This window comes from Idiomarina abyssalis (assembly GCF_900116625.1).
Taxonomy (GTDB): domain Bacteria; phylum Pseudomonadota; class Gammaproteobacteria; order Enterobacterales; family Alteromonadaceae; genus Idiomarina; species Idiomarina abyssalis.
Map to the genome: position 1 here is coordinate 915461 of NZ_FPBE01000001.1, position 57671 is coordinate 973131.

Genomic DNA, 57671 nt, shown 5'->3' on the forward strand with positions numbered 1-57671 from the left:
GATCCACAAAAGATTTAAAACCAACCAGTTTGATGTGTTTTAGGCGCATTCAGTTGTTTTTATTCGTTATTAGCACGACAGTTTATTATCACAAGACTCTAGCAGATCCGGTAGCCATTTGTAACAATTTAGCCCTCACATTGCCACTGTATTGCCTTATTATAATAAGCAAATTTATACCTCTGGAGTTTTCATGCAAAAAGCAGCCTACAGCGATTCTGGACTTGCTTACATAGGTCGAGGGTTACAACTTATCCGAACTAAGGGCCTCCGTCGTTATGTCCTAGTACCTATTCTGACCAACCTTATCCTGTTCTCGCTTGCTTTCAGCTGGCTGTATAGCCAAGTCGACTATTGGTTGAATCGCTTTATGAGCTGGCTGCCCGACTTTTTCCAATGGCTGGAATTTCTTTTATGGCCACTTGCAGTTATTACCATTATTGCGCTCTTCTCGTTTATTTTTAGCACCATCATGCATTTAATTGCGGCCCCTTTTAACGGGCTTCTGGCAGAAAAAGTTGAGCGCTACGAAAGTGGTGAAAGCCTCGGCGACGAGGGTTTCTTAGGTCTTTTTAAGGATATTCCGCGGACATTAAAACGGGAAATGCAAAAACTCATGTACTACATTCCGCGAGCGCTTGGCTTTTTTCTTTTGTCGCTCATTATTCCCGTTATCGGGCAGGTGCTTTGGTATATCTTTGTTTGCTGGATGATGTCGATACAGTACCTTGATTACCCCTTCGATAATCACAAACTGTCCTTCCCGAGGATGCGTTCCGAGTTGCATAAACGCCGCGGTAAAACACTGGGGTTTGGTTTCGGTGTCACCGTACTAACCATGATACCACTGATTAATTTAATTATTATGCCGCTGGCGGTTTGTGGCGCGACCTCATTGTGGGTTGATCATTATCGTCGCAGTGCATTAAGTTGATAAAAGTAAACGACTGAGCGTTGGCTCAGTCGTTTTTCTTATCCGCACCATCGGATTCAATACCTTCCGGAGAGGTTTCTTCGGAATCAAGGTAATCCGGATTTAATCGCTTATTCGTTTGCACACCCATCTGACGGAATTTATCCACTCGGCCAATGAGGTTACCGCGCCCGGTACTCAGCTTCTTCATGGCTTCCTGATAACGGTTATCCAACGTTTGTAAGCCGTTACCAATTTTCTCTAAGTCTTCGACAAAGCCCACAAACTTGTCGTACAAACGTGCGGCATCGGTCGCTATTTTTTCAGCATTCTGGTTCTGATACTCATACTGCCAGATATTGTGAACGGTACGCAGCGCAACCAGTAAATTCGTAGGACTTACCAGCATAATCTGGTTGTCCAGCGCCAGCCGAATAAGCTCAGGATCACGATCAACCGCCAGCAAGAACGCCGGCTCAATAGGAATAAACATCAACACGTAATCCAGCGTGCGTAACCCTTCCAGTTGATGGTAGCTCTTTTTACCCAACTGTTTTATGTGTTGCTTCAGCGACTGAACATGCTCATTTAACGCCCGTTCGCGGTCTGCATCATCGTCAGAATTAAAATACCGCTCATAAGCCGACAAACTAACTTTTGAGTCGATAACTACGTCTTTTTTATTCGGCAAATGCACAATCACATCGGGCTTGAACGACTTGCCGTCTTCGTCGCGGTGATGCGCTTGTGTCTGATACTCGTGCCCTTCACGCAGACCGGACTGCTCCAGAATACGCTCCAGTACTACCTCGCCCCAGTTCCCCTGTTGCTTGGTGTCGCCTTTTAATGCGCGGGTTAATGCTTCAGCTTCAGACGCCATTTGGCGATTCAAATCCTTAAGCGACATAACCTCATTTTTTAAAGCAGAGCGCTCTTTGGTTTCGTCAGTATACTGCTGAGTAATTTGCTTTTTAAACGCATCAATTTGTTGTTTGAAAGGCTCCAGCGTAGCCTGCAAGGACTGTTGATGATGCTGTTGCAGTCCTTTCGACTTTTCATCGAAAATACGATTCGCTAGGTTTTCAAACTGTTGGGTCAGACGTTCTTCACTGACTTTTAATAAGTTCAGCTTCTCTTCTGCGGTTTTCTGCTCATGCTCAGCTCTGGCCAGCGTTTCGCGCAAACGACTGTCTTTTTCATACACTTCACGCTGAAGCTCATCAACGCGCTCACGAAGAATATCCGAGTCCTGTTCCAGTGCCGTATTTTGCTGCTCTGCCTGTAAACGCAAACGGCGCTGCTGTTGCCAAAGCAACAACAACGCCGTAATGACAGTCACAACCGGCACTCCAATTATTGCCATCCATTGCCACAGTGCCAGCGACATCATTAAGCTCCTAATTTTTCATTAAGGTCAGCAATTTTGGCTTTCCAAATAGCAGGACCTTGAGTATGCGCGTTTTGACCATCGCTATCCACAGCAACAGTGACCGGCATGTCTTCCACTTCAAATTCGTAAATGGCTTCCATACCTAAATCTTCAAAGGCCACCACACGAGATTTCTTAATAGCTTTAGCCACTAAGTAAGCCGCGCCGCCAACGGCCATCAGATAAACGGCTTTGTGCTTACGAATACTTTCTACGGCTTCAGGGCCACGCTCTGCTTTACCGACCATGCCGATAATGCCGGCTTCTTCCAGCATCTGATCAGTAAATTTATCCATACGAGTTGAAGTTGTAGGACCTGCCGGACCAACAACTTCATCACCCACAGGATCTACTGGCCCTACGTAGTAAATAAAGCGGTTGTTGAAATCAACCGGTAGTTTTTCGCCGTTATCCAGCATGCCTTTAATGCGCTTGTGAGCGGCATCGCGACCAGTGAGTAACTTACCGGACAAGAGCACAGTTTCACCCATTTTCCAGTCCTGAATGTCTTCTTTAGTTACTTCATCCAGGTTCACCCGACGAGCATCATCGCCTAGCTCAAACGTCACATCCGGCCAGTCTTCTAATTTAGGCGGAGTTAAATCTGCTGCACCGCTGCCGTCTAAAGTAAAATGCACGTGACGCGTGGCTGCACAGTTTGGAATTAAGGTCACCGGCTTAGAAGCTGCGTGGGTCGGCAGTGATTTAATCTTCACGTCCAGCACCGTTGTTAAACCACCCAGACCCTGAGCACCGATACCTAACGCGTTAACGCGGTTAAAAATTTCTAAACGCAGCTCTTCTTCGGCATTTTGCGGGCCACGCTCAATAAGCTCATGGATGTCGACAGACTCCATTAAGGATTCTTTTGCCAATACCGCAGACTTTTCAGCCGTACCGCCAATACCAATACCGAGCATACCCGGCGGACACCAGCCAGCGCCCATCTTCGGCAAGGTTTCAACAACCCAGTCCGCAATAGAGTCACTTGGGTTTAACATGGCCATTTTGGATTTATTCTCTGAGCCACCACCTTTTGCAGCAATCATGACTTCAATTTCACTACCCGGTACCATATCAATATGCACCACGGCCGGAGTGTTATCGCCAGTATTCTTACGGGAGCCCGCTGGGTCAGCCACAATAGAAGCACGCAGCGGGTTGTCCGGGTTGTTGTAGGCTCGACGAGTACCTTCATCCACCATTTGCTGAACCGTCAGGTCAGTTTTATCCCACTGCACACCCATGCCCACTTTCACAAAACAGGTGACAATACCGGTGTCCTGACAAATCGGACGGTGCCCTTGTGCAGACATACGCGAGTTAGTCAGTACCTGAGCAATGGCATTTTTTGCCGCTTCGCTCTCTTCACGCTGGTATGCCTCATCCAGTGCTTTAATAAAGTCCAGTGGGTGATAATAAGAAATGTACTGCAACGCATCGGCAATACTGTCAATAAAATCGGCCTGACGAATGGTGGTCATGGAACTGCCTCTTGGTTAACTTTTGCGTGGCGCTATAATAGCGTTTTCGCTAACAACTGACCAGTGCCACTGACCGGCGAATATTTGCTGTGGTAGTATATTGGTAATGAGTAACCAGCCTGAATTGCGAGCATGATGTGAGTGTTTTCCCGGATCTCTGTGCGATAAAACTTAATTGCCAGGCCTCAGCTATTGAGTTGTTTCAGCGCTGTCAGCATGAAAGCTACGCACTGTTACTGGACTCTGCTGCACAAAGCCATGAAAACTGTGCCTATGATATTATCTTCCGACAGCCAGAACTGGTTTTAAGTTGTAAAGCAGGCAAACTGAAAGTAACAACAGACAAGCCGTCAAAACTTCCCCCCGCTCCCGAGTCGGCAGCCGAGCTTTGTCATTATGCCGAGCAATTGAATCTGTTATCCGGTCATTATTCCGGGCCTGCTGAACTGCCTTTTCAGGGTGGCTTTGCCGGCGCTGTTGGCTACGACCATGGTCGTTCACTGGAAGTCATTCCTGAGTTTAATGCGGATACCTACCAGTCTCCGGATGCGGTACTGGCCTATTACAGCCAGGCGTTGATTATCGACCGGAAGAACGACAGGGTATGGCTAGTTGCGCCAGTCGATCAGTTAGAAGAGCTCACCGAGTTTTGGAACCAGGCAACGAAGCCTAAGAAAGCTGCAGCCTTTCAATTAGTCAGCAACTGGCAAAGTAACATGAGCGAGCAGCAGTACACCGGGAAATTTAACGCGGTACAAAACTATCTGCTGGCTGGTGATGCCTATCAGATCAATTTAGCACAGCGATATTCAGCCAGGTATCAAGGCAGTGAATGGTCGGCTTACCTGAAGTTACGGCAAGCGAATTCAGCACCATTTTCTGCTTTTATGCGACTTCCCGGCAGCGCTATTCTGAGTCTATCGCCGGAACGCTTTTTGCTCACCGATGCCAAGGGGCAGGTAGAAACAAAACCCATTAAAGGTACGCGTCCGCGGTTTGAAGATTCGCGCAAAGATCAAGCTAGTCAGCAGGCTCTGTTAACCTCAGAAAAAGACCGGGCAGAAAACCTGATGATTGTTGACTTACTGCGTAATGACCTGAGTAAAAACTGTGAGTCAGGTAGTATAAAAACACCAAGTTTGTTTGCCATAGAAAGCTTTCCGGCAGTTCACCACCTGGTATCAACAGTTACCGGCAAACTGCAACCCGACCGTACCGCGTTAAGTCTGTTTAACGGCGCTTTCCCGGGCGGTTCTATTACCGGAGCTCCTAAAATTCGGGCCATGCAGATCATTGAAGAGCTGGAACCGCATCGCCGTAATATTTACTGCGGCAGTATGGGGTATTTTTCTCAGCACGGTCGCAGTGACACCAGCATTACCATTCGTACGCTGCTTGCCGAAGACGGTGAGCTTTACTGCTGGGCCGGCGGCGGACTGGTGGCTGACTCCACAGCCGTAGATGAGTATCAGGAAACCAAAGACAAAGTGTCACGCATCCTGCCGGTATTAGCATCATGACGATTAACACCCGCGCAGACTTTATTCGTCGCTTTAGCCTTTACCCATCCCCCCCGGTTGAGCGCAGAGTTGATGAGCCTTTGCGTAAACGTTTACGCCCGGCAGCGGTGTTAATCCCCATTATTGAGCGACCACACGGACTCTCACTCATACTCACCCGGCGCTCCAGCAAACTGCGCAAGCATGCGGGTCAAATCAGTTTTCCTGGTGGCCGGTTTGATGATACTGATACTGACCTGCTGGATACTGCGCTGCGCGAAACAGAAGAAGAAATTGGCCTGCCCCGCAGTCAGGTCGAAGTCATAGGGCGTTTACACGACTACCCTGTCTTATCGTATTTTATGATCCGCCCTTATGTGGCTTTTGTCTCACCACAACAGCCCTTGGTTGCCGAGGAAAGTGAAGTCGCAGAGATTTTTGAAGTACCACTGGCTGATATTCTCGATCATGGAAACCATTACGTTTACCGTATTCGTAAGTTTATCTACGACCGGGTGTATTTCATCCCCTGGCAACATCGAAATATCTGGGGCGCAACCGCCGGAATCTTGCGCGAATTGTCAGAACAATTACAGCCCGACGGGAAAAATCATTTCAGACCACTGAACTGACCACTTATTTTTGTTTAAAACTTGCTTCCCCCCACATGAATCATGCGACAATACTATAATAATTAGAACGAGCATGCGCGACAGGTAAGGATAACTATGATTAGCGTTTTTGATATCTATAAAATTGGTATTGGTCCTTCCAGTTCTCATACGGTAGGGCCAATGAAAGCAGCCTATGACTTTTTGCATATGGCAAAAGAAGCCGGGCATCTCGACAACGCCGACGGCATAAAAGTCGAATTGTTCGGCTCGCTTGGTCAAACCGGTAAAGGTCACGGTACGGGCAAAGCCGTTATTCTTGGACTTGCCGGCGAAACGCCTGAAAGCGTCGACACTGACAGTGTTGAGGACTTTCTGGAACAAACTCGTAAAACCGAAACTTTGAATTTATTGGGTGAGAAGGAAGTTTCTTTCCCGAATGAAGGTGCTATTACCTTTCACCGGCGCAAAACCATGCCGAAACACGCTAACGCCATGGAGCTCAAGCTGTTGAAAGACGGTGAGATAGTCTATAGCGATCTTTACTACTCTATTGGTGGTGGCTTCATCGTTCGCGATAAAGACTTTGACGAGACTTTGGAAGAAGCAATAGAACAGTCCGCCAAACCTATTCCGTACCCGTTTGACAGTGCCGCTGACCTTCTGGCGCATTGCAAAGAACATGGTATGCGCATGAGTTCATTAATGATGGCCAACGAAAAGGCCTTTCGTAGTGAAGAGGATATTCGTGCCGGTTTAATGAAAATCTGGCGCACAATGCAGGAAAGCATCAAAAACGGTATTACCACCGAAGGTATCCTTCCCGGCGGTCTCAAAGTGCGCCGTCGCGCGTCGTCTTTATATCAGCGCCTGAAGAAAGAAAAGTCCAGCGATGCTATGCAGGTAATGGATTGGGTAGATTTATACGCATTAGCCGTTAATGAAGAAAACGCTGCGGGTGGTCGTATAGTCACAGCCCCCACCAACGGTGCCGCAGGTATTATACCGGCAGTAATGAGCTATGCTGACAGGTTTATCGAAACCCTGGACGAAGATGCCGTCGTGCGCTTTCTGCTAACCTCAGCGGCTATCGGTATTCTGTATAAGAAAAACGCTTCTATTTCTGGCGCTGAAGTCGGCTGTCAGGGTGAAGTCGGTGTTGCCTGTTCAATGGCCGCAGGTGCGCTGGCCGAATTTATGGGCGGTGATCCATCCAGAGTCGAAAATGCGGCAGAGATCGGTATGGAACATAACCTTGGCTTAACTTGCGACCCTGTGGGCGGTTTAGTACAAGTACCCTGTATTGAACGAAACGCAATGGGTTCTGTGAAAGCCATTAACGCTGCCCGCTTAGCCATGCGAGGCGAAGGCGACCATAAAGTGTCTCTGGATAAAGTAATTAAAACCATGTGGGACACTGGAAACGATATGAAAACCAAATACAAAGAAACCGCTCGCGGCGGCTTGGCAGTCAATATTATTGAATGTTAACGACAAAAATCATTGCCGGTGCTTAACGCATCGGCAATGAGCAGTTCTCAAACAACTTATCAATTTCTTCCTGAGTTTTCAGTTGCGTCGCTTTTTGTACCTGCTCCCTGGTTAGGTGCGGTGCAAAATTCTCTATAAAGTCATACATGTAAGTGCGTAAAAACGTACCTCGGCGGAAACCTATTTTGGTCGTGCTGTGCGCGAACAGGTGTTCAGCTGGTATCGCAACAAGATCCGTATCAACTTTAGGGTCATAAGCCATACTCGCTAATACGCCAATTCCTAACCCCATCCTCACGTAAGTTTTTATGACATCAGCGTCGGTTGCCGTAAAAACAATTTTAGGTTCATGCCCGGCCGCGGCGAAAGCTTTATCAAGTTCAGAACGACCGGTAAAACCATGCACGTAAGTCACTAACGGGAATTGAGCAATATCATCAATACTTATTTTGCTGAGCTGCGTAAGCGGGTGCGACTTTGGTACCACAATAGAACGATTCCAGTGATAACAGGGCAGCATGATCAGATCATGATATAAGTGCAATGCTTCAGTGGCGATAGCAAAATCAGCTCGCCCCTTTGCTGCTGCTTCACTAATTTGTTCAGGTGACCCCTGATGCATATGCAGCGACACTTTAGGGTAATGCTGAATAAAACGTTCAATAACGTCAGGTAATGCATAACGAGCCTGAGTATGAGTTGTCGCAATATTGAGTTTCCCCTGATCTGGCAAGGTATGCTCAGCTGCAACGGTTTTTATTGACTGAACGCTATCCAGAACTTGTTGTGCAACCGAAATAATGTCTTTACCAGCAGGTGTTACGTGGGTTAAATGCTTTCCTGTCCGGCCAAATATCTGCACGCCCAGCTCATCTTCCAGCATTCTCACCTGTTTACTGATTCCCGGCTGCGACGTAAATAAGCTTTCAGCCGTCGCGGAAACATTCAGGTTGTGATTCATTACTTCAACAATGTAGCGTAACTGCTGTAATTTCATTGAGGAACGTGCCACTCTGTTTGCGAAATGTGATATAAGAAAATACTATAATAATCTTAATAACTATGACAAATAAAGAACGGATAGCAACGGTATTTGTCAAAATTGCAGGAACTGCCTTCTATGACTCAGCCCACATTTGATTTTTCAACCGTACTGGCGTCCTCTGTGCACGACATGAAAAACTCATTGTGTTTACTTATTCAAATGATAGAAGAAGTATCTGAACAGGTCACTGACAGCAGTGCAACAGAAAAAATGGCAAAAGTCCATTACGAAGCTCAGCGCATCAACTCCAGTTTAATGCAGATGTTGACTCTCTATCGTGAAAATAACGACGCGCTGCCATTAAATATCGACCAACATCATCTGGATGAGCTGGTCGAAGAGCTGTTATTAAACAACGAACTGTACCTTGAGCAACGCGGTATTACTGTCAGTACAGAAATTGATGAGAGCGCTGTAGCATGGTTCGACAGAGACCTGATTTCTAATTTGCTCAATGACATCATCATTAATGCAATGCGTTATACCGCCGATAAACTCTTTATTGAAGTACAAACAAAAAATGACGGTGGCTGCCAAATCAGAGTTCATGACAACGGGGATGGCTTTCCCCCTGTTATGCTCAAAAATGCCGCTATGCTCATGCAAGAGTTAAAGGTTCAACAGGCACGAACCGGCCTTGGGCTCTACTTTGCGCAGTTAATCGCAAATGCACATGAACGAAATGATAAAAAAGGTTTTATCGAACTAAAAAATAATGGACACTTAGGTGGTGGTGTTTTCTCTTTAACATTACCCTGAGAACAATAATAACCTAATGAGCGTAATATGATTTACACCATTGTTATCGCACTGATTATATTACTGATAATACTGGCAATTGTTGTCGGTGCGGTGCAGCAACATAAGCAACGTTTAGAGCTGGAACGGCGCAAGAAAATGGCGCGTTTGAGAAGCTCGCTTGAGCAAATCGAAGACCTCATCCATATGTCGAGCTTTTTCCCTATTGGTAAGTCGATGCTGGCGGTGTTAAATAGTCGCGCTTATGAAGTGCTCAAAAATATGAACAGCGTCTCACCGTCAAAGGACTATCAGGCACGAATACAGGATTACGAAGAGCGCATTCAAAGCGTCGACCGCAACGATACTTCTCTTATTAGTGAAGACTTTGAGATTCCGCAAAACAATAAACAAATTATTGCTATGATAAACGGGCTCAAGCGCTTAAGAGCGACATTGAGAAGCGAGCATTCGCGCGGCAGAGTTGACAGTAACGTCTTTAGCGTTGAGGATCAGCGTTTAACTAAGTTGCAGTTAAAAATCAGTATTGAAACTCTTATACGCAGAGGCCGCCACGCCTATGAAAGTCAAATGTTGGGCTCTGCTCGTCAGTACTATGAGAAGGCTTTACGCACCATTGAAGACCAGAACTTCAGTGATGATTACACAACCTCGCGGCAGCAATCAATAAAACAGGCGCTGGAGCAAATAGCTCAGGAACTGAAAGATGCTCACGCACGAGACAAAGAAAGACACAAAAAAGAAGACGATTTAGAAGAACTGTTTCAACCGAAGAAGAAGTGGTAAATGGCATGCCAGACTGGAAAGACCAATTAAGCCAAGTAGTATATTCAACAGATTCAGGCCGAATTGATCCGGAACCAGAACCCGAAAGTGTTCCAGAAGGCGACGGTATTGTGCGCCTGCGACGGGAAACTAAAGGTCGTAAAGGCAAAGGGGTGACTATTGTCAACGGACTGAACAAACCCCAGGCAGAATTAAAAAGCATCGCAAAAAAATTAAAACAGCTTTGCGGTGTTGGTGGCGCAGTTAAAGAGTATGAAATTGAGTTACAGGGCGACCAAAGGGACAGTATTGAAAGCTGGTTGAAAAAAGAGGGTTACAAGGTCAAGCGCTCGGGAGGCTAAGATCATATTCAATATACAAGCAGCGCCCATTGTCGCGCCACTCGACGTGACTCGAAAAGTTCCTGATAAGCTGTAATCCTCGTCCGAAAGCCAGCGACTCATCTTCTTCTGTATCATTTACAGATTCATTGAAACCGTTTTCGCTGTTAGAGGACAGGCTAAAAGACAACAGGCTGCTCTTTGGCCGATACTCGATATCAATTTCTATCTCTACTCCTTCCAACTCTGCCAGTCGCTCTTCACGCGCCCGGTAGTACTCATCAAAGCCCTGGCCTGTCTGTTTTATTTCAGAATCAAGCTGAAGAAAACTGTGCTCCAGCGTGTTATTGAAGGCTTCGGCAAGCAATAAATATAAAGTTGTTTTATGTGCCCGGATACCTTCCAGATGGCTCAACGAATCGACCAGCTTAATAATTGGATCGCGCCCTCTAATTTCATCTTCTTTTAAATAGACTACCAACCGAAAAGGCAGATGCGTCACATTTGTATCAGGGCTGATGACTGGCAAATTTGTTGGTGCACAATCCAGACACACCAATGAAACATCATCAAACTGCTCCTGCCCCTGCTGGAACTTTTGTAGAGCCGTTACCAGGCCGTCAAAATCGCGTTTGCACGCATAGCGTCGCAATAATTCTTCAAACCCATTCTCGGACAACCTTTGATCGTCCTGGTTTGTCATTTCAACAACACCATCCGTATAAGTAATAAGACGGATACCCTTCTCAACAAAGCAGTGGCTGACCTGACTGCTAAATTCTTCAGGAGGTAAAATACCTAACGCCATATGTTCCGGCGCCAAACGTTTTTCAACCTGACCAGCTTCATTAATCAACAGAGCGTCGGGAATTCCGCCGTTCCAATAGGTAAGGCGCTCGCCATTTGCCGATAACTCCGCAACGAAAGCAGCGCAAAACATATCGTCAGGTAAGAGTTTAACCAGCTTGCGGTTAAACTCTTCAACCATATTAGCTATTGAAAGGCCTTTATCAGCCAAATCAAAAAAGGTTTGAGAAACGGGAAGAGCCCCTGTAGCCGGCGCCAAGCCGTGTCCGGTAAAGTCACCAACAAAAAGGTAAAAATTGCCCAAGGGGCCGGCTTTAGTCAGAACTAAGTCGCCATTGAACTCACTGGCAGGCGCCAGATAGGTTTTCAGGAAAGGATATTGTGTTTCATTTTCCTGCAAAGCATTAGCCAGCATGTGACTGACAACGTTTTGCTCCCGCTCCATACGGTTTGAGTGATAAGCCAGCGCTTCATTTTTTCCTTTTAATGAATGACTGAGTTCACGAACCCGTGCGTGAGCATTCAACTTAGCCTGCAAAACCACAGGTTCGAAAGGCACGCTAATGAAGTCATCGCCGCCTGCTTCCAGACACTTCAGCAAGGTCTCCTGATCATCCAGTGCGGTAATAAATAAAATAGGTAAATGAACATCGCCACTCAAAGCCTTTAAACAGGGTGCGGTTTCAAACCCATCCATAATAGGCATCATAACGTCCAGCAACACGACGTCCGGCTCCAGACCAGAGAAAACATCTATTGCCTCAATGCCGTTTGAAGCGCACCTTACCTGATGACCAAAACGCTTAATTAACCCGCTTAACATGACTTGATTTGCGGGTTGGTCATCAACAATTAAAACCTTCATTAAGCGATAACAAACATCTTATCAAAGCGCGAAATATCAAGAATCCGGCGTACGTCAGGCTTAGCATTCACTAACTGGATACCTTTGACACTGCTACCTAAAGATTTACGCATATTAAGCAACATGCCCAGCGCAGAACTGTCTAAATAGTCCGTTTCCCTCAAATCAATAATAACCGTGGGTTGGGAATCACCAATATGACTGTAGGCCTGGCGAAACTCCTGAACCAGACTAAAATCAAATTTACCTTTTATGGCAATAACTAACTGCTTATCATCATTTGAAAAATCGCGACTAACGCTCATACTTCCCCCTTTTTTTAATGAGCTTAACACAGATTTTCTGATTGAGTTTATCTGCTGAATACCCTACTCTTTCGGACACAATAAATCCTAGTTATTTTATTATGGCTATAGCCTTCGACGAACTGCGTATTTTGCTCATCGAACCATCCGATGTGCAACGAAAAGTCATTACTCAACACCTGAATCAAGCAGGTATTCAGCATACCCGCGGCGCTTCAACCATTGCAGAAGCCAAAGAAGAAATACTTCGTTGGCAACCTGATATTGTTACCAGTGCTATGTATTTTTCCGACGGTACTGCCCATGAGCTGATTCAGTTTATTAACGCTAAGGACTTAAAAGATACCTTACACTTTATGTTGGTGTCATCTGAACATCGCGCGGATCAACTCGAACAGTTCAAGCAAGCAGGTATTATTGCCATTTTACCCAAACCTTTTACGCCGGATCAGCTGCAACGAGCCATAACCGCCACCATGGATATGATGGAGCCGGAACCACTGCACCTTGAGCTCTATGATATCGAAGACTTAAGAGTGTTAATTGTGGACGACAGTATGACCTCGCGACATGTTCTGCGCCGTGTATTTGAAAACCTTGGTGTTGAAAGCTTTGTTGAAGCGGAGAACGGACAGCAAGCCATTGATATTCTGGCAGAACACCAGTTTGATTTAATTGTCACCGACTTTCATATGCCACAAGTGAACGGTAGCGAACTGACGCAATACATTCGTAACAGTTCAGCGCATGCTCATACACCGGTACTCATGGTTACAGCCCGCGCCAATGAGCCTCAACTAGCCAATGTGAAGCAAAGTGGCGTTGATGCCCTGACGGATAAGCCATTTGAACCGGCAACGCTAAGAGCTCTTATAGCGCGCTTGCTAAATAGCTAAGTTAGGATGTCTGAAATGAAAAGCCCCTGTCGTAAATGACAGGGGCTTTTTTGTTTGCCTAACTAAAACATTGTCTTTATTCAGATGGTTTCTGGCGATACTTCTCGTAGAGTTCCGTATGGCGGCTACTTAAGCTCACTTTGCGTCCGTCAATATAAAGGTGCGTTAACTTTTGCCCAATAGGGTCTAGTAAGTCACCTTCCGATACACTAAGTGAGGCACTTTTCCCGACTTCCAGCGAGCCCAGTTTATCCGCAACCCCAAGAATCTCTGCAGGTTTCAATGTGATTGCCGCGAGCGCTTGTTGCTGATCCAGACCAAATGCGACTGCATTACCAGCCGCAAAAGGCAAGTTACGCACGTCCCAATAGCCAGGGTAAGAAATCGCAAAGTTCACTCCCGCTTCTGCAAGTCGAGCCGGTGATGAAAAGTCTTGATCATAACCTTCATCGTCACGACCTGGCAGACCATATGGAGAGCCAAAAACAACCGGAACATTCAGCTCGGCGAGTTCGTCGGCAATACGCCACGCATCTCTGGCGCCCATCAATACCAAGTCAAACCCATATTCCTGAGCGGTATCAATGGCCTGCTCCAACTGACGCTTGTCATCAGCATGAACATACAGCTTTTTACTGCCATCAAACAGTCCCAGCATAGCTTCCCAGCGCTGGTCTAAGTCAATAGCGCGATCAGCCTGCTTGGCGTCGTAGTAAGCTTTAGCATCGGCAAATACTTTCATCAGCTTCTGCCGATTTTCTTCATTGGCTTTACGCTGCTCTTCGGCAGAACGACGTTCCCACCAGGTATTAACAACGTATGTCCGTGGCCAGGAAATGTGTACGCCCAGCTCACCGGCAACCAGCGCATCCTGGTAATTCCAGCCATCGAGGTGCATTAACGACGACTGACCAGCCACAAGCGAGCCTTCAGGCGCTACCTGAGCATGAGTAATGCCGTGATAACGTACGGTCGGTATAATTTCCGAGTCGGCGTTAAACGCAATATGCCCTGCTACTTCCGGGTGAATGTCACCCACTTCGCGAGCATCTCGTGTAGCGCGTACCGCTTCAATTTCATTCAAACCAATTGTTGTATCCATTGCAATAACACCCGGATAAACGTGTTTTCCTGAAATATCAATAACCTCGGCACCTTGGGGAATACTAACATCACGACCAATAGCGGTAATTTTCCCATTCTCGAAAACTAAGTCTGAGTCGGTTAGTACGCCATTAGATACCGTGTGCAGAGTTCCTCCCTGAAGCACAACAGGAGCCTGCTGCTTTTCACCCGGAACTTCATCATGTGCCATTGCACTATTCAGCGTCAGCGCACTAACTAATGCGGCACTAACAGTGGTAAGTAGTTTATTCATTAGTGTTGTCCTCCGTGCTGATGCCCTTTACCGGTAAAGTGATCCAGCCAAAAATCATGCTCAGTATCACAATGCCAGGTTGGCTGTTCCGGTTTATAACCATCTTTAGCGCCCTGCTTAGCATCATCACCTGCTGCTAAAACTTTCTGGATAAGTGCGTTTTTCTCTTCTTTAACGGCTTGCTGACGTTGCTTGTCCAGCTCACGATCAAAGAACTTACGACCATTTATCCAAGTCTGCTCTGCGCGGGCATACGCACTTAAAGGATAATGACTCCATAAAACAAAGTCGGCGTGCTTGCCTTTTTCGACAGAGCCGACATAGTTATCAACTTTTAGCTGTTTGGCCGGGTTAATCGTCACCATTTTCAGCGCTTCGTGTGGCTCCATACCGCAGTAACGAACTGACTTAGCTGCTTCAGTATTCAAACGGCGCTGCAAGTCGTTGCTGTCCGAGTTAATACTGGTTAATACGCCACGCTCTTTCATCAAACACGCGTTATGTGGAATAGCGTCGTAAACTTCAAACTTATACGCCCACCAGTCAGCAAAAGTTGAACCGCTGGCACCATGTGCAGCCATTTCATCAGCAACTTTGTAGCCTTCAAGAATGTGGGTGAAGGTATCCAGCGTGAAGCCAAAATCCTCAGCCACTTCCATTAACATCAGAATTTCTGAAGCAACGTAAGAGTGAGCATGAACAAAGCGTTCACTGTTTAAAATCTCCAATAGCGTATCCAGGCGATAGTCCGGACGTGGAGCAGAAACCTTATTACGCTCCGAACGGCTCATACGGTCATAAGCTTGTTTACGCTGCTGGTACTCAAGTGCAGCCTGGAAAGCATCGCGCATGATAGTCTCAACACCCAGTCGAGTTTGTGGGTAGCGAACCGTCATATTGTCGCCCCAGTTACTCTGCTTAACGTTCTCACCTAATGCGAATTTAATCGACTCCGGTGCAGCATCAAACTTCATGATATTGGCATCGGTACCCCAGCGTAGTTTAATAACCTGCGCCTGGCCCCCAATTGGGTTGGCTGAACCATGAAGCAATTGCGCCATAGTTGTACCACCGGCCAACGAGCGATAGATGTGAATATCGTCAGGGTTAACCACGTCACCAATTCTGACCTCCGAAGTCACAGCCTCGGAACCTTCGTTCACACCACCTTCTATAGCAATGTGCGAATGCTCATCGATGATGCCCGGAGTTAAATGCATGCCTGCACCGTCAATTTCTGTGACGCCGGAAGGAGCCGACAGGTTATCGCCTATAGCCGCAAACTCACCGTTTCGGACCAAGACATCCGTCTCTTCCAAAATGCCATCATCAGTGGCTGTCCATACAGTTACGTTGCGAATAAGCACATCCTGACGCTCTGGCAAGCCATCCAGACCATAAGCAACATTAGGGAAAGTCAGCTCACTGACGTATTCAACCTGGCTACCTTCTTCTGGAGTTTCAGTGGCACCTTCAGGTGCATCCATCTGCGCCTGTAAGGTTACTTCTTCACCCGCTGGAGAAACCGCCGTTACAGCAAATGTTTGCTGTGCCTCAGGCACTAGCTTAAAGCGCCAGCTACCCGCAGGCTCTATGTCCAGGTCAGCAACAAAGGATAAAGACTCCGTGCCCGACTGAACATTACGCAACCCACTAGACTGCTCACCAACGTTCACTTCACCAGTAAGCACTGGACCTGGCTTAATCGAGATTTCAACATCGCGATCATTCCAGTCGATAGTGTAAGTGCCAACAAAGTCGACTTTATCTCTGGATACCAGTTCGTTTTCTTCACCCTGTAACCAGACCGACTGAATGGTACCGTCTTCGAACAAATCGCCTTTTACCATGACAAAGTCGGCCATATAGCCTTGTGCCAGCTTACCCACTTTGTCTTCGACACCTGCAATTTTTGCCGGGACCGTTGTTAAAGCAGCTAGAGCTTTGTCTTCACTTAAACCATGCTTAACGGCTTTACGCAGGTTAGGCCAGAAGCTTTCCGATTTCTCCAGGTCATGCAGAGTCAACGCAAAGTTAACACCAGCTTCAGCTAACATTGCCGGGTTAGAAGGTGCGCGCTCCCAATGACGCAGTTTGGCTAAATCGACATCCAGATGGCCGTCAACGTCACCCACTTCTGGTGCAGCCGGAAAGTTTAGCGGCAGAATCAAATCGCTACCCGCGTTTTTCACAGCTTCCAGACGAGAATACTCATAACCTGAACCGACATAAATGGAAGGAACGTCAAATTGGTCAAGGACATCATCAGCTCGCAATAGTGATTTTTCGTCACTGACTTTAAAAACGATTCCGGTATTTTCAATGTCCGTCAACGAATCCAGAGCCGCATTAAACTCAACCGGTTGGTTGTGTGATTGTTTACCGTAAGAGTTTTCGTACCAGTTAGCATCTGAAAGCGTCTGTCTAACCAACGCAATACTGCCCATTAAAGACGAAGGATATTGTTGCTGCGATGAACCTTTGTCAAAAGAAGCGAAATGTTTGGCTTCGCTTTGATAAATGACGTCGTTCGGTATTTTATCAGCAAGCGAAACCGTTACGGCACGCCCCTGGAAAATACCATCCAGATTTGCTGACTGAACACTGGTAAAACCTTGTGAAACCCACTTTTTCGCATCGTCGGAGTTCGTTTTAAACTCACTAAACCAACGCTTTTGTGAGTGGATAGCGTCATTGGCCGCATTACCACCTTCACGTTCATTATTATAAATTGGCGCATCCGAACGTTCTTGCTCGGCGCTGGCTTTTATACCGTAGCTTCCGTAAGGGTCGATAAAGCCTGGATAAATAGTGTAACCAGTTCCGTCAATGACTTTTGCACCCGCCGGCGCACGATTATTGCGCTCAATAGACTGGACGGTGCCATTTTCTATAACCAGAGTCGCGTTCTCAATAGACTTCCCTGGTTCGGTTATGATTGTTGCGTTTTGTATCGCGGTCAGACTCGGCGTGTTATCTCGCATCCCGTTAGTCCGGGAAGTTTGATCAGCCGCAACCGAAGCGGTCAGTACAGACGTTACTGCTAACGTCAAAGCACTGAGCTGATGCACTTTTTTCATGAATTGTTCCCCATTTTGACTTATTTTTAGTCTGGTTGTCCCATAAGACAAGTTACTTTGTTATATATAGAGGTGACAAGCATTAACCGACAGATCGTGTATTATTAACGATCAGTGAACTCAACAAACCGGAGTGTTTTCGATGAAAAAACAATTATTAATAACGGCTATAGCAGGCTTTATGGGCCTTTCGTTTAACGTTTCTGCCGATGAAAACGCCTTTAACGACGGCGATAAAGCTGTAGAGTATCGCCAAAAAGCCTTATCGGTTATGAAAGAAAACTTTTCCGCTATGGCCGCTATGGTCAAAGGCGAAGTTGAATACAATGCTGACTTCTTCCAACGCCGTGCCGACGACTTTGAAAAAATGTCCAGCATTCCATGGTCCGGCTTCGCCGTTGAAGGTGCTATGCCCGGAGACAACTCCGATGCATTGACCGCAATTTGGGACAACTGGGAAGATTTTCAGCAGCGCGCTAACGACTTACAAGAATACGCAGCAAAACTCTCTGAAGTCAGCCAGCAAGGTTCAATTGACTCAATTAAACCTGTATTTATGGATGCCGCGAAAACCTGTAAAGGTTGTCACGACAATTATAAAGACTGATTAAAGCAACAACATTAAAACGAGCCAAACAGCAACCGCTAATATCATGCCCTGCCAACCGGGTTTTAGGTTAGGGGCTTGCTGTTTGGTTATGCGGTAACCGTGTACCATTGACGCAATAAGAGGCGTTCCTTTAAAGCGGTAAAAAACCACGGCCAGAATATGGATGGCAATCACCACTAATATGACGTCAAACTGACTCTTATGCCAGCTGGTTACTGCTTTTTGCCCATCAGATGACAACCAGTTTGATAATGGACCGGAAAACAAAATCCCGTCTGTTGAAAATAGCCCCGTCATCACCTGGCTTAACAACAACGCCAGCATTAAAACAACCGCCCATCCACCGGCTACGCTGTGCGTATTTTCGGCTTCATAAGCACCACTGAACAGCCTTCTCAAATGCTTTAAAATAGCGGCTGGCGATTTCAAAAAAACATGAAAACGCGCATTCTCACTACCGAAAATGCCCCAACCTATTCTGACCACAAGTAGAGCCAACAGCGCCACTCCAATATCTTTATGCAGCTCCATCCGGCCGTTTTCGACGGTCCACCAAAGCCCTCCCAGAAAAACAATGAGTAAGCCATGGAACACCCGGATAAAGCTGTCCCATACTTTAATAGAATTTCCTTTCTGTTTCATATTGTTAGCTCCAAATAACTGGGAATATAAACAGCTAAGTGCTAGGGTATAATTAATTATGGCAAATGGGTAGTGACTATGCGTAAAGTTCTTATTGCTGACGATGATTTTATCAGTATCGAAGTATTAAAAGCGATGCTGGCTAGCTTTGAAGTCGACCTGCTTGTCGCAATGACAGGAGAGGAAGCTTTGAAATTAGCAGAGCAGGGACCCGAGCTGATTTTTCTCGACTATGAAATGCCCGATATGTCCGGTGCTGAGGTCTGTCAGCATTTACGACGGACTGAAAAGCATAAAACAACGCCAATTATTGCTATTACCAGTCACCAAAGTGCCAGCGAAATGAGCGCTTGCCGTGAGGCGGGAATGGACGCCACGCTGCATAAGCCTGTTTCTCCGGAAGCACTCAGTGAACTCATGTCGGAATATCTGCCATAAACGTTATTCGTGTCTGAATCTTTGGTCGTCCGCCAGTTGCACCAAAGATTCACTTTCTTGCAGAAATTGGTTAGAAAACTCGCCGAAATATTGACTAACATCTTCGAAAAGAAGAACAAAGTCTTTTTTCTTACCACTTTCTATATCGTCGAGTATCTCAGAGAATCGGAGTAAATAACGTCTAATTGAAGAAAATTGCGATTTATTTGCGGCGATGATATCAGCATAAAGTTCTGCGTTCTGAGCAAACAAACGGCCTATCATCATCAGTTCCATTCTATAAATAGGTGAGCTGAGTTCTAACAGCTCCTTAATGTCTACCTGCTCTGATGCCAGATGAACGCCGTAAGCGAAAGTACTTAAATGGCGCATAGCCTGTATCCAGCCCATAGCGTCATCGTGCTTATTTGCATCAACCTCGTGTAAATGCGCTCCCCAGTTAATAAATTGGTCTAACAGCCACTGATAATGCTGCCGCTGCCTGCCATGAGTAACAACAACCAATTGTTTTGCCAGGTTCTGCACCGATGGCCCGAACATGGGATGTAACCCGACAACCGGTCCATCATGCTGCTCCAGCATTGCATTTAAAGGGGCAGCCTTAATGCTGGTCACATCGGCTAAGACACAATCATCGGGCAACGGCGGTAAGCGCCTTATCAGTTCAGCAGTCTTATTAACAGGCACACTCATGAGTACTAACTGCGCCTGACTTAATTCATCCTCTGTTGGCCACTCATTGTTTTTATCTATCGTTATGACCCGATAGCCTGTTTGCCTTAACTGAGCAACCAAACGTGCCCCCAGAGCACCCTCACCACCAAACACAAAAACGGGTCGTTCAAGATGGCTGGAGGTAGCTGCCGCCTGAGATGTTTGCGTACGATACGACTCACGAATAATGCGGCGCACGACGTCTTCGATTAAGTCCTCAGACAAACCGGCTTGTTTTGCTTTTACTCTGCGAGCCTTCACTAAAGAGCGCTCTCTCTCCGGTACATAAAGCGGCTGCTTCAATGAACGTTTAACCTCACCAACTTCGGCCGTTAGCTTAGCTCTACGCGCAATAATTTCAATTAACTCATTATCAGCCGCATCAATGGCATTACGCAGTTCTGATAGTCGTTTGTCCGGTTCTTGACTCATGGGTGGCTACTTTGTTCCTCTTTAATGACACCAGTAATACAGCGATACGCCTTTTGAATTTTTTGCATCTTAGCAACACTTCCACCTTTATCCGGGTGGTATTTATGCACTAATTTTCGATACTGCTTTTTAATCAGTGCACGACTGGCTGGTGGTTCAACTTCCATCAACTGCCAGGCTTCTGCGACTGGCATATCTACCGTTACAGAAGAATGCCCCATGCGTTGCCAAAAATCATCAAGCATTGACTCGACATCGGCTCCCGATGTGCTACTTAATTGATTTAAGTCCAGGTAGTACTCTGCCAATGGGTCATTTTCAGATAAAGCAGAAGTTCCTTTGTGCCAGGGCTGGCATTCAATATTCAATGTATGAATAAAAAGCTCATACTTTTTCTGCTCACGCCAGCGCTCACGTAATTTATACAAACAATGAAATAATAAAAAATGCGTTTGAAACAGAGTTAAGGGGTCCCGCAAGGCGCCCTTGTCAAAAAATTCATAGGGCTGAGACTGCAGCCGCTCTATAAGCTCAAGCTCAGTCCAGTGAGGCTGCGTATTGAGGTTCTCAGCCAAAATCTGAGTCAGTATTTCTATATCTTCTTTCATTTTTAAAACACTAACAAAAAACCCAGCACAAGGCTGGGTTTTTCTTTGCTATTTCGTTTTTTGCTAAAAGCTTAAGACAGCTTCTCGCGGATACGTGCAGACTTACCAGAACGCTCACGCAAGTAGTACAGTTTCGCGCGACGAACCGCACCACGACGTTTGACTTTAATACTGTCAACTAATGGGCTGTGCGTTTGGAAAGTACGTTCTACACCTTCACCGTTCGATACTTTACGTACTGTGAACGCTGAATGCAGACCGCGGTTACGAACACGGATAACAACACCTTCAAACGCCTGAAGACGTTCGCGGTTACCCTCTTTTACTTTTACATTTACAACAACAGTGTCACCTGGTGCAAACTCAGGTAAATCTTGTTTCATCTGCTCTTCTTCAAGAGCCTTAATGATGTTTTGGCTAACTTTTGCCATTTTTATATCTCCTATCCTAGATAAACTGTACTTTATTTGCCGGATGATTGTTGTTCGATAAACTCTTGCAACAATGTTTCCTGCTCGTCAGTCAGAGCTAGGCTATGAATTAACTCTGGTCGTTGCAGCCAGGTTTTACCCAAAGACTGCTGTAAACGCCAGCGACGTATCTTTTCATGATCACCGCTTAATAAAACCGGCGGTACTTGCTGCTCATTATAAACTTCTGGTCGAGTATAGTGAGGGCAGTCCAGTAACCCGCTGGCAAAAGAGTCTTCTGCCGCTGAATCCTGATGTCCCAACACCCCGGGAATTAAGCGCGAAACTGCGTCAATAAGCACCATTGCTGGTAACTCACCACCGCTTAATACGTAATCCCCTATCGACCATTCCGCATCGACGTACTGCTTAATAACACGTTCATCAATGCCTTCATAACGGCCAGCAATTAAAATCATTCGATCATTTTTGGAGAGCTGCTGCACTCCGCTGTGATCAAGTTTTTGCCCTTGTGGTGACAAATAAATAACAGGAGTGTCCTCACCCAGGTTTTCTTTAGCTGCGTTGATAGCATCCACAAGTGGCTGCACCATCATCAGCATACCCGGACCACCGCCATAAGGCCTGTCATCAACAGTCCTGTGGCGATCATGTGTGAAATCACGAGGATTCCAAACACTCACTGTCAGCAAGCCTTCCTTTATTGCTCTGCCGGTGACACCGTAGTCGGTGACTGCAGCAAACATTTCAGGAAACAAACTGATGATGCCAACCTGCAATGGTTTACTCATCAAAAGTCTGACGGCCACTCAACCTGAATACGTTTTTCTGCCTTATTAACCTCAGTGACGTACTCACTTTGGATAAAAGGAATTAAACGTTCAGACTTTCCGAACCCGTCGTTGCTGTTTGCCTTTACGACCAACACATCGTTCGATGCAGTGGGCATAATTTGTTCAACCACACCCATATCATAGCCTTGAGTGTTTACTACACGCATACCAATAAGGTCGCGCCAATAAAACTCGTCGTCAGCTAATGCCGGTAACTCATCTGCTGTAATGCAAATATCCGCACCAGTAAGGCGTGCAGCCTCATCACGATCGGATATACCTTCTAACCTGGCGATAAGTCCGTTGTTGTGGCGACGCCACTCGACAACTTTCATTTCGCGCTCAGTTTTCTGGCTGAGTAACCAAGGGCTGTATTCAAATATCGATTCTGGATCATCAGTAAATGACTGCACTTTCAACCAGCCTTTAACGCCATACACCGCACCAAGGCGACCAACGACGATTTGTTCTGATTGCTGCATTAATTTACCTACCTGAATCTATTAATGCTTACGCCGCAGCGCTTGCATCTTTAACAAGTTTAGCAACACGATCAGATAACTGAGCGCCTTTGCTTACCCAGTGCTCAATGCGGTCAACATCAACACGAAGTTTTTCTTCCTGACCACGAGCTACAGGGTTAAAGAATCCTACTTTCTCAATGAAACGACCGTCGCGTGCATTGCGACTGTCAGCAACTACCATTTGGTAGAAGGGGCGTTTTTTAGCGCCACCACGTTGTAAACGAATGGTTACCATTGCGTTCCTCAATATAACTGTTTTGTAAATGTAAAAAATAGCAAAGCCCTCCGACAGAGTCGGAAGGCTCGGCAATTCTACTGATTTTTACTGCAAATGCAAGCTTGACGCGCTTTTTCCTAACGCCCGGGGAACATTCCCGGAGGTAACTTTCCACCCATGCCGCGCATCATTTTTTGCATGCCGCCGCCTTTCATTTTTTTCATCATTTTCTGCATTTGGGTAAACTGCTTAAGTAATTTGTTCACGTCCTGAACCTGTGTACCTGAGCCGGCCGCTATACGGCGCTTACGAGAGCCTTTTATAACATCCGGTCGGGTCCGCTCTTTTGGGGTCATCGAATTAATGATGGCTTCCATACGTAAGGTCATTTTATCGTCCATCTGACCTTTCATTTGTTCCGTCATTTTACCCATGCCCGGCATTTTGGTCATTAATCCCATCATGCCACCCATTTCCCGCATTTGAACTAATTGGTCACGAAAATCCTCCAATGAGAACTGGCCTTTTTTCATGACTTTTTTAGCAACCTTCTCAGCTTTTTCTTTATCGACTTTTTGCTCAACTTCCTCAATTAAAGAAAGCATATCGCCCATGCCGAGAATTCTGGAGGCTACACGGTCAGGATGAAACGGCTCCAGCGCATCGTTTTTCTCACCAACACCCAGGAATTTAATGGGCTTACCGGTAATATGACGAATAGACAGGGCAGCACCACCGCGCGCATCACCGTCGGTCTTAGTCAGAATAACACCGGTTAGCGGCAGAGCTTCACTGAATGCTTTGGCCGTATTCGCCGCATCCTGACCAGTCATAGCGTCAACCACAAACAGCGTTTCAATTGGGTTGATGGCTGAGTGCAGTTGCTGAATTTCCTGCATCATGTCTTCGTCAATGGCTAAACGACCAGCGGTATCCACTAACACTACATCAATAAACTGTTTACGAGCCTGAGCAATGGCGGCATTAGCAATATCAACCGGCTTCTGCTCTGTCGTAGAAGGGAAAAACTCAACCCCAACCTGCTCAGCAAGCGTTTCCAACTGCTTAATAGCCGCAGGACGATACACATCGGCACTGACCACCATGACTTTTTTCTTCTGGCGTTCAGTTAGATATTTGGCCAGTTTGCCCACACTGGTGGTTTTACCCGCACCTTGCAGACCCGCCATTAAAATAACGGCCGGTGGCTGAGTGTTTAACTGCAACGGAGCATTGGCCTCGCCCATTGCCGCTTCAAGCTCAGACTGAACAATTTTTACAAATACCTGACCCGGCGTGAGACTTTTGTTCACCTCGGTGCCAACAGCCCGCTCTTTCACTTTGCCGATAAAGTCTTTGACCACAGGCAAAGCAACATCGGCTTCGAGTAAAGCCATGCGAACTTCGCGCAAGGTTTCTTTAATATTGTCTTCGGTCAGTCGGCCCCGGCCGCCAATAGAATGCAGCGTTTGCGACAAACGTTCCGATAAATTCTCAAACATGTCGATCGTCTCTTATATTGCGATTTCTGACGGAAATAGTAATGGGGGCAGTATATCTGATTTGCAAGAAAGTTTCGCCCCGTAAGTATTGGGTTTAACTGACTGACATCGTATACTCATGACTACGAACAACTCAGAATCAGGAAATTCGAGCGCGTGATGCTCTCTTTATTGTTGCTAATCAGCTTATTGGGTTATAGTGCCAGCGCTTTTGTTATTCTGCGAAATATACTTAAAAACAAAGCGCTTCACCCAACTTACCAAATTGTACCTGCTGCCTTGGCAGTCATCGCCCATGGTTGGCTCATCCTGCTGCAACTTTCTTACGACGACTTCGATCACATTAATGTCTCGTCAAGCTTAGCTATTGTGGCCTTTTTAATAGCCACCCTGACTTTGCTAAAAAATAATCAAGCCAGTAATTTATTTCTAAAGCCTGTTATTTATCTGTTTTCAGCCCTGACTACCGTGCTGTTAGTTTTCACTCCGGTTGACTGGGGCGCTGATATTAGTGCCGGGCATGGGTTAGTTTTTCATATTACCTTGTCATTGGTTGCTTACGGCATTTTAGCCTTAGCCACTCTTTACGCGTTACAGACAAGTTACTTAAACCGGGTTCTTAAGAATAGAAAAGGTCATATTCTCTTAAGCAAGCTACCGCCGTTAATGACCGTCGAAAAATATTTCTTCAACCTTCTGGCTTTAGGCACCTTTGTTTTATTTATTGCGCTTGGCTCAGGTTTTGTATTTCTGGACGATATGTTTGCACAGCAACAAGCACACAAAACTATTCTGACTAGCCTAGCCGCTCTTCTCTATTTAATTGCGGTAATTTTACATCGCGCATCGGGGTTACGTGGACGCATTATTGTTGTACTGACGGTTATTGCCAGCACTTTGCTTACACTGGGTTATTTTGGCAGTCGGTTCGTGAAAGATTTTCTCTTATCCTGAATGGTACTTGACTTCATCGCTGAGAACTCTACATTGTCACATTCACAGTTTAATTAAGGAATAACGCGTTGGACGAGATATCGACGGGCATGTTGCTCGTGATTTTAGCCGTACTGATATTTTTATCCGCATACTTCTCTGGCTCCGAAACTGGCATGATGTCTATCAACCGGTATCGGCTGCGCCACTTAGTACAAAATAATCACCCGGGTGCCAAACGTGTCCAGTATCTGCTTGATCGTCCTGATCGGTTGATAGGCTTAATTCTCATTGGAAATAACCTGGTTAATATCGGTGCATCAGCTATTGCCACCATACTTTGTCTACGCTGGTTTGGTGACGCCGGGATCCTTATCGCAACGTTAGGTTTGACCTTAATTATTCTCATTTTCTCAGAAGTCACCCCAAAAACAATTGCCGCCCTGCACCCTGAGCGTATTTCATTCCCAAGCTCTTTTATTTTGCTGCCGTTACTAAAAGTCATGTACCCCATCGTTATTGGTATGAACTTCATCACCAATTCGTTTATGCGACTACTGGGCGTTAACCCAAAACAATCGCAAATGGCAGACGCCTTAAGTTCAGATGAGCTACGCACAGTGGTTAACGAAGCCGGAAACTTAATTCCGACTTCGCACCAGGAAATGTTGGTCAGTATTCTAGACCTTGAGAAAGTCACGGTTGAGGATGTCATGATCCCCCGCAACGAGATTGTCGGCATTGATATTAGTGACGACTGGAAATCTATTGTGAAACAGCTATCAAACGGCCAGCACACTCGCGTTTTGCTTTACCGAAATGAAATAGACGATGCTATTGGATTCCTGCACGCCCGCGATGTTATGCGGTTAATGAGTAAAAACCAGTTTACTGCCGATAAATCCATTTTAGTCCGCGCTGCACGTGACGCTTATTTTATTCCGGAAGGAACACCTCTGAATGTTCAGCTACTAAAGTTTCAACGACGTAAAGAGCGTATTGGCCTGGTTGTTGACGAATACGGCGACATTCAGGGTCTGGTGACTTTGGAAGATATCCTTGAAGAAATTGTCGGTGATTTCACTACGTCCATGGCGCCGGCTCCCAGTGAATCCGTTACTCTGGAAAGCGATGGCAGTTTCTTAGTGGACGGTTCCGCTAACTTACGCGAGCTAAACAAAGAAATGAATTGGGACTTTCCAATAGATGGGCCTAAAACCTTAAGTGGTCTGATTATTGAACAGTTTGGTGATATCCCTGATTCCAGATTGTCGCTACGCCTAGGCGGTTATCCGGTAGAGCTCATCGAAATTGGCGACACTATGATTAAACAAGTCAGAGTTTTGCCTAAGCTTTACCGAAAACCAGATGTTCAATCTAATGATTAACCAAAGAACAATCGCCACAGCCAACCGCGTTTTAAATCTTCTTCGCATTTATTCAATTGTGCGGCATAGGTCATAGAGCGGCTTTTCACTACCCTGGATACTTTAACCAGCCAGGGTTTCTTCAAATAAGATTTTCTCTGATACCCACCCCAACCTTCATGGTAATTAAGGTATTGCCCGTAAGCATCCCATTTTGAGACCCCGTTAATTTTGTGCGTTTTGGAAATAAACCAACCCATGAAATCAATAGCGTCTTCAAAGTCGTCACGACTGGCCCAACCATTACCGGTTTCCCGTTGATAATCTTCCCAGGTCATGGTTTTAGCTTGTGAATAGCCGTAAGCTGAACTGACTCTTCCCCAGGGAATGAAGCCCAGCAGGTAGTCTCTTGGAGGCAGAGCATTATGCTTAAATGAGCTTTCCTGATACATCATTGCCATTGGCACATGAATGGGGACTCCCCAACGCTCACGTGCATCGGCAGCGGCGTGATACCAGTCTCGGTGCTCTTCAAAAATATGGCAGACATTTTCCGGGTTCGCCGGTGGAGGTGTCGCGCAGCCGCTAAGTGTCACGATGAACAGCGCACTGGTTAACAGTTTCGGCTGAATAGGAAAAAAATATTTTATTGCCATTGAACTTTATTCACTCATTAAACTCTTAGTAATTGAATACAGGTTGTAACTGAGAAAATGCATTCATGTTCATCCCTGAACGTTTTGTTTAACGCAGTCCTTTTGGGCTGCGTTTTTTTATGTCTTTCAGTTAGATACCTGACCAGACTTTGCAGCCTGACTGAAATAATTTGCCAGAAAGGTATCAAAGTCAACTTTATTGTCTTGTTTGTAACGGTCTGCAAAAGCTTGTTCCGACTCTTGCGCCCATTTAGTAAAGTCACTCTGCACGTAATAACTTAGTGACTCATTATTAAACTGCTCACGGTACTGCTTAGCCAGTTGCATGCCTAAACTGCTGTTGTCTCTATTCTGTTCTTTAAGCAGCCCTAAAATTTGTCCTGAAAGTGTTCGTTCCGGATTCAAAACCCACTCGTAAAGATCAGCTAAATGGTTTTGGTAGCGTTTCTCTCCCGAACTATCATCTAAAGCTTTTGCCAACGGAGTAAAATCAGCAAACAGCTCTTCTAACCAGTCTGCCATTAAACGGTCAATACCATTTTGTTGCAAACTCAGGCGCGGATCCCGACCCTGCATAACCACTTTGGTAAAGTTTTTATCGGCTTGTTGCTGTTGTTCCCAGCTCATGTCTTCACTTGGTTGCAACAAACAGTACAGCAACATCAAATCAAGAAAATGCATTTGCTGAGCGGTAATACCAACATCGCTAAACGGATTTACATCCAGAGCTCTGATTTCAACATATTCTACACCGCCTCGCTCAAGAGCCTGACTTGGTGTTTCGCCGTCATGCGCGGTTTGTTTAGGGCGGATAGGTGAGTAAAACTCATTTTCTATCTGCAAAATATTATCGTTAAGTTGACGGTAGTCGTCGCCTACTTTTACACCAATTTTCGAAAACTGCTGAGACGGCGTTGTAATGGCTTTACGTAACCCTGAAACATATTCCTGCAGAGAGTTGTAGGTTATCTTGAGCGTTGCCTGTTCTTTGTTGGTATAACCCAAGTCACTCATTCGTAATGACGTACCATAAGGAAGATAGACTGTTCCTTTACCAACGGTATCGAAATTCCACTGGTTCAGTATTTCCTCATTATTGGTCTGGCAGAAAAACGACTTACACAAAGCCGGAGACGCTCCAAACAAATAAGGAATAACCCAGGCTATGCGCTTGAAGTTACGAATCAGTGCAAAATATTGATTAGTGCGAAAATCCTGGCTATTGCTAACGCCTTCAATCGCAGCCAGCTCTTCCCACATTTCATCGGAAACCGAGAAATTGTAGTGCACACCGGCAATGACTTGCATAGTGGCGCCATAACGATAGGTTAAACCGCGGCGATAAAGACTTTTCATTCGCCCGGAGTGAGAGTCACCATACTTAGCAATACGGATATCCTCGTCAGATCCGATATAACAAGGCATGCTCATTGGCCATAACAGCTCATCACCAATGGCTTTATAAGTTACCCGGTGAATATCACGAAGCTGCTCCAGTGTGGTTTCAATATTACTTGCCACTGGGGTAATAAACTCAAGCAGATTCTCTGAATAATCGGTCGTAATTGTTGGGTGAGTCAGGGTTTTTCCTAACTCCTGCGGGTGATCGCCTGGCGCCAGCGTTCCATTTTCTTTTATGCGCAAAGCTTCTCGCTCAATACCACGCCCGATGCCCTGCCAGACTGCTGTTTTACCCGATTGCTTAAGCTTTTCGATAACTGCTTGAAATGTTGCTTGCAAAAGACAACTCCATTCACTGAGGCGGATAGTTTTCTGCCGATTAGCTTACTGGTAATTCGCTCAAAGGTCTATGTTTGTCACTGTTAATTTGCGTTCATACCTTGGCGATTCAGGCTCAACGTGGCAGACTACATGCCGATTATATAACCACTCGGTTACGGATTAACCATGAACTCATTCTGGACGTTTTTACAACTAATTTTTGTCATCCTTCAGGTAACCAGTCTGGCGTTGTACGCACTATTGCCTGCACCCTGGAGCGACACAGTATTAGTCGCAATGATATTGTTCAGTTTGATTATCGGTGTCGTTATTTGGTGGTGGTCGAGACGTAATGCTCTGACCGCACCTTTTCGCCAACCCTTTCTGTCGTCCGACTCACTGCAACTATTTGAGCAAGTATTTAATGACCTGCCAACACGAGTTTACTGGCGCGATCCTCAACTTAAACTGCTGGGCGGAAACCGCGCTTTTGCCAACGATTTTGGCGTTGCACCGGAGTCTTTGACTGGTAAGTCAGATGCCGAAATTGAATCACTTGCTGCTAATGACGTTTTACTGGAAAGAGATAAAAAGACATTTAGCCAGAAAGCCCCTTCTGTCAATGCAGAAATAGAACTAAAAGTTGACAATAAGAGCCAATGGGTAGAGCACTCGAGCGTTCCTCTTTACGATGATGACCATAACATTATTGGTATCCTTGGCAGCTACTACGATATTTCTGGTATTAAGTCTGTTGCTGAGGAGATGGAGAAAGCAAAAGAAACAGCTGAACGCGCAAACCAGTCAAAAGGCGAGTTTCTGGCTAACATGAGCCATGAAATTCGTACTCCAATTAACGCAATTGTGGGTATGGCAAACCTTTGTCTAAAAACAGAACTGAATCAAAAACAGAAACGCTATATAAAGGTCATCGATTCCTCGTCGCAGGCACTTCTCGGTGTCATCAACGACATTCTGGACTTTTCAAAAATTGACGCCGGCAAACTAACCGTTGAGCGAATTCCTTTTGATTTACAGGACGTACTAACCTCTCTTGCAGACATGTTTGCCTACCGGGCCTATGATAAAGATCTTGAATTCATCATTAATTTGCCGGCCAATATACCCACCCGCCTGATAGGCGATCCGCTGCGGTTGAATCAGGTTTTGGTTAACCTCATCAGCAACGCCATTAAGTTCACTGAAGACGGCGAAATTAATGTAGCGGTTAACTTGCTGGATAGCTCAAAAGACAATGTTCTGTTGCGTATTTCCGTCACCGACACCGGTATCGGTATGGATGAAGAGCAGCGAGCCAACCTGTTTAAAGCTTTTACTCAGGCCGATACCTCGACAACCCGAAAATATGGCGGAACGGGCCTTGGGCTGGCTATTTCCCGTCGCCTTATATTGCTTATGGGTGGCGATATCGGTGTCACCAGTGCGGCTGGGCAAGGCTCAACTTTTTACATAGAAGTGGAGCTCCCCCTACAGAAAGAACAAGACAACAGCCACCATCAATATCTTCTGCAAAAGCTCAGCGGCGTACGTATTCTTGCCATTGATGACAACTTAAGTACTCGTGAAATGTTGTATGAAATGCTGCGCAGTTACCAGGTTGATGTAAAAGTTTGTCGCACTGCAGAACAGGCGTTGCAAGTTTTCCAGCAGTCCGTAGAAGAGGACAACCCTTATCAATTAGTATTAGTTGACTGGCGTCTCCCCGGCATGGATGGTCTTGAATTTTGCCAGACAATAACAGAACGTTACGCAGACGATGTTCGTCCTAAACTGACTCTGGCAACGGGTTACTATGCCGAAGAGTTATCGGAAAAGGCCAAACAAGCGGGAGTCAATGACATCATTTCAAAGCCTTTTACCGCGTCAACTTTGGGTAGGAGTCTGGCTTCGACGTTATTCCAACGTGAACTCCCTGATGAAAGCGATGCAGAGAGCGGCGACGGTATCCCGGAGAGTATTCTGCGGGCCCCCATTTTGGTGGTAGAAGACAATGAAATTAATCAACAAGTCGCCAGAGAAATTCTTACAAGCCATAAGTTCAAAGTGGATATCGTAGAAAATGGGCAATTAGCCGTAGAGGCCGTTCACAACAAAAATTATTCTTTGGTTCTAATGGATATTCAGATGCCTGTCATGGATGGGCTTAAAGCAGCCCGGACCATACGTGCGGACTTTAACTATCAGCAGCTTCCTATCCTGGCAATGACCGCCAACGCAATGAGTGGTGATGAAGAGCGATCATTAGCCGCTGGCATGCAGGGGCACATTGCCAAGCCTATTGATGAGCAGCAGTTGATTAAAGCCATTATTAAATGGGCTGTTCCCGGCGACTACACGAATAATCAGCAGCCAGAAGTGCCTGCCGCTACTGAAGAGGATGAACCGGCTAAGCCACCCGTTCGTATACCACAGGTGAAAGGTATTGAATTTGAGGCCGCATTAAAACGGTTACAGTATAACGTAGAGCTTTACCTTAAGCTGGTTGAGCAGCTTTATGAAACGTACCAGGGCAGCGCAACCAAGGTCTCTGATTTTATCACCCGGGGTCAGCACGACAGCGCTCGTCGTTACTTTCATTCGTTAAAAGGCGCAGCGGCTAACCTTGGATTTACACAATTACAAAATAAAGCGGCTGATTTAGAGCAGTTTATGGCCGAAGGCAATATCGATAAAGTTGCCGACCAGATTACAGAACTGGAAAAGCGTTTACGTTATGCCCATCAGGCAGCAGTTGATTTAGAAGCCATTCAGCAACATCAGTCTTAAGGACTTGCCATGACAAGATACTTTTTTATTATTCCGTTATTACTGAGTCTGCTTTGGTTGCTGTATTTGCGCGCTAATGGCTGGAGTATCAAACAAGGTTATAAAGGCTTTGTATATATTGCAGTAATAAGCGCTGTCATCGCCGCTTTTTACACGGCGATGATGTTTCTTACCGGACGTTAAACCAATGCCAGTAAAACGCCCGCAGCTACTGCTGAACCTAATACTCCGGCTACGTTAGGGCCCATAGCATGCATCAGCAAGAAGTTTTGCTGGTTTGCCTGTAACCCAACTTTATTCACCACCCGGGCCGCCATAGGAACGGCTGAAACCCCTGCGGCTCCAATTAACGGATTAATCGGGTCTTTACTCAGTTTGCCCATCAGCTTCGCCATTAAGATGCCACTGGCGGTTCCAATGGAAAATGCCACCGCACCTAATACCAAGATGCCCAGCGTTTGGAAACTGAGAAATTGATCTGCCTGCAATTTAGAGCCAACAGCCAAACCAAGGAAGATGGTCACAATGTTAATCAGCTCGTTCTGAGTGGTTTTTGTTAAACGCTCAACCACACCCGATTCACGCATCAGATTTCCGAGACAGAACATGCCAACCAAAGGCGTTGCTGAAGGTAAAAACAACAACGTCAGGCCCATAGCTATTAGCGGGAAGAAAAGCTTTTCACGACGAGCTACCGGGCGCAGTTGCTCCATTTTAATCTCACGCTCAGCTTGAGTGGTTAGCAACTTCATTATCGGGGGCTGGATAATAGGTACCAATGCCATATACGAATACGCCGCGACAGCAATTGCCCCCAATAAATCAGGTGCCAGCTTTGATGCCAGGAAAATCGCTGTTGGCCCGTCAGCCCCACCAATTATAGAAATTGCAGCAGCATCCGACATCGAAAACTCAATGCCCGGAATCCCGTTCAGGGCAATAGCTCCAAATAAGGTTGCAAAAATACCGAACTGAGCGGCACCACCCAAAAACAGCATTTTGGGGTTTGCCAATAACGGCCCGAAGTCAGTTAATGCGCCAACCCCCATGAAAATAAGCAACGGGAACATACCCGTATCGATGCCAACACTATAAACGTAATAGAGAACACCACCCGGCTCTGTGAAACCGCCTAAAGGAATGTTTGCCAGAATTGCACCAAAACCTATTGGCAGCAGCAATAACGGCTCAAACTTCTTTGAAATGGCCAGGTACAGCAACACACCACCAACAACAATCATACTGAGTTGGCCGAACGTCATTGCGGCAATGCCAGTGGTTTCCCATAATATCTGCAGCTTATCCATATTAGCCTACCGTCACCAGAGCATCGCCGACGGTCACAGCATCACCTTCTTTCACGTGAAGAGACTGAACCTTACCGTCTTTCTCCGCTTTAATGTCGGTTTCCATTTTCATCGCTTCCAATACCAATACGACATCACCGGCTTTAACCGTTGTTCCCTCTTTGGCGACAACCTTAAAAATGTTACCGGCCAGCGGCGCTTTAATGGTTTCGCCCTCACCAGAACTTGATTCACCGGAGGCATCGGACTGCGTTTCAGATGACTTAGACTGTTCGTCAGATGAGGCTGACTTCACTGAATCTAACTTACCTGTAGGTCCAACTTTGACGTTATAGCGTTTACCGTCAACTTCAACTTCGTACTGCTCGACACTACCCGTTGTTGCAGGCGCTTCTTTTTCTTTGGCCTCAGCTTTTTCTTCAGTCTCTTGACCCGGCGCAGGTTCAAAAGCATCGGGGTTATCGCGATTTTTAAGAAATTTCAGACCAATTTGCGGGAAGAGTGCATAAGTCAGAACATCATCCACAACGTCATCAGCAAGACGAATATCTTCATCAGTTGCTTTATCTTTAAGCTCTTTCGTGAGTGCATCCAGTTCGTTGTCCAGCAAATCTGCCGGACGACAGGTAATGGCTTCTTCACCATCCAGAACTCGTTTCTGTAGATCTTTATTCACCTCTGCTGCAGTCGCACCGTATTCACCCTTCAAAACGGCAGCTGTCTCTTTAGAGATGTTGGAGTAACGCTCACCGCTCAATACGTTCAGAACCGCCTGGGTTCCTACTATTTGTGACGTTGGTGTAACCAGCGGAATAAAGCCAAGGTCTTCGCGTACTTTTGGAATTTCTTCCAGTACTTCATCAAACTTATCCAGAGCCCCCTGTTCTTTCAGCTGGCCTTCCATGTTAGTCAACATACCACCAGGAACCTGGGCCAGAAGAATGCGTGCATCGACGCCTTTTAAAGAGCCTTCGAATTTCGCGTACTTCTTCCGAACTTCACGGAAATAACTGGCTACTTCAGCTAGGTCTGGCAGAGACAAGCCGGTGTCCCGGTCTGTGTTCTCTGTCATTGCAACCAAAGTTTCAGTCGGCGAATGACCATAAGTCATGCTCATTGAAGAAATAGCGGTATCGAGCATATCAATACCGGCATCTATTGCCTTTTGATAGGTCGCAACACTTAAGCCTGTTGTTGCGTGACACTGCATTGCAATAGGCAAGTCCGTGTTTTTCTTCAACGCACTAACCAGCTCATAGGCATCGTTCGGTCTTAATAACCCAGCCATGTCTTTAATGAACAGAGAGTCACAGCCTAAATCTTCTAACTCCTGTGCCATTGCTACCCATTTATCCAGTGTGTGCACCGGGCTGACAGTATAGGCAAGTGTTCCTTGTGCATGGCCTTCAACATCTTTGGCCGCTTTAATCGCAGTTTTTAGGTTACGAACATCGTTCATCGCATCAAAAATACGAAAAACATCAACGCCATTTTCTTTAGCTCGTTCAATAAAACGTTTTACAACATCGTCAGCGTAATGACGATAACCCAATAGGTTCTGGCCTCTGAGCAACATTTGCTGACGAGTGTTAGGCATCGCTTTTTTCAATTCACGAATGCGCTCCCAAGGGTCTTCGCCCAAGTAACGAATACAAGAATCAAAGGTCGCTCCCCCCCAGGATTCCATTGACCAATAGCCGATGCTGTCCAGCTTCTCGGCAATAGGTAACATGTCTTCCAGACGCATCCGCGTTGCGAGTAGTGACTGATGAGCGTCACGAAGTACCAACTCTGTCAGTAACAGGGGTTTACTCATTATGATTTCTCCTTGTTATTCGCTGCTTTCGTGCCATTGCGATAATGATGAATGGCAGCTGAAATTGCAGCCAGTACCGCAGGAGGTGCCGTATCAGAGTTTTTATCTTTGACTGGAGAGTGACGGCTGGTAACAGCCTCCGGCGTTGGGATCAAACGCTTCATCGCGCTCATGGCAACGACCAGTAGACAAAGAAAGATAATGACTGCACCCATACCAACGAGCATGAGTTGCGCAGCTTGACTGAGCAGTTCCGACACGAAGCACTCCTAATTGGTTGCTAAGGTATTGTTATAAAATTATTAAATACTATGGTAGCAAGTCACGCAAGGAGATACAGCAGTAAATAGTGGGTATTCAGAGATTAAATGCGATTGAAAATTAAGCAGGATACACTATAGGGAGTAAAAAGAATGGCGCGCTCGGGAGGACTCGAACCTCCAACCGCCTGGTTCGTAGCCAGGTACTCTATCCAGTTGAGCTACGAGCGCGTATTCAGGTTAGTAACAATATGGCGCGCTCGGGAGGATTCGAACCTCCGACCGCCTGGTTCGTAGCCAGGTACTCTATCCAGCTGAGCTACGAGCGCGTATTGTTACTATAAACGACTGGCGGAGAGGGAGGGATTCGAACCCTCGATAGGGCTACAAACCCTATACTCCCTTAGCAGGGGAGCGCCTTCAGCCACTCGGCCACCTCTCCAAATCGTTGTGGCGTGAATTCTAGCGATGTTGGCAATAATGTCAATCGCTTTTTTAAAAACTCGGGTCTAAGTGTGGGATAATTAACCATCTCGCATGAATTTTCTGCAAAATGCCCGAAAACATAAAAAAAGACCGGCTTTCGCCGGTCTTAGTCTGAAAGTTTATTCTTTATCTTGCTCATCGTCCTTTTCGGACTGAATACGCATATAAATCTCTTCGCGATGAACGGAAACGTCTTTCGGGGCATTAACACCAATACGCACTTGGTTTCCCTTAACGCCGAGAACAGTGACCGAAACATCATCACCTATCATCAATGTTTCACCTACACGGCGAGTTAAAATTAGCATAGATTGCTCCTTCAATACTGTTCCGATTCTTACCGCGAATATCGAACATTTCCCTGAACTGTCGTAAGCAGTCTACCAATACTGAGAGCGATTACACTATAACGAAACGCATAATTTTTCGTTGTGTTTTTAACCCTCGGTACGACAACTAGAGTTGCTGTTGTAACCAAGTTGTTGCGGTAGCCAGAGCTTCATTTAACTGTTCCGGGAGTGAACCACCCGCCTGGGCCATATCAGGGCGACCACCGCCTTTACCACCAACCACGTTAGCCGCCTGATTCACAATATCCCCTGCTTTAACTTTAGACGTTAAATCGGCAGTAACGCCAGCTATAAGACTGACTTTATTACCATTTGCAGTTCCTAATAATACGATGCCGGAACCAATTTGGTTCTTCAGGTCATCAACTAAACCGCGTAAAGATTTAGGATCCGCCTGATCCAACTCCGCAATTATTGCTTTAACGCCATTAATATCAATGGCCTGGGCGATTAAACCGCCACCAGCTTGCTGTGCTAATTTCTGTTGTAACTGTTCATTTTTACGCTCAAGCTCACGAAACTTCTGCTGCAACTGCTGTACTTTTTCAGCGACAGAGTTCGACTCGGTTTTTAACTCACCGGCAAGATTTTGCAATATAGACTGTTGTTGTTGGGTGTAGCGAATAGCGGCTTCACCGGTTACAACTTCAATACGACGGACACCCGATGCGATTCCCCCTTCAGAGGTTATTCTGAATAAACCGATATCACCAGTCGCTTTTACGTGCGTGCCACCGCAGAGTTCCATAGAGAAGTCTCCCATGCGCACAACACGCACCTGATCGTCATACTTCTCTCCAAACAACGCCATGGCGCCGGCTTCTTTCGCTTGATCAATTGCCATGAGTTCAGTTTGTAATGGCAAGTTAGTTCGAATTTGAGCATTCACCTCACGCTCAAGCTGAGCCAGTTGTTCATTTGTAACGGGTTCAAAATGCGAGAAGTCAAAGCGCATTTTATCGGCCTCAACTAACGAACCTTTCTGCGTAACATGTTCACCCAACAAGTTTCTAAGAGCGGCATGAAGCAAGTGAGTCGCAGAATGGTTGCGTTTAATATTTTCTCTACGCTCTGAATCAATTTCAGCTTTTACACTGTCATTTAACTTCACAGGCGCTTTGGCAACACCATGGTGCGCTATTGCTTTACCAATGTATTGAGTATCAGTAACTTCAAAAGCGTTACCGCTTGCAACTAACACACCTTTATCGCCTATCTGACCACCACTTTCTGCGTAAAACGGTGTTTCTGAAAGAACAACAATACCTTTGTCACCAGCTTGTAACTCTTCCACCGGTTGCCCTTCTTTGAAAAGCTCAACCACTTTTGCCTGCCCGGCAACATCATCGTATCCGGTAAATGTCGTTTGATTTTCAGACTTTAACTGTTGGTTATAATCCATACCAAACTGAGACGCCTGTTGAGCTCTCAGACGCTGTTCAGACATAGCTTGTTCAAAGCCTTCCTCATCAACTGTCAGCTCATGCTCACGTGCAATATCCGCCGTTAAGTCAACCGGAAAACCATAGGTGTCATAAAGTTTGAATACGACATCGCCGGGTATCACTTTGCCTTTAAGCTGACTAATTTCATCAGACAAAATAGCCAGGCCTCGCTCAAGTGTCCGGGCAAACTGCTGCTCTTCTCGCTCCAGCGCATCTTTAATGATCTGCTGTTTCTGAACTAACTCAGGGTACGCATCGCCCATCTGTCGTGCTAACTCATCAACTAAGCGGAAAAAGAAAGCATCTTTAGCACCTAATAAATGTCCGTGACGCACGGCTCTTCGTATTATACGACGCAGCACATAACCACGGCCTTCATTAGATGGCATCACGCCGTCAGTAATCAGGAATGAACACGAACGAATATGATCAGCGATTACCCGCAACGACTTATTATCAAGATCGTCGGTACCAATAATTTCAGCTGCCGCTTTAATCAAGGCCTGGAATAAGTCAATTTCGTAGTTGCTGTGAACGTTCTGCATAATGGCAGAAATGCGCTCAAGCCCCATGCCTGTATCAATCGACGGATCGGGCAATGGTTCAAAAGTTCCGTCAGCCTGACGGTTATACTGCATAAAGACCAGGTTCCAGATTTCTATATAACGGTCGCCGTCTTCTTCTGGTGTCCCCGGAGGACCGCCCCAGACTTCCGGACCATGATCATAAAAAACCTCAGAGCAAGGTCCACAAGGACCAGTATCACCCATAGACCAGAAATTATCCTTTTCACCAATGCGTGAAATGCGGTCTTCCGGAACACCGATATCTTTTGCCCAAATATCGTAAGCTTCATCGTCTTCAGTGAAGACCGTTACCCAAAGCTTTTCCGCCGGTAATTTCAACTCTTTGGTTAAAAAATCCCAGGCATATTGAATTGCCTGCTTTTTAAAATAATCACCAAAGCTAAAATTCCCCATCATTTCAAAAAATGTATGATGACGAGCGGTATAACCAACGTTTTCGAGGTCGTTATGCTTACCTCCGGCACGAAGACAACGTTGCGCAGAGGTGGCTTTGTTATAACGGCGCTTGTCAGTACCCAGAAAAACATCTTTGAACGGAACCATTCCCGCATTGGTAAATAAGAGGGTTGGATCGTTGCCTGGAATCATTGATGACGAAGGCACTTTTTCGTGTCCTCGTTCAGCAAAGTAATTTAAAAATGCATCACGAATTTGGGCACTGTTCATGCTCATGTTGAGTCCTACTTTTCTTAACTGAGTGACTTTAGGTCAATATTTTAATGGCCTAAGACTATCATGAAGTAGCCGCCTAGCCTAGCGTCGTGGTCGATTGACACAAGCGAAAATTTGCTCCGGAGCAAAGCCTCTTTGCTGCAAAAAACGAACCTGACGACTCCACTCTTTTTCGTCCGCAGGCTGGTCATCGCCGAATTTCTTTTGTTTCAACTCTGCACACAACTCAAACCAGTCAACTTCCATTGAATCGAGCACACTTTCAGCAATCTGCGCAGAGACGCCTTTTTGTTGAGTTACTTGAGCAAGGATTTTTAACCGCCCCTGCTTTTGCCCTACTTTCTCGCGAATAAAACTTGCGGCAAAACGCTCGTCGCTCTGCCATCCTTCGTTATCAAGTTCATCAACAACGCGCTTAACCATGTCTGCGGGCCATTGCTTTTGTATTAATTTACGCTTTAATTCAGTACGACTTTGTTCGCGCATAGCAAGCAACCTGAAGGCACTGTCGCGCAACGATTTCTCGTCATATTCTGAACTTTCGTCCATGGTCTATACTCCAACACGTAACTATGGAATTTGGTCTAAGGATGATTAATATGACTCAGAGCCACACAAAATCAAGGTTTCTCTTAACCTGTCTTGCTTTTCTTACAGTAGCATTTAGCACTGTCACTCAAGCTAATGAACGTACATTGTCGACCTCGGGCAGTGGAAGCGTATCGGCTATTCCGGACCAAATGTCACTCACCTTCTGGATTGAAGAGCGCGGAAATAAGCTCAGCTCGCAAAAGACTTTAGTCGATGAAACAACCAACCGTCTGATTAACGATTTAAATAATAAAGGAGTTGAAGATAAAGACATCCGCTCCTATCAATTGCAGATTTATCCACGTTATGAACAAAATGACGATGGCAAAACAGAACAAAACGGATTTGTCGTGCAACGCGAAGTTCAGATCACTTTGCTGGAACCGGAGAATTACGACAGCATTATCGATCTTGCCCTGGCGCGCGGGGTTACTCGTGTTGGTCAGGTTAAGTTTGAAATTAGCGACCAACAAGGTTTATATGAACAAGCACTGGTGAATGCATACCAACAAGCCAAGGCGAAAGCTGAGCGTCTTGCTACAGCGGCAGGACTGGAACTAAAAAGCACATTAAGCATTGCTGAGCAATCAATGTCACGGCCGGTAATTATGCAGATGGCCGAAATGAGTAGTCGCTCAGATAAAGTATCGCTACCGGGCCAGCAGACCATTGAAGCACGTGTTGAAGTCACTTTCTTAACCCAAAGTCAGTCTTCCTCTGACAATTAAATCATTGCTATGCGCTGCACTCGGAGTAAGATACTTGATACTTCAACACTTTTTTAACAGTCAGGGTCGTTTTGTTCCAAAAAATCCGTAACATCTTATTCATCATTCTGCTGGTAGCCGCTCCTATGGTAATGGCTCAAGAGTGGCAGCAGCAGCGTGTTGAAGCCAGCAGTAACCCCGATGTATGGATAGAAAAGACTTCGGAGCTCATAGAGCAGTACGATAACCAGCGTCAGTTTGAAGAATTGGCTATGGCCTACGCATTGCAAGCAGAGGCTTACCGTTATTCTGGTAAAGAAAGTGAAGCACAACGTGCAATTCAGGAAGGCTTGCGTTTTGCAGAGTTGGCGGAGTCAAAAATTGCAAAAACGCTGTTGAAAATGAACCAAACCTGGTATTTCCTGCAGCGAGGGAAACTCCGGCAGGCTAATACAAGCATTGTCTACGCAATAGAGTACGCAAAAGCTTCCGGCAATAAAGACTTGCAGATTGAAGCAGAGATTCTGCACGCTCAAGTCATGCAGAACACGGGTGATATTGCCCGTGCCCTTCAAATTTTGGAGCAGCTAAACCGAAGCGCCTACACTGCGCGCCCCAGACTGCAAATGGAATTCCACGCCCTTATCGGCTCTATTTATATGGATGTCGGGGCTAATGACATCGCGTTAGCACACATACAGGACGCTCTGGATATAAGCAGGGAGCACCTTGGTGAGTGGGATGTCTCGGTATTGGAATATAACCTTGCCCGGGCCTATCAGGCCGCAGGAAACGACAATCAAGCCGAGCAACATTTTAAAGCCGCTTTAGAAATCAGCGAAGCAATTAATGATGAGCTGGGTGTTGCATACGCACTGTTTCAAATGGCTTCAATAGATATTGCAGACAAAGATTACCAGCAAGCTTTAACACGCCTTAATGAGGCACTCCCCCAGTTTAAGTCTGCCGCCGCACACCCCATGGAAGCACAAAGCCGATTAAGTATGGTGTCGGTCTATTTAGGCACTGATAAACTTGATAATGCTCTGAGTCAGTTAGAGGCTGCAACTTCTATCATCAATACACTCACAAATGACGAGCTAAATCAAACTCTGCACGAACATTGGTCGGACTACTATCAGAGAATAGGTAACTACGAAGCTGCTCTTAAGCATTATAAAATGTCCGTAAACTTCATGCAGAAAGTTCAGCAACAAACTCGTGATAAACAGGTGCAGGAAATTATGGTGCGCCTGGAAATTAAAGAACAGGAAACAACTAACGAATTGTTAAAGAAAGAGAACGAATTGCAGCAACTGGAGCTCCAGGAGCAGCAAACGTCGTATTACCTCCTCATATGGATTATCATTTCCGGTTTCCTGGTTGTCATTATCGTTTCAGCCTTTTTATACCAACAATGGAAGGCTCGTAAGAATTTCGCAGAACTCGCTCTGAAAGATGATCTGACGAATGCCCCCAATAGACGGGCTATTGTTCGTATATGCAAAAAAGGGCTGGAGCAAGCTCAGGAGCAACAGCGCCAATTGGCATTAGCCGTTGTAGATTTTGACTATTTTAAAACGATAAACGACCAGTTCGGCCACGATGTCGGCGACAATGTACTGAAACGTTTCGCTGCAGTTGCTAAACAAAGTCTGCGTAATCATGACAGTTTTGGCCGTTTGGGCGGAGAAGAATGGTTAATGGTGTTTTTCGACGCCAGTAAAGAAGACGCGAAAAACATTTTCGAGCGCATAACTGAAGAACTGAATAAAAGCCCCATTGACGGTTTACCAAATGATTATCGCGTGACCTTTAGCATGGGCTTCACTAACGCCCACCCGGACGATAGCTTTGACTCGCTCTATAAACGCGCTGACAAAGTCTTGTTTGAAGCTAAAGATAAAGGCCGCGAGCGTTTGATTATTACTGACTAGCCAGCGGTTAGCTTCAATCAAGCTGGCAGATTATGGCTTATACAATGCAAACCGCCACCTCCAAGGACAAATTCCCTGGCGTTAAACGGCAACACTTTCCTCTCCGGCAAAGCATTTTGAATTCGCTGAAAAGCCTCATCATCTGTTTCTAAACCAAATTCAGGAATCACGAGCAGCTTATCGGTCTGCAGCACATTCACGTAGCTGCAAAGCAAAGGCAAATCAATGGTTCGCTTTAAGCTCAGTTCGTTAAGCTCTATATCCTGTCTTTCTTCTGGCATTGCTGACTGCGGCCGAGGCAAGGGAAGTGGAATTGCGTTAATAAACTTTGGTAATTGACTGACAAGCTTCTGCAACTGCTGGCAGGCTTCATAGTCCGGGTGTGTTACGTCGTCGGTAAACACATATAACAAGGTGTCAGAATCGACAAAGATCGCCATATTGTCAATGTGGCCGCCGGTTTCATCAGCCGACAAAGAGTTATTGAAAAAGTAGAGACGCTGGCCAGGTAATAACTTACTGAGTATCGCTTTTAACTCATTATGACTCAGGTCCGGGTTTCTTCGTTTTATGCACGCTAACCCAACTATCCAGTCACCTTTCCCGTTGTGGGTAAAAGCACCACCTTCTGCAACCAGTTGTGCTTTGTCGTGCGACAAATTGAAATAACCGCATAAATTTTCAGCAAACTGCCTGTCCGCAGTTATCGCTTGTTGCACACCGCTCCAACCATCAAAGTTGAAGGACAAGGCTTTTTCCTCTTTTCCATTATTCAGCCAGAGCGGAGCAATATCCCGTAACCAGATATCGTCATAATCAACTTCAATACGGTGAATCCGTTTCAGAGAGTCAGGCAAGTTACCTTTAACCTGAGAGGATACTACCAACGAAACTGGCGCCGAGACCGGTAACTTATCCAATAACCTGAGCAAGGCGTTTTGCGCCGGCTTTGCATGACTGCGCCAGACATCTCCCCGGTACGGCCATGCTAATAACAAGCGCTGGTTTGCCACAAAATCTGGCAACCAGCCTTCACCGATAACCACTTATTTACCCCGTCGTTTGCTCTGCTTCTTATCCTGCCGATGACGGGCTGTAGCTTTACGTATTTTCGCAAAACGCCGCTGTTTAGATTCTTCATTGCGAGGATCAAGAAATGAGTGCTGCTCCGGAGGTAGGTTCACTTGCGCCCTTAATGCATTAACCTGCTCAAGCTTCATCTCCGCCCAGCCACCTTGCGGCAACCCGGCTTCCAGAGGAATATCACCGTATCGAACACGGATAAGGCGGCTCACCTGTACTTCCTGAGACTCCCACAAACGGCGAACTTCACGATTACGCCCTTCGCTTAAGGTAACATGAAACCAACGATTCATGCCGTCACCGCCTGCCGGTTTTATGCTATTAAAATGTGCCGGCCCATCTTCCAGTTGCACACCTTTTCTCAGGCGTTGCATCATAGCCTCATCTACTTCACCAAACACACGTACGGCATACTCCCGCTCAACCTGCTGGCTGGGGTGCATCAGGCGATTAGCAAGCTCTCCGTCAGTGGTGAAAAGCAACAGACCAGATGTATTCACATCCAGACGCCCTACAGCAACCCAGCGTGCGCCGCTCATTCGTGGTAAGCGGTCATAAACTGTCGGTCGCCCTTCGGGGTCTTTACGCGTACAAAGCTCACCTTCGGGCTTGTGGTAAATCAAAACACGGCAAATGACCTCTTCTTCAGGTTTAATCTGAACTTCGTGGCCATCAATGCGAACCTTAGCGTCTGCGTCGATACGCTCACCTAACTGCGCCACTTTACCGTTCACACGAATGCGGCCTGCGGAAATTTTAGCTTCAATTTCGCGGCGTGAGCCATGTCCAGATCGGGCTAAAACCTTTTGTAATTTCTCGGTCATTGCGAATCATCTCTCTCGTTAGTCGCTGTCTCAGCGGTACGTTCATCATCTTCACTGAGTGTATCGATATCGGGTAATTCCGATAAAGTACTCAAACTAAAATCATCTAAAAAATCATTGGTGCTGGCATAAAGTTGAGGGCGTCCCGGCACTTCTTTGTGCCCGACCACTTTGACCCATCCCCTTTCCTGCAACGTCTTCATTATGTGGCTACTGACACTTACGCCACGTATCTGTTCAATTTCACCGCGGGTTATTGGCTGCCTGTAAACAATTAAAGCCAAAGTCTCCAATAAAGCATTTGAGTATCTGGGTGGCTTTTCCTGCCACAACCCCGCTAGCCGCTGCCCAAGCTCAGCTCGTGTTTGGAAGCGGTAACCAGAAGCCACTTTTACTAACTCAATACCCCGCTCCCGGTAATCCGATTGCAGCTCTTTCAGCTGTTGCTTTATTGCCGTAAGTGACGCTTCCCCTTCATTCAGCAAAAGCTGATGCAGTTGCTCAGCTGATAAAGGCTGAGGGTGTGCAAATAAGGCCGCTTCGATAAGTTGTTTAAGCTGTAACGGATTCATCGTGGCTGTGCTGTCTCAAACTCAGGCGAATATCACTCATAGGCTCTACTTGTGACAATTCTACCATTGATTCTTTCACAAGTTCTAAAATTGCTAAAAAACTGACCACAGCCCCAGCTCGCCCCTCTTTGCGGGTGAACAATTGACTAAAAGAAACATATTTTTTATTGCTTAATAGTTCCAGTACCTGGCTCATTCTTGCCCGTGTGGATAGCTGTTCCCGTTTTATCTGATGGTGTGCTTTTAGCTCAACCTGCTGCAATACTCGACTAAAGGCAAGCGTCAGATCTTCTAAAGTAACTTCCGGAGGTGTCGATGTTACCCACTCACGCGCATTGGTATTAACCTCACTCAGCAATATGTCCCGCCCCACCTGAGGCTGCTGGTCAATGTACTCAGCCCCCTGACGTATGGCTTCATATTCCTGAAGGCGCCTGATGAGTTCCGCTCTTGGATCTTCTTCTTCATCTTCTTCCTGAGGCGGTTTCGGTAATAGCAGTCGACTTTTAATTTCCGCCAGTATGGCGGCCATCACCAAATAATCAGCCGCCAGCTCCAGCTTAAGCTCTTGCATCATATCCACATACTCAACGTACTGTCGGGTAATGGCCAAAATAGGCATATCAACAATATCGAGCTTTTGTTTACGGATTAAGTACAACAGCAAATCCATCGGACCGCTGAAAGTATCCAGAATAACTTCCAGTGCATCCGGTGGTATATAGAGGTCTTCTGGTTTTTCTATAACCGGTTCGCCGCGGACAAAACCTAAAGGCAGTGACTGCTGTTCAGCCATAATTAATCCAAGTGCTTACCAAGTCATTAAAAGTCAAAAGGTTCTGTGTCTCCGGAGCCTTCACGGCGAATGGTCGGCGCGCCTTCAGACAAATCCACAACCGTGGTTGGTTCTTCACCTTTATGACCGCCGTCAATAATTAAATCCACCAACTTTTCCAGCTTATCCCGAATCTCTTCGGGGTCGGATTCAGCCAGCATTCCTTCGCCAAGGATCAAGCTGGTCGACATTAAAGGCTCGTTCAACTCTTCCAACAAAGCCATTGCTATACGGTTGGTCGGAACCCGTATGCCGATAGTTTTACGTTTGGGATTCAAAAGTCGTTTAGGAACTTCTTTAGTGCCTTTTAAAATAAAAGTATAAGGTCCGGGACTATTATTCTTCAGTAGACGAAAAGCATCGTTATCAACTCTGGCATAAGTCGCAAGCTCAGATAAGTCACGGCACATTAAAGTAAAGTTGTGCTCTTTATCAATTTTACGAATCTGGCAAATACGATCCGCCGCTGCTTTGTCACCAATTTGGCAACCAATGGCATAACCCGAGTCCGTAGGATAAACCACCACACCGCTTTTACGAATAATTTGAACCGATTGCTGAATTAAACGTGCTTGAGGATTTTCCGGATGAATTTCAAAAAATTGACTCATAATCTCCCCCTCAATCCTTCTACTGTGACCAATGCTCCCATATTGGCACACAGTCCGCCGGCAGACAAAGACTTTTGCCAAGTTCGCGCCAATTCCCCGGATAGTGAAAGTCGGAACCCTGAGAGGCTAACAGCCCGTATTCCTGGCTCATTTTTGCCAAAGCGTCACGATGGCCCGGAGACTGCTGACACAAACTGACTTCCATTGCATCAAGCCCCCACTCTTTACCCTCTACCAAAAGTTTACGAAGCCACTTGTTTGACATCTTATAGCCATGCGGATGCGCCAGCACTGCCTTGCCTCCGGCGCTATGAATAGCGTCTATTGCTTCGGGAATATCGCACCATTCGGGGTTTACATAAGCACTACTGCCTTTACCAATATAGCGGTCAAAAGCCTGCTGTGGTTTACTGACCGTTCCCTTGCGTACCATGGCATCGGCGATGTGCTTGCGTGTTGGCATACCATCCGCCTGACAGTCCTCTGCAGATAAACTAACGCCACGTTGGTATAACTTCTCAAGCATGGCATCAAAGCGATCATAACGACGTTGCTGCTGTTCGTTTAACAATGCCTTTAACTGTCCCTCTTCAGGATCGATATTGAGACCGACGATATGGATCTCAAAACTGTGCCAGCGACAGCTGATTTCAACACCGTTAATCAATTTAATCGGCAGGCTTTCCTGAGCAATCAGACTGTTCGCTTCGGGCAGGCCGTCAACACAGTCATGATCGGTAATTGCCAGTACATCCACTTCCTGCTCACAAGCCCGGTGCAAAAGTTCAGAGACGGACAATGAACCATCCGAGTGCGTACTGTGACAATGTAAATCATAAACTGGCATTAAATCTCCGCCGCCAGTTCTGTACCCTGACGAATCGCGCGTTTAGCATCAAGCTCGGCAGCAACGTCGGCACCACCAATTAGGTGCACAGTCTGACCAGCAGACTGCAACGCGTCGTGTAATGACCGTTGCGGTACCTGCCCCGCACAAATAATCACATTATCAACTTCCAGCAATTGTTTTTCACCTTCACGCTCTATTTCTATACCTTCTGGCACAATGCGGTGATAAGTCACCCCATTCCACATATTCACAGACTTACTTTTTAACTCGTTACGATGAACCCAGCCAGAGGTTTTGCCTAACCCCTTACCAACTTTACTCTCTTTACGCTGAAGCAACCAAACCTGACGCGGGCTCTGCTCTGGCTGCTGAGGTTTTAGGCCGCCGCGGTCACTGTAGCTTTTATCAATACCCCAACGCTCTGACCACTCAGATTCATCCAGTGTCAGTGACTTTTCGGTGGTCAGGTATTCAGAAACATCAAAACCAATACCACCGGCACCAATCACAGCCACTTTTTTACCCACAGCTTTGTGGTCACGTAAAACATCTAAGTAGCCCAGAACATGCGGTAAATCGATACCCGGAATATCGATCTGCCGTGGGCTGACGCCAGTTGCCAGAACCACATCATCGTATTTTTCTGCCAACAGCCCTTCGCAAGTTTGCTCTTTTCCAAGCTTCAAATTAACCCCAGTGTCTTCAATGCGGTACTTAAAGTAGCGCAGGGTTTCATAAAACTCTTCTTTACCCGGAATCTGCTTGGCGTAGTTAAACTGACCACCAATTTCATCGGACTTGTCGTATAAATCGACCTGATGACCACGCTCTGCTGCGTGACAGGCAAAGGCAAGCCCTGCCGGGCCAGACCCAATGACCGCAATGCGCTTTTTCTGCTCAGCCGGTTTCATGACCAGTTCCTGCTCAAAACACGCCTGTGGGTTAACTAAACAGGACGCTCGTTTATTCTCAAACACATGATCCAGACACGCCTGATTACAGGCAATGCAGGTATTAATGCGTTCAGACTGACCTTGTTCCGCTTTTTTCACAAACTCCGGGTCAGCCAGTAATGGTCGCGCCATGGAGACCATATCAGCCTGGTTGCTTTCTAAAATATGCTCGGCAATTTCCGGCGTATTAATACGGTTAACGGCAACCACAGGCACCGATAATTCTCTGCGTACGCGCTCGGTTATCCAACTGAAGGCACCGCGCGGTACCGAAGTGACAATGGTCGGTACACGGGCTTCGTGCCAGCCAATACCGGTATTAATAATGGTAACCCCCGCCTGCTCCAGTAGCTTACCCAGCTGCAGCACTTCGTCCAGCTGATGTCCATCTTCCACCAAATCCAGCATCGACAAACGGAAAATAATAATCGACTTTTCACCCACCGCGGCCCGAACGGCTTTGACAATTTCCAGTGGAAACCGCATACGGTTTTCGAAGCTGCCGCCCCAGTTATCATCGCGCTTATTCGTTCTTGGACACAAAAACTGGTTAATCAAGTAACCCTCCGAGCCCATGATTTCTACACCATCGTAGCCAGCCTTCTGCGCCAGCTTTGCGCCGCGGGCATAATGCTTGATGGTGTTTTTAATCTGGCGCTCCGACATGGCTTTTGGCTTGAACGGGTTTATCGGCGCTTTTATCGCGCTGGGCGCTAAGGAAAACGGATGATAGCTGTAACGACCGGCGTGCAGAAGTTGCAGACAAATTTTGCTGCCATACTTGTGAACGGCATCGGTCACCTGACAATGCTTACCGACATGCCAGGGCTTTGACATTTCACTGCCAAACGGCGCTAAGCGTCCTCGAAAGTTTGGGCTGATACCGCCGGTAACAATAAGACCTACGCCACCTTTTGCACGCTCTTCATAAAAGCTGGCTAATTTACTAAAGCCATTTTTTTCTTCTTCCAGGCCAGTATGCATTGACCCCATCAAGACTCGGTTCTTTAACGTTGTGAAGCCAAGATCCAGGGGTTTTAGTAAATTTGGGTATGAATTTGCCACGCCAACCTCTTATTTTAAACGGGTGTTTAACTTTTCCTAACTGTACTGCTTAAACCCGTTTAACTCAAGCTCAGAACGCCATAGCTTCACGCAGCAAGAAGCGGGAAAGCGCCATACTATCTACCTGTAAATTGGGGTTACCATCACGAACTTGCTCAGCTACCTGCTCTAGAATGGGCCACAGCAATTCTTTCACCTGTGCATCAGCACTTTGCATTGACTGCAGATCAGTCAGCTCAAGCTCTCTTACATGTACGCTTAAAATGGGTTCACCTTTGTCAAACAAGTTAATAGTGACGTCTTCCATCAGCCACTCATCAACTCGCCAGTTTAACGGTACCGAACTCACTTTCTGCACTTTCACTGAGTTCATCTGCTTTAAAAACTCATGCAAATTCGAGCGCCCGGTGCCGTAATATGCCACGGTCAGTTGAGCACCGGACATGGATACTTTTGAAATATCAACACGACTGCTGCCAAGCGCCTGCCAGTCACCAGTTAACACCAACTGCTTGGCTAACAACAATTGATTCTCAGGCTCCGACAAGGCATCCACACGAGTTGCAAAGCGAACGTTATTTGCCGTCAAGCCATCAGTTAGTGAGTTAACCTCAAGCTCCTCCACTTCGAGATCGGCATTTAACTGCTCCGACGCCATTGTCTGTAAACCGTCTTTCATTGCATCAGACAGGTTTTGGGCATTAACTGACAAGCTGATAACCGGAAGCAAAAGCCAGCAAAAAGCCTGTGTTAAATGTGTAATTTTCATCGGTGACCTCATTCAATTAGGATCCAGTCGCAGGAATAAACCCAATAATCGCATAACCTTTGACTCTTTAAAGTAATTATTTGTTAATCTGAAGCGACATTATAAAAAAACGGAGAACAATCTCATGCGAAAGAGCCTTGCTTTAATTGCTTCTTTGTCACTGATGGGTTGCTCGGTAGTATCAGCACCTGTTGTTGCCGAAGAAAGCTCAACGAATCATAAACGCATGTTGCCGGTAGACACCGAAGTGGTTACCGAACACAGCGTAGAAATTAATGGCGAAACTGTCGACTACACAGCCACAGCCGGCACTCAACCGGTATGGGATGACGAGGGCAACCCAACCGCATCGTTATTCTATACCTATTATGAACGCCAGGACGTTGATAATCGTGAGTCTCGCCCTGTTGTTTACTCCTTTAACGGCGGCCCTGGTTCAGCATCGGTTTGGATGCACATTGCCTACACAGGCCCAAAAGTATTAAATTTGAGTGACGAAGGCTATCCGGTTCAACCTTATGGCGTGCAGGACAACCCGCACTCCATTCTTGATGTCGCTGACATTGTTTTTATTAACCCAGTCAATACCGGCTACTCACGCGTGTTGCCAAATGAAGATGGCGAAATGCCGTCGCGCGAAAAGCAGAAAGACATGTTCTTCGGTGTTAATGCCGACGTTAAATATCTTGCCGAGTGGATGAACACCTTTACTTCGCGCATGAACCGCTGGCAGTCACCTAAGTACTTAATTGGCGAAAGCTATGGCACAACACGTGTATCGGGTCTTGCACTGGAGCTGCAAAACAGCCAGTGGATGTATCTAAACGGCGTTATTCTAGTGTCACCAACTGATATTGGTATTGACCGCGATGGCCCAGTAAAACAAGCTAACCAGCTGCCTTATTTTGCTGCAGCCGCCTGGTATCACGATGCACTGCCAGACGCATTACAGAGCAAAGATCTGGACGAGTTACTACCAGAAGTTGAACAATTCACGCTGGACCAGTACTTACCGGCATTGGCGAAAGGCGCCATGCTAACGGGTGAAGCCCGCGAGCAAATGGCTGAACGCGTCGCTTATTACTCAGGTTTATCGAAACAAGCGGTATTAGATAACAATCTGGCACCGAGCACTTGGTATTTCTGGAAAGAACTCCTGCGTGACCGCGACCGCACTATTGGCCGCCTTGACTCACGCTATTTAGGCCTGGATGAAAAACGCTCGGGCGACCGTCCTGACTATAACGCAGAACTGACGTCATGGTTACATTCGTTCACGCCAGCCATTAACTACTACCTGCGTGAAGAGTTAAATTTTGTAACCGACATTAAATACAACATGTTCGGTCCGGTTCATCCGTGGGATCGCTCGAACAACAACACCGGTAAGCAATTACGTCAGGCCATGGCGCAAAACCCTTACCTGAATGTGTTAATTCAGTCAGGTTATTTTGACGGCGCTACTAACTATTTCGATGCGAAGTACAACATGTGGCACTTAGATCCAAGCACGCAAATGAGCGACCGTATCGACTTTAAAGGCTACCGCAGTGGCCACATGATGTACCTGCGCCGTGCCGACTTAGAGAAAGCCAATGACGACTTGCGTGAGTTTATTCGTCAGTCGGATTCAAAAGGCAAACCGGCAGAATATAAATAGAAAGTATAAATAGAAAGAAAAACAACTATTGACAGACTTTCGCTCAAGCGTTAGTTTGTCAGCATTAAAACGAATTAAGAGAGCTATACAACTTATGTTTTTACGTACAACAACCCAACATTGGTGGTGGCACTTCCCGAACGAGCGGGTGGTGTAGTTGTGCGTGTAACGTAAATAGCTTCACTTTGAGAAACCCGCTCCTTTGAGCGGGTTTTTTATTGCCGTTTCACTGGAGCAGGTTTAAAAATCAACAAGAGAAAACGAGGTCTGAGGTGAAAAACCTGACAACTGAACAAGACGGCAATTTAGAGACACTGAGAGTGTCACTGCCTTATCAGGCGGATCCACTACAAGTATTTCAGAACACTTGCAGCACACAAGGTGAGCATTTACTGCTGGACTCAGCTGATATCGGAACCAAGCAGCAGGTAAAGAGCTTGCTGCTGATTGATGCAGCGTTACGAATTACCTGTAACAATCAACAGGTCACTATTGATGCCCTGACTGATAACGGCTCTGCCTTGCTCAGCTGGATTGAAGAACAACTTAAAGATAGTGCCACTATTGAAAGAGCACCAGGCCAACTGACATTAACCTTCAGTGCAGCAACTATGCCACTGGATGAAGACTCCCGCTTACGTCAAATCAGTAACATGGAGCCGCTGCGACTACTCCAGCAAAATCTCAATAAAGCAAACGACACAGCAAAACAGCACCCATTTTCTGTCTTTCTCGGCGGCGCTTTCGCCTATGACTTTGTTGCCAGCTACGAGCAGTTGCCTGAAGTTGAAGAAGGCGAGAACAACTGCCCTGACTATGTCTTTTACCTGGCAGAAACCTTGCTGATTATTAATCATCAACAGCAAACCACTGAGCTTCTTGGCAGTGTTTTCAGCGGTGAAGGTCACGACCAGCGTTATCAGGCTATGAGTCAGCGTATAGGAGAACTGGCAGCGCGCTGTCAGCTGCCGGTAATAGAACCTCAACCTCAGCCGATTGATGTAAAAGTAACAGCCACACCCTCAGCAGAAGAATTTGCAGGCATTGTTACCCGGCTAAAAGAAAACATTGTGGCGGGCGATATTTTTCAGGTAGTGCCGTCCCGGCGTTTTAAAATGCCCTGCCCTGATCCGTTAGCCGCTTACCAACAGTTGAAGAAGAATAACCCCTCACCCTATATGTTTTTTATGAGTCATCCGGATTTTTGCCTGTTTGGAGCCTCACCTGAGTCCGCACTGAAATATCAGCAGGACACCAATCAGGTAGAGCTTTATCCGATTGCCGGTACCCGTCCACGCGGTAAAAATGCCGATGGCAGTATTAACCCGGACTTAGACAGTCGCATGGAGCTGGAACTGCGGCTTGACCAAAAAGAACTGGCAGAACATTTAATGTTGGTTGATTTAGCCCGCAACGATTTAGCCCGTATTAGCGAAACCGGCACTCGTTACGTTGCCGACCTGCTTCAGGTTGACCGTTATTCGCATGTTATGCACCTGGTTTCACGCGTAGTAGCAAAACTACGAAACGATTGCGATGCTCTTCACGCTTACCGCGCCTGCATGAATATGGGCACTTTAGTGGGAGCTCCAAAAGTTAGCGCCGCGACTCTTATCCGCCAGGTCGAACAACAACGTCGCGGCAGCTACGGCGGTGCTGTTGGGTATCTGGCCGGTAATGGCGACATGGATACCTGTATTGTTATTCGCTCCGCGTTTGTTAAGAACGACGAAGCCATAGTGCAGGCCGGTGCTGGCGTAGTGCATGACTCAGATCCGGCCAGCGAAATCGCCGAAACAGAGAATAAAGCTAAGGCCGTTATCCTGGCAATTCAGCAAGCCCATACTTTACCTGAACAGGAGGCGCTATAATGACTCAGTCAGCTCGTATCGTACTGATAGATAACGTCGACTCGTTCTCGTACAACCTGGTGGATGAGTTGCGCCAGTTAGGTTTTCCGCTGGTCGTTTATCGTAACCAACTGGCAGCAACCGATGTGATTGAACAGCTGGAAAATTACAGTGGCCCTCAACTGGTATGCTTGTCACCGGGACCCGGACACCCATCAAATGCCGGAAACCTGATGGAAGTGATCCAATACTGCAGCGGCCGCATACCCATGCTGGGTATTTGTCTGGGCTTTCAGGCGTTAATTGAGCACGCAGGCGGACGAGTTGATACCTGCGGTGAGATTGTCCATGGCAAAACCGCTAAGGTCGATACTGTGACGCATCCCGTATTTACCGCCGCAACGGATAACAACCAGTGCGTTGTAGCGCGTTACCACTCATTAAGTGGTTACGACCTTCCGGAAGCAACAAAGGTAATAGCCAGTTTAGATGGCCCCGATGGCAGTATCCCCATGGCTGCCGAGTTTTTTAATGAAGCAGGAACCGTTAGTCATGCCATTGGCTTTCAGTTTCACCCGGAGTCGCTTTTAACGCCAAAGGGAAAACAATTACTTAGTAACAGCATTCAGTATTTATTAACAGGAGCAAAGCCATGAAAGCCCTACAAACTCTGATGTCTGGTGAGGCTCTGACGCAGGATCAAACCCGTGAGTTTTTCCAGCGCTTAATTAAAGGCGAGCTCAACGACATTCAGGTGACCGCGGCGCTCATTGCCATGAAAATGAGGGGCGAAACCCCAGCCGAGTTAGCCGGTGCCGCTGAAGCGATTTTATCGGCCGCAAAGCCTTTTGTCCGTCCCGATACCACAGTCATTGACAGCTGCGGTACCGGCGGCGATGGCAGCAACACCATCAATATCTCCACCACGGCTGCTCTGGTTGCCGCCAGTATGGGTCTGGCTGTGGCCAAACATGGTAACCGAAGTGTGTCTTCACGTTCAGGCTCAGCCGATGTACTCGAAGCACTTAAACTTCGCGTTAATCTGGATCCTTCGGATGCCTCTGTCCAGTTGGCCGATAACGGCTTTTGCTTTTTATTTGCTCCGCATTATCACCCGGGCATTAAACACGCTATGCCGGTAAGACAAACACTGAAAACACGCACCTTATTCAACCTGATTGGTCCTTTAGTTAACCCTGCCCGACCCGATGCTCAACTGCTCGGCGTTTATAGTGAGGAATGGGTAAGACCCATGGCTGAAACCCTACAGCGACTGGGGGTTAAGCGTGCTATGGTCGTACATGGAAGTGGACTGGATGAACTGGCTCTGCACGGCCCGACTCAAGTCATTGAACTGCGTGACGGCGAGCTGAATGAGTACCGGGTTACTCCTGACGACTTTGGTGTTCCCAGCGCCCCGCTTGACGAGTTAAAAGGCGGCGATGCTGACTTCAATGCCCGTATTCTGGAAGACATTCTTGCCGGAGGCGGCAGCCCCGCTCAGCGCCACTCAGTTGCTATGAACGTTGCAGCTTTGCTTTATTTAAGTGGACAATACAGCGATATGAAAGCCGCAACTGCAGCAACATTGGAGCATTTAGACACCGGCCAGGCTCTGTTGCATTTACGCCGCGTACAAGACGCCCAGGAGACTTATCATGTCTGACAGCATCAGCTTAAAAAAGAATGTGCTGAAAACCATAGTCGATCGCAAAGTTGAGCAAAACAAAGCTCAGGCCAAGCTCATGCCCCTGAGTGAAATAAAGCCTCAGCTCAGGCCCAGTGACCGTAGTTTATATGAAGCGTTAAGTGGTGAGCAGGCAGGTTTTATTCTGGAGTGTAAAAAAGCGTCACCATCAAAAGGTCTTATTCGTGCTGACTTTGATGCACCGCTGTTGGCAATAAGCTACCAGCCTTATGCTGCGGCCATTTCCGTATTAACCGAGCCTGAGTTTTTTCAGGGCCGGCTGGACTACCTGACCGCCGTGCGCCGACAAGTGACTCAGCCGGTTTTATGCAAAGACTTTTTTATTGATGAAGAGCAGGTTTACCGCGCCCGTTACTTTGGCGCAGACGCTATTTTGCTTATGCTGTCTGTACTCGATGATGCTCAGTATACCATCCTGCGTGATATCGCCGAATCGCTCGCGATGGACGTGCTCACCGAAGTCGCTAACGAAAACGAAATGAAACGTGCCGCAAACCTGGGCGCGAACATTATTGGTATTAACCACCGCGACTTAACGGACTTAAGCATTGAGCCTAACCGCAGCGCACAATTAGCTCCGCTGGCACCGGAGAATGCCTTACTCATTGCGGAGTCGGGATTTTCCGAACACGCGGACATTCGCCGGGTTGCTCCCTTTGTTAACGGTTTCCTTATTGGCAGCGCATTGAGCGCTCAGCCAGACGTTGATTTAGCCTGTCGAAAACTGCTTCTCGGGCAAAACAAAGTCTGCGGCCTGACTCGCACAGAAGACGCTATAAACGCCCGCTCACAAGGCGCCGCATATGGTGGATTGATATTTGTTGAGCACTCTCCCCGCTGCGTAACCCAGCAGCAGGCGAAAGAAATAACAGCCGAAGCCACTGGCCTTGAGTACGTCGGTGTTTTTGCTGATCAGCCGTTAGAGAGCCTTATCGAAACGGCCGAAAAAGTCGGTCTTTCCGCTATTCAACTGCATGGTCATGAAGATATCGACTATGTTGTTCAATTGCGTCAGCAATTACGCCAAGCCGGTATGGAAGCCGTCAGAATATGGAAAGCTTTAGCGATTGAAAGCCCGGCACAACTGCCGGACCTGCCGGTTGATGCCTTTGTCCTGGATAACCGCGGTGGCGGCAGCGGCAAGGCTTTTAACTGGGATCTTTTGGCACCATTGAGCTCTGAAGAGCGTCTGCGCTGCCTGCTGGCAGGAGGCATTGGCCCCGACAGTATTGCCAGTGCAATTGAACTAGGCTTTGCCGGAGTCGACATTAACTCTCAAGCAGAGTGGAAGCCCGGCGTTAAAAATAGTAGTAAAATAGCTCAAACATTCACGAAAATTCGCCACTACGGTCGATTTTCGTCAAACAGAATATCAGACAAGCATACCCAACAGGAGGCTGTATGAGTCAGTCATTACCCGCTTACTTTGGCGATTTCGGCGGCCAGTTCGTTCCTGAAATCTTATTACCGGCATTAGAGCAGTTGGAAAAGGCCTTTATCGAAGCGCAGCAGGATGAAGATTTTCAAGCTGAGTTTCGCGGATTGTTGAAAAATTACCTAGGTAGGCCAACGCCGCTCAGCTTGTGCCGTAACCTGCCGCTGCACAGCCCGAATAAAACGAAAATTTACCTTAAGCGTGAAGACTTACTTCATGGCGGCGCCCATAAAACCAACCAGGTACTGGGGCAAGCGTTGCTGGCTAAACGCATGGGCAAAACCCGTATTATTGCCGAAACCGGCGCAGGGCAACACGGAACCGCGACAGCCCTTGCCTGTGCCCTGCTGGACTTAGAGTGCATTATTTATATGGGTAAGAAAGACGTTGAACGCCAACAACCCAATGTCTTTCGTATGGAGTTAATGGGCGCAAAAGTTGTGCCCGTCGATACCGGCAGCGGTACTTTAAAAGACGCGGTCAACGAAGCGCTGCGCGACTGGACTTCCAGCTACCCGGATACTCATTACTTATTAGGAACTGCCGCCGGAGCACACCCCTTCCCGACCATAGTGCGCGAATTCCATCGCATGATTGGTGAGGAAGCTAAGGCTCAAATTAAAGAGCAGGCCGGTCGTTTACCCGATGAAGTTATTGCCTGTGTCGGTGGTGGCTCAAACGCCATTGGCATGTTCGCCGACTTCATCGACGAAGAAGACGTGGAGCTGGTTGGTGTTGAACCTGCCGGTAAAGGTGTGGAAACCAAGCATCACGGGGCCACACTCACTGCAGGAAAGCCCGGTATTTTGCACGGTTGTCTGTCATTTTTAATGCAAAACCCGGAAGGACAAATCGAAGAGTCCTATTCCGTATCAGCGGGTCTCGACTACCCTGGCGTAGGTCCTCAGCATGCGCATCTAAAAGCTATTGGTCGTGCACGCTATGAATCGGTTACCGATGAGGAAGCACTGGAAGCCTTTAAATTACTGTCGCGTCATGAGGGTATTATTCCGGCGCTAGAATCAGCCCATGCTTTAGCTTATGCATTGAAACGCGCAGCCGAACCAGATGCACCTGAAATTTTATTGATTAACCTGTCGGGACGCGGCGACAAAGACATCGATCACGTACGTCGTATATTCAGTGCTCAGGAGAATGCTGGAGTTAGTGCTACGGAGGAACAACAATGAGCCGTTATGAAACGTGTTTCGCAC

At 46.7% G+C, this 57671-nt stretch carries 55 protein-coding genes, 3 tRNA genes and 1 other annotated feature (2 of these 59 running past the window's edge); of the genes, 23 read left to right on the forward strand and 35 right to left on the reverse strand.

Annotated elements, in window-relative coordinates:
* On the reverse strand, positions 1–49 hold the 5' portion of the coding sequence (gene smc, locus BM359_RS04485; RefSeq protein WP_054488344.1) for a chromosome segregation protein SMC. The gene continues 3410 nt to the left of window position 1, outside the view; the window shows 49 of its 3459 coding nt (coding positions 1–49); it begins with the start codon at positions 47–49; its stop codon lies off the left edge, out of view.
* 144 nt (positions 50–193) lie between these two features.
* Here smc and cysZ point away from each other — a divergent pair, with 144 nt between their 5' ends.
* Entirely contained in the window at positions 194–934 is a 741-nt protein-coding gene (cysZ, locus tag BM359_RS04490) for a sulfate transporter CysZ (RefSeq protein ID WP_054488346.1), read from the forward strand.
* A gap of 25 nt (positions 935–959) precedes the next feature.
* On the opposite strand, the gene rmuC is transcribed toward cysZ, so the two are convergent.
* Positions 960–2300, reverse strand: coding sequence for a DNA recombination protein RmuC (rmuC, locus tag BM359_RS04495; protein WP_459543461.1), 1341 nt, complete (start codon positions 2298–2300; stop codon positions 960–962).
* Positions 2301–2302: 2 nt separating this feature from the next.
* On the reverse strand, positions 2303–3826 hold the full coding sequence (locus BM359_RS04500; protein WP_054488350.1) for a fumarate hydratase: 1524 nt from the start codon (positions 3824–3826) through the stop codon (positions 2303–2305).
* Positions 3827–3963: 137 nt separating this feature from the next.
* Between BM359_RS04500 and pabB the strand changes: the two genes are divergently transcribed.
* From pabB to BM359_RS04515, 3 genes are all read left to right on the forward strand, one after another.
* On the forward strand, positions 3964–5346 hold the full coding sequence (gene pabB, locus BM359_RS04505; RefSeq protein ID WP_054488352.1) for an aminodeoxychorismate synthase component I: 1383 nt from the start codon (positions 3964–3966) through the stop codon (positions 5344–5346).
* Positions 5343–5957, forward strand: coding sequence for a CoA pyrophosphatase (locus BM359_RS04510; RefSeq protein WP_054488355.1), 615 nt, complete (start codon positions 5343–5345; stop codon positions 5955–5957). Before pabB ends, BM359_RS04510 begins: the two co-directional genes overlap by 4 nt.
* 96 nt (positions 5958–6053) lie before the next feature.
* Complete coding sequence (locus BM359_RS04515; protein ID WP_054488357.1) at positions 6054–7427, forward strand: L-serine ammonia-lyase; 1374 nt, start codon at positions 6054–6056, stop codon at positions 7425–7427.
* A gap of 22 nt (positions 7428–7449) precedes the next feature.
* On the opposite strand, the gene cysB is transcribed toward BM359_RS04515, so the two are convergent.
* On the reverse strand, positions 7450–8424 hold the full coding sequence (gene cysB, locus BM359_RS04520; protein ID WP_054488359.1) for an HTH-type transcriptional regulator CysB: 975 nt from the start codon (positions 8422–8424) through the stop codon (positions 7450–7452).
* A 123-nt stretch (positions 8425–8547) separates the two neighbouring features.
* Between cysB and BM359_RS04525 the strand changes: the two genes are divergently transcribed.
* The 3 genes from BM359_RS04525 to yciH are packed head-to-tail and all read left to right on the forward strand — an operon-like array spanning position 8548 to position 10358.
* Complete coding sequence (locus BM359_RS04525) at positions 8548–9231, forward strand: sensor histidine kinase (RefSeq protein WP_054488361.1); 684 nt, start codon at positions 8548–8550, stop codon at positions 9229–9231.
* A 27-nt stretch (positions 9232–9258) separates the two neighbouring features.
* Positions 9259–10017 carry a hypothetical protein gene (locus BM359_RS04530; RefSeq protein WP_054488364.1) on the forward strand — a complete coding sequence of 253 codons (759 nt, stop codon included), beginning with the start codon at positions 9259–9261 and terminating at the stop codon, positions 10015–10017.
* 5 nt (positions 10018–10022) lie between these two features.
* Positions 10023–10358, forward strand: coding sequence for a stress response translation initiation inhibitor YciH (yciH, locus tag BM359_RS04535; protein ID WP_054488366.1), 336 nt, complete (start codon positions 10023–10025; stop codon positions 10356–10358).
* Here yciH and BM359_RS04540 read toward each other — a convergent pair.
* The gene (locus BM359_RS04540) at positions 10339–12009 is read right to left on the reverse strand and encodes a PP2C family protein-serine/threonine phosphatase (RefSeq protein ID WP_054488368.1); all 1671 of its coding nucleotides are present in this window, start codon (positions 12007–12009) and stop codon (positions 10339–10341) included. The two genes, yciH and BM359_RS04540, sit on opposite strands and share 20 nt — an antisense overlap.
* Positions 12009–12314, reverse strand: a complete 306-nt coding sequence (locus tag BM359_RS04545) for an STAS domain-containing protein (RefSeq protein WP_054488370.1) — start codon at positions 12312–12314, stop codon at positions 12009–12011. The genes BM359_RS04540 and BM359_RS04545 overlap by 1 nt, the downstream gene beginning before the upstream one ends.
* A 101-nt stretch (positions 12315–12415) precedes the next feature.
* On the opposite strand from BM359_RS04545, the gene BM359_RS04550 reads away from it, so the two are divergent.
* The gene (locus BM359_RS04550) at positions 12416–13210 is read left to right on the forward strand and encodes a response regulator (RefSeq protein WP_054488372.1); all 795 of its coding nucleotides are present in this window, start codon (positions 12416–12418) and stop codon (positions 13208–13210) included.
* A 76-nt stretch (positions 13211–13286) separates the two neighbouring features.
* On the opposite strand, the gene BM359_RS04555 is transcribed toward BM359_RS04550, so the two are convergent.
* Entirely contained in the window at positions 13287–14588 is a 1302-nt protein-coding gene (locus BM359_RS04555; RefSeq protein ID WP_054488374.1) for an amidohydrolase family protein, read from the reverse strand.
* Complete coding sequence (locus BM359_RS04560) at positions 14588–17668, reverse strand: amidohydrolase family protein (RefSeq protein WP_054488376.1); 3081 nt, start codon at positions 17666–17668, stop codon at positions 14588–14590. Before BM359_RS04560 ends, BM359_RS04555 begins: the two co-directional genes overlap by 1 nt.
* A gap of 142 nt (positions 17669–17810) precedes the next feature.
* On the opposite strand from BM359_RS04560, the gene BM359_RS04565 reads away from it, so the two are divergent.
* Positions 17811–18275, forward strand: a complete 465-nt coding sequence (locus BM359_RS04565) for a c-type cytochrome (protein WP_054488378.1) — start codon at positions 17811–17813, stop codon at positions 18273–18275.
* Here BM359_RS04565 and BM359_RS04570 read toward each other — a convergent pair whose 3' ends face one another.
* Complete coding sequence (locus BM359_RS04570; protein WP_054488380.1) at positions 18276–18920, reverse strand: cytochrome b/b6 domain-containing protein; 645 nt, start codon at positions 18918–18920, stop codon at positions 18276–18278.
* Positions 18921–18998: 78 nt separating this feature from the next.
* On the opposite strand from BM359_RS04570, the gene BM359_RS04575 reads away from it, so the two are divergent.
* Positions 18999–19358 (forward strand): response regulator, encoded by a 360-nt coding sequence (locus tag BM359_RS04575; RefSeq protein WP_054488382.1) that lies wholly within the window; start codon positions 18999–19001, stop codon positions 19356–19358.
* A 3-nt stretch (positions 19359–19361) separates the two neighbouring features.
* Here BM359_RS04575 and tyrA read toward each other — a convergent pair whose 3' ends face one another.
* The 7 genes from tyrA to ffh all read right to left on the reverse strand — a co-directional run bounded on the left by tyrA (position 19362) and on the right by ffh (position 24619).
* Positions 19362–20504 carry a bifunctional chorismate mutase/prephenate dehydrogenase gene (tyrA, locus tag BM359_RS04580; protein ID WP_054488384.1) on the reverse strand — a complete coding sequence of 381 codons (1143 nt, stop codon included), beginning with the start codon at positions 20502–20504 and terminating at the stop codon, positions 19362–19364.
* Positions 20501–21112 carry a DNA-J related domain-containing protein gene (locus BM359_RS04585; protein ID WP_054488386.1) on the reverse strand — a complete coding sequence of 204 codons (612 nt, stop codon included), beginning with the start codon at positions 21110–21112 and terminating at the stop codon, positions 20501–20503. The genes tyrA and BM359_RS04585 overlap by 4 nt, the downstream gene beginning before the upstream one ends.
* A gap of 71 nt (positions 21113–21183) precedes the next feature.
* Positions 21184–21543 (reverse strand): 50S ribosomal protein L19, encoded by a 360-nt coding sequence (gene rplS / locus BM359_RS04590; RefSeq protein WP_054488388.1) that lies wholly within the window; start codon positions 21541–21543, stop codon positions 21184–21186.
* A gap of 32 nt (positions 21544–21575) precedes the next feature.
* Positions 21576–22334, reverse strand: coding sequence for a tRNA (guanosine(37)-N1)-methyltransferase TrmD (trmD, locus tag BM359_RS04595; protein WP_404813253.1), 759 nt, complete (start codon positions 22332–22334; stop codon positions 21576–21578).
* Entirely contained in the window at positions 22334–22858 is a 525-nt protein-coding gene (rimM, locus tag BM359_RS04600; RefSeq protein WP_054488390.1) for a ribosome maturation factor RimM, read from the reverse strand. The genes trmD and rimM overlap by 1 nt, the downstream gene beginning before the upstream one ends.
* 28 nt (positions 22859–22886) lie before the next feature.
* On the reverse strand, positions 22887–23135 hold the full coding sequence (rpsP, locus tag BM359_RS04605) for a 30S ribosomal protein S16 (protein WP_011234962.1): 249 nt from the start codon (positions 23133–23135) through the stop codon (positions 22887–22889).
* A gap of 119 nt (positions 23136–23254) precedes the next feature.
* Positions 23255–24619 carry a signal recognition particle protein gene (gene ffh, locus BM359_RS04610; RefSeq protein ID WP_054488392.1) on the reverse strand — a complete coding sequence of 455 codons (1365 nt, stop codon included), beginning with the start codon at positions 24617–24619 and terminating at the stop codon, positions 23255–23257.
* 159 nt (positions 24620–24778) lie between these two features.
* On the opposite strand from ffh, the gene BM359_RS04615 reads away from it, so the two are divergent.
* Positions 24779–25573, forward strand: a complete 795-nt coding sequence (locus BM359_RS04615) for a cytochrome C assembly family protein (protein WP_054488394.1) — start codon at positions 24779–24781, stop codon at positions 25571–25573.
* 68 nt (positions 25574–25641) lie between these two features.
* Entirely contained in the window at positions 25642–26940 is a 1299-nt protein-coding gene (locus BM359_RS04620; RefSeq protein WP_054488396.1) for an HlyC/CorC family transporter, read from the forward strand.
* Here BM359_RS04620 and BM359_RS04625 read toward each other — a convergent pair.
* Positions 26937–27575 (reverse strand): transglycosylase SLT domain-containing protein, encoded by a 639-nt coding sequence (locus BM359_RS04625; protein WP_054488398.1) that lies wholly within the window; start codon positions 27573–27575, stop codon positions 26937–26939. The two genes, BM359_RS04620 and BM359_RS04625, sit on opposite strands and share 4 nt — an antisense overlap.
* A gap of 126 nt (positions 27576–27701) precedes the next feature.
* On the reverse strand, positions 27702–29315 hold the full coding sequence (gshA, locus tag BM359_RS04630) for a glutamate--cysteine ligase (protein WP_054488400.1): 1614 nt from the start codon (positions 29313–29315) through the stop codon (positions 27702–27704).
* 168 nt (positions 29316–29483) lie between these two features.
* Here gshA and BM359_RS04635 point away from each other — a divergent pair, with 168 nt between their 5' ends.
* On the forward strand, positions 29484–32084 hold the full coding sequence (locus BM359_RS04635; protein ID WP_054488402.1) for a response regulator: 2601 nt from the start codon (positions 29484–29486) through the stop codon (positions 32082–32084).
* 9 nt (positions 32085–32093) lie between these two features.
* Complete coding sequence (locus tag BM359_RS13080) at positions 32094–32267, forward strand: hypothetical protein (protein ID WP_167336995.1); 174 nt, start codon at positions 32094–32096, stop codon at positions 32265–32267.
* On the opposite strand, the gene BM359_RS04640 is transcribed toward BM359_RS13080, so the two are convergent.
* The 9 genes from BM359_RS04640 to BM359_RS04680 all read right to left on the reverse strand — a co-directional run bounded on the left by BM359_RS04640 (position 32264) and on the right by BM359_RS04680 (position 39556).
* On the reverse strand, positions 32264–33391 hold the full coding sequence (locus BM359_RS04640; protein WP_054488404.1) for a sodium ion-translocating decarboxylase subunit beta: 1128 nt from the start codon (positions 33389–33391) through the stop codon (positions 32264–32266). The two genes, BM359_RS13080 and BM359_RS04640, sit on opposite strands and share 4 nt — an antisense overlap.
* Before the next feature lies 1 nt (position 33392).
* Positions 33393–35207: a sodium-extruding oxaloacetate decarboxylase subunit alpha gene (gene oadA, locus BM359_RS04645; RefSeq protein ID WP_054488406.1), complete on the reverse strand. Its 1815-nt coding sequence runs from the start codon at positions 35205–35207 to the stop codon at positions 33393–33395.
* Positions 35207–35467 (reverse strand): oxaloacetate decarboxylase subunit gamma, encoded by a 261-nt coding sequence (locus BM359_RS04650; protein WP_054488408.1) that lies wholly within the window; start codon positions 35465–35467, stop codon positions 35207–35209. Before BM359_RS04650 ends, oadA begins: the two co-directional genes overlap by 1 nt.
* 154 nt (positions 35468–35621) lie before the next feature.
* Positions 35622–35698 (reverse strand) — tRNA-Arg (locus BM359_RS04655).
* 21 nt (positions 35699–35719) lie between these two features.
* A tRNA-Arg gene (locus BM359_RS04660) sits at positions 35720–35796 on the reverse strand.
* Between the two features lie 20 nt (positions 35797–35816).
* A tRNA-Ser gene (locus BM359_RS04665) sits at positions 35817–35909 on the reverse strand.
* A gap of 163 nt (positions 35910–36072) precedes the next feature.
* Positions 36073–36261, reverse strand: a complete 189-nt coding sequence (gene csrA / locus BM359_RS04670; RefSeq protein ID WP_011234973.1) for a carbon storage regulator CsrA — start codon at positions 36259–36261, stop codon at positions 36073–36075.
* Positions 36262–36409: 148 nt separating this feature from the next.
* Entirely contained in the window at positions 36410–39007 is a 2598-nt protein-coding gene (alaS, locus tag BM359_RS04675; RefSeq protein WP_054488409.1) for an alanine--tRNA ligase, read from the reverse strand.
* Positions 39008–39088: 81 nt separating this feature from the next.
* Positions 39089–39556: a regulatory protein RecX gene (locus tag BM359_RS04680; protein ID WP_054488411.1), complete on the reverse strand. Its 468-nt coding sequence runs from the start codon at positions 39554–39556 to the stop codon at positions 39089–39091.
* A 50-nt stretch (positions 39557–39606) separates the two neighbouring features.
* Here BM359_RS04680 and BM359_RS04685 point away from each other — a divergent pair, with 50 nt between their 5' ends.
* Complete coding sequence (locus BM359_RS04685; protein WP_054488413.1) at positions 39607–40326, forward strand: SIMPL domain-containing protein; 720 nt, start codon at positions 39607–39609, stop codon at positions 40324–40326.
* Positions 40327–40397: 71 nt separating this feature from the next.
* On the forward strand, positions 40398–42242 hold the full coding sequence (locus BM359_RS04690; RefSeq protein ID WP_234972457.1) for a tetratricopeptide repeat-containing diguanylate cyclase: 1845 nt from the start codon (positions 40398–40400) through the stop codon (positions 42240–42242).
* 17 nt (positions 42243–42259) lie between these two features.
* Here the strand turns inward: BM359_RS04690 and BM359_RS04695 are convergent, their stop codons facing one another.
* The 8 genes from BM359_RS04695 to BM359_RS04730 form a co-directional block, all read right to left on the reverse strand.
* Positions 42260–43288 (reverse strand): agmatine deiminase family protein, encoded by a 1029-nt coding sequence (locus tag BM359_RS04695; RefSeq protein ID WP_054488415.1) that lies wholly within the window; start codon positions 43286–43288, stop codon positions 42260–42262.
* The gene (gene rluB, locus BM359_RS04700; RefSeq protein ID WP_054488417.1) at positions 43289–44149 is read right to left on the reverse strand and encodes a 23S rRNA pseudouridine(2605) synthase RluB; all 861 of its coding nucleotides are present in this window, start codon (positions 44147–44149) and stop codon (positions 43289–43291) included. It abuts the gene before it with no gap.
* Positions 44146–44721 carry an SMC-Scp complex subunit ScpB gene (gene scpB / locus BM359_RS04705; protein WP_054488418.1) on the reverse strand — a complete coding sequence of 192 codons (576 nt, stop codon included), beginning with the start codon at positions 44719–44721 and terminating at the stop codon, positions 44146–44148. The genes rluB and scpB overlap by 4 nt, the downstream gene beginning before the upstream one ends.
* A complete protein-coding gene (locus BM359_RS04710; protein WP_054488420.1) occupies positions 44702–45517 on the reverse strand; it encodes a segregation and condensation protein A in 816 nt (271 codons plus the stop codon). The genes scpB and BM359_RS04710 overlap by 20 nt, the downstream gene beginning before the upstream one ends.
* A gap of 26 nt (positions 45518–45543) precedes the next feature.
* Positions 45544–46167, reverse strand: a complete 624-nt coding sequence (locus tag BM359_RS04715) for an L-threonylcarbamoyladenylate synthase (RefSeq protein WP_054488423.1) — start codon at positions 46165–46167, stop codon at positions 45544–45546.
* Between the two features lie 19 nt (positions 46168–46186).
* Positions 46187–47014, reverse strand: coding sequence for a PHP domain-containing protein (locus BM359_RS04720; protein ID WP_054488426.1), 828 nt, complete (start codon positions 47012–47014; stop codon positions 46187–46189).
* Complete coding sequence (locus BM359_RS04725) at positions 47014–49035, reverse strand: NADPH-dependent 2,4-dienoyl-CoA reductase (protein ID WP_054488428.1); 2022 nt, start codon at positions 49033–49035, stop codon at positions 47014–47016. The genes BM359_RS04720 and BM359_RS04725 overlap by 1 nt, the downstream gene beginning before the upstream one ends.
* A 70-nt stretch (positions 49036–49105) precedes the next feature.
* Positions 49106–49804, reverse strand: coding sequence for an AsmA family protein (locus tag BM359_RS04730; protein WP_234972458.1), 699 nt, complete (start codon positions 49802–49804; stop codon positions 49106–49108).
* A gap of 124 nt (positions 49805–49928) precedes the next feature.
* Between BM359_RS04730 and BM359_RS04735 the strand changes: the two genes are divergently transcribed.
* The 7 genes from BM359_RS04735 to trpA form a co-directional block, all read left to right on the forward strand.
* Complete coding sequence (locus BM359_RS04735) at positions 49929–51464, forward strand: S10 family peptidase (RefSeq protein WP_054488430.1); 1536 nt, start codon at positions 49929–49931, stop codon at positions 51462–51464.
* 115 nt (positions 51465–51579) lie between these two features.
* Positions 51580–51684, forward strand: a sequence feature (Trp leader region).
* Between the two features lie 52 nt (positions 51685–51736).
* Complete coding sequence (locus tag BM359_RS04740) at positions 51737–53335, forward strand: anthranilate synthase component 1 (protein WP_054488432.1); 1599 nt, start codon at positions 51737–51739, stop codon at positions 53333–53335.
* Positions 53335–53970 carry an anthranilate synthase component II gene (locus tag BM359_RS04745; RefSeq protein ID WP_054488434.1) on the forward strand — a complete coding sequence of 212 codons (636 nt, stop codon included), beginning with the start codon at positions 53335–53337 and terminating at the stop codon, positions 53968–53970. The genes BM359_RS04740 and BM359_RS04745 overlap by 1 nt, the downstream gene beginning before the upstream one ends.
* Positions 53967–54980, forward strand: coding sequence for an anthranilate phosphoribosyltransferase (gene trpD, locus BM359_RS04750; RefSeq protein WP_054488436.1), 1014 nt, complete (start codon positions 53967–53969; stop codon positions 54978–54980). Before BM359_RS04745 ends, trpD begins: the two co-directional genes overlap by 4 nt.
* Entirely contained in the window at positions 54973–56427 is a 1455-nt protein-coding gene (gene trpCF / locus BM359_RS04755; RefSeq protein WP_054488438.1) for a bifunctional indole-3-glycerol-phosphate synthase TrpC/phosphoribosylanthranilate isomerase TrpF, read from the forward strand. The genes trpD and trpCF overlap by 8 nt, the downstream gene beginning before the upstream one ends.
* Positions 56424–57647, forward strand: coding sequence for a tryptophan synthase subunit beta (trpB, locus tag BM359_RS04760; protein WP_054488440.1), 1224 nt, complete (start codon positions 56424–56426; stop codon positions 57645–57647). Before trpCF ends, trpB begins: the two co-directional genes overlap by 4 nt.
* Positions 57644–57671, forward strand: the 5' end (the start) of a protein-coding gene (gene trpA / locus BM359_RS04765) for a tryptophan synthase subunit alpha (protein WP_054488442.1). The gene runs 782 nt beyond the window's last position; only the first 28 of its 810 coding nucleotides appear in the window; its start codon is at positions 57644–57646; its stop codon lies off the right edge, out of view. Before trpB ends, trpA begins: the two co-directional genes overlap by 4 nt.

Excerpts from the sequence above, each read along its gene's own strand:
- rluB (WP_054488417.1), bottom strand. The coding sequence starts at position 44,149 with ATGACCGAGAAATTACAAAAGGTTTTAGCCCGATCTGGACATGGCTCA.
- oadA (WP_054488406.1), bottom strand. The coding sequence starts at position 35,207 with ATGAGTAAACCCCTGTTACTGACAGAGTTGGTACTTCGTGACGCTCAT.
- trpCF (WP_054488438.1), top strand. The coding sequence starts at position 54,973 with ATGTCTGACAGCATCAGCTTAAAAAAGAATGTGCTGAAAACCATAGTC.
- BM359_RS04640 (WP_054488404.1), bottom strand. The coding sequence starts at position 33,391 with ATGGATAAGCTGCAGATATTATGGGAAACCACTGGCATTGCCGCAATG.
- cysZ (WP_054488346.1), top strand. The coding sequence starts at position 194 with ATGCAAAAAGCAGCCTACAGCGATTCTGGACTTGCTTACATAGGTCGA.
- BM359_RS04515 (WP_054488357.1), top strand. The coding sequence starts at position 6,054 with ATGATTAGCGTTTTTGATATCTATAAAATTGGTATTGGTCCTTCCAGT.
- BM359_RS04680 (WP_054488411.1), bottom strand. The coding sequence starts at position 39,556 with ATGGACGAAAGTTCAGAATATGACGAGAAATCGTTGCGCGACAGTGCC.
- BM359_RS04500 (WP_054488350.1), bottom strand. The coding sequence starts at position 3,826 with ATGACCACCATTCGTCAGGCCGATTTTATTGACAGTATTGCCGATGCG.
- BM359_RS04570 (WP_054488380.1), bottom strand. The coding sequence starts at position 18,920 with ATGAAACAGAAAGGAAATTCTATTAAAGTATGGGACAGCTTTATCCGG.
- BM359_RS04730 (WP_234972458.1), bottom strand. The coding sequence starts at position 49,804 with ATGAAAATTACACATTTAACACAGGCTTTTTGCTGGCTTTTGCTTCCG.
- trmD (WP_404813253.1), bottom strand. The coding sequence starts at position 22,334 with ATGAGTAAACCATTGCAGGTTGGCATCATCAGTTTGTTTCCTGAAATG.
- BM359_RS04575 (WP_054488382.1), top strand. The coding sequence starts at position 18,999 with ATGCGTAAAGTTCTTATTGCTGACGATGATTTTATCAGTATCGAAGTA.
- BM359_RS04710 (WP_054488420.1), bottom strand. The coding sequence starts at position 45,517 with ATGGCTGAACAGCAGTCACTGCCTTTAGGTTTTGTCCGCGGCGAACCG.
- BM359_RS04555 (WP_054488374.1), bottom strand. The coding sequence starts at position 14,588 with ATGAATAAACTACTTACCACTGTTAGTGCCGCATTAGTTAGTGCGCTG.
- cysB (WP_054488359.1), bottom strand. The coding sequence starts at position 8,424 with ATGAAATTACAGCAGTTACGCTACATTGTTGAAGTAATGAATCACAAC.
- scpB (WP_054488418.1), bottom strand. The coding sequence starts at position 44,721 with ATGAATCCGTTACAGCTTAAACAACTTATCGAAGCGGCCTTATTTGCA.
- alaS (WP_054488409.1), bottom strand. The coding sequence starts at position 39,007 with ATGAGCATGAACAGTGCCCAAATTCGTGATGCATTTTTAAATTACTTT.
- rimM (WP_054488390.1), bottom strand. The coding sequence starts at position 22,858 with ATGCAGCAATCAGAACAAATCGTCGTTGGTCGCCTTGGTGCGGTGTAT.
- csrA (WP_011234973.1), bottom strand. The coding sequence starts at position 36,261 with ATGCTAATTTTAACTCGCCGTGTAGGTGAAACATTGATGATAGGTGAT.
- BM359_RS04510 (WP_054488355.1), top strand. The coding sequence starts at position 5,343 with ATGACGATTAACACCCGCGCAGACTTTATTCGTCGCTTTAGCCTTTAC.
- rpsP (WP_011234962.1), bottom strand. The coding sequence starts at position 23,135 with ATGGTAACCATTCGTTTACAACGTGGTGGCGCTAAAAAACGCCCCTTC.
- BM359_RS04550 (WP_054488372.1), top strand. The coding sequence starts at position 12,416 with ATGGCTATAGCCTTCGACGAACTGCGTATTTTGCTCATCGAACCATCC.
- yciH (WP_054488366.1), top strand. The coding sequence starts at position 10,023 with ATGCCAGACTGGAAAGACCAATTAAGCCAAGTAGTATATTCAACAGAT.
- BM359_RS04565 (WP_054488378.1), top strand. The coding sequence starts at position 17,811 with ATGAAAAAACAATTATTAATAACGGCTATAGCAGGCTTTATGGGCCTT.
- BM359_RS04720 (WP_054488426.1), bottom strand. The coding sequence starts at position 47,014 with ATGCCAGTTTATGATTTACATTGTCACAGTACGCACTCGGATGGTTCA.
- ffh (WP_054488392.1), bottom strand. The coding sequence starts at position 24,619 with ATGTTTGAGAATTTATCGGAACGTTTGTCGCAAACGCTGCATTCTATT.
- BM359_RS13080 (WP_167336995.1), top strand. The coding sequence starts at position 32,094 with ATGACAAGATACTTTTTTATTATTCCGTTATTACTGAGTCTGCTTTGG.
- rplS (WP_054488388.1), bottom strand. The coding sequence starts at position 21,543 with ATGGCAAAAGTTAGCCAAAACATCATTAAGGCTCTTGAAGAAGAGCAG.
- BM359_RS04685 (WP_054488413.1), top strand. The coding sequence starts at position 39,607 with ATGACTCAGAGCCACACAAAATCAAGGTTTCTCTTAACCTGTCTTGCT.
- BM359_RS04530 (WP_054488364.1), top strand. The coding sequence starts at position 9,259 with ATGATTTACACCATTGTTATCGCACTGATTATATTACTGATAATACTG.
- BM359_RS04545 (WP_054488370.1), bottom strand. The coding sequence starts at position 12,314 with ATGAGCGTTAGTCGCGATTTTTCAAATGATGATAAGCAGTTAGTTATT.
- BM359_RS04525 (WP_054488361.1), top strand. The coding sequence starts at position 8,548 with ATGACTCAGCCCACATTTGATTTTTCAACCGTACTGGCGTCCTCTGTG.
- BM359_RS04540 (WP_054488368.1), bottom strand. The coding sequence starts at position 12,009 with ATGAAGGTTTTAATTGTTGATGACCAACCCGCAAATCAAGTCATGTTA.
- trpD (WP_054488436.1), top strand. The coding sequence starts at position 53,967 with ATGAAAGCCCTACAAACTCTGATGTCTGGTGAGGCTCTGACGCAGGAT.
- BM359_RS04615 (WP_054488394.1), top strand. The coding sequence starts at position 24,779 with ATGCTCTCTTTATTGTTGCTAATCAGCTTATTGGGTTATAGTGCCAGC.
- BM359_RS04625 (WP_054488398.1), bottom strand. The coding sequence starts at position 27,575 with ATGGCAATAAAATATTTTTTTCCTATTCAGCCGAAACTGTTAACCAGT.
- BM359_RS04585 (WP_054488386.1), bottom strand. The coding sequence starts at position 21,112 with ATGAAAGAAGATATAGAAATACTGACTCAGATTTTGGCTGAGAACCTC.
- BM359_RS04715 (WP_054488423.1), bottom strand. The coding sequence starts at position 46,167 with ATGAGTCAATTTTTTGAAATTCATCCGGAAAATCCTCAAGCACGTTTA.
- BM359_RS04560 (WP_054488376.1), bottom strand. The coding sequence starts at position 17,668 with ATGAAAAAAGTGCATCAGCTCAGTGCTTTGACGTTAGCAGTAACGTCT.
- tyrA (WP_054488384.1), bottom strand. The coding sequence starts at position 20,504 with ATGAGTCAAGAACCGGACAAACGACTATCAGAACTGCGTAATGCCATT.
- BM359_RS04745 (WP_054488434.1), top strand. The coding sequence starts at position 53,335 with ATGACTCAGTCAGCTCGTATCGTACTGATAGATAACGTCGACTCGTTC.
- trpB (WP_054488440.1), top strand. The coding sequence starts at position 56,424 with ATGAGTCAGTCATTACCCGCTTACTTTGGCGATTTCGGCGGCCAGTTC.
- BM359_RS04735 (WP_054488430.1), top strand. The coding sequence starts at position 49,929 with ATGCGAAAGAGCCTTGCTTTAATTGCTTCTTTGTCACTGATGGGTTGC.
- rmuC (WP_459543461.1), bottom strand. The coding sequence starts at position 2,300 with ATGTCGCTGGCACTGTGGCAATGGATGGCAATAATTGGAGTGCCGGTT.
- BM359_RS04635 (WP_054488402.1), top strand. The coding sequence starts at position 29,484 with ATGAACTCATTCTGGACGTTTTTACAACTAATTTTTGTCATCCTTCAG.